Raw genomic sequence first — 55,976 nt, forward strand, 5'->3', positions numbered from 1 at the left:
TCGTTCGTCGAGCTCGCAACGGTCTCGCGCCCGAAGCCGATGGTGTGGACCGACGAGCGTGTCGAGCACTGGCAACGCACCGGGGAGAAGCCATGCCCGGTCATGGTCTGGACGCCCCGCCAGATCGGCGTCTACCTGGACCACACGGAGAAGGACCGTCTCGGTCCCATGTGGGCGCTGTTCGTCAAGCGGGGCCTACGCCGCGGTGAAGGATGCGGGTTGCGTGAGGTCGACTTCGAGAAGGCGAACAAGCGGCTCCGGATCGCTGAGCAACTGGTGCAGATGGGGGCAACCACCGAGCTCAGCGCACCCAAGACGCGCAGCGGCGAGCGGTTCGTCGGCCTTGACCTGGACTCGATGAAGGGTCTCGAAGCGCAGAAGCGCAGGCGCGCCAAGGAAAAGCTTGCTTGTGGTCCGGCATGGGTCGAGAGCGGACGGATCTTCACCAAGCCGAACGGGGAGATGCTCTATCCCGAGTGGGTGTCCGAGAGGCACGTACAACTCTGTGCGAAGGCCGGCCTGCCTCCTGTGCGGCTGCACGACCTACGGCACTGCGCGGCCACGGTCATGGCTGCAGCTGGCCTACCCATCGAGATCATTCAAGCGACGCTTGGACACGCTACGGCGGCGATCACTCGTGACACCTACGTTCATCTCTACGACGAAGCCCTTCACGAGGCAGCCGAGCTGAGCGCCAGCATCATCCCGCGAGCGCGAGGTCAACGCGCTCAGCAGGGCTAAGTCGTGGGTACGCGGTGTGTGCGCGGTGTGTACGCGGACCCCTTGGGACGTACTTGGACGGGTGAGACTGACAGGCGCCGTCCGGGATTCGCCGAGGGCTACGACCAGTGGATTCGTGGGACTGGCTAGGATGTTCGAGATCCTTTGGGACCAGGGGGCAGTAGCTCAGTTGGTTAGAGCAGCGGACTCATAATCCGTCAGGTCGTGGGTTCGAGCCCCACCTGCCCCACCACCTCCACCAGGTCGAATCACGTGCGGACGCGGCACTTCAGTGGCGCTTCGCTACGCGCGCAGGCCTTCGACGTAGATCGACAGGAAGCGCCGCCACTCGCCGGGTGAATCGCGGATCACCTGGGCCATCGCCCTGGTCAACGTTGCCAGGTCGGCGATCGAGTAGTCGGCGCGCAGTACGCCCGCCGCCAGGGCGCGGTCGATCAGGGTTCCCGCGTGCCCGGCCCCGCGGTGGCAGGCCGAGACCACCTCGGGGGCGTTCGGCAGGTCGCGGGCCAGCACGTCGTTGAGGCCCCGATCCTCCGCCTGCAACGCGTAGAGGTCGTCCAGGTAGCCGGCGAAGGCCTGCCAGGGGTCCGGTTCGGCCAGGGCCCTGTCGCCGATGACGTCCAGGGCGGCGAGGCGCTGCGGGAAGATCTGCGCCACGAAGTCGTCGCGGGTCGGGAAGTGTTTGTAGAGCGTGCCGATGCTGACCTCGGCCCTGCGGGCGATGTGTTCCAGGGGTACGTCGAGGCCGCGTTCCGCGAACAGCTCCGTGGCCGCTACCAGCAGCTTGTCCCGGTTGCGTGCCGCGTCCGCACGCAGGGGCCTCGACGCGGTGACCATGCGGCGGATCCTACTCGGGGGTTAAGTCGAGGGTGCCCTCGAATTCTGTGGTAGCGTCGGCGGGCGTAAGTCGAGGGTTGCCTCGAATTAGCGTTCGGAAGGACGGAACCCATGTCTCCCACCGCTGTTGTGCTCGGCGTCGGTCCCGGGCTCGGCCTGTCCATCGCGCACCGCTTCGGGCGTGAGGGCTACGACGTCGTGCTGCTCTCGCGGCGTGGTGATCGGCACGACGACTACCTGAAGTCTCTTGCCGCGGCCGGCGTGCGGGGGCGGGCGTACGCCGTCGACGTTCGCGACCGTGAGTCGCTGCTGTCTACTTTGGACGAGATCGGTCCGGTGGACGTCGTGTACTACGGGCCCGGCGCCACCGATCTGAACGACGCACCCGGTGAGATCACGTCGGCCACGTCCGACGACGCGCGTGCCGCCATGGATTGGCTCTACCCGGCCATCGACGTCGTCCAGCGCGTGCTGCCGGGTGTGGTCGAGCGCGGAGGTGGTCTGCTGTTCGCCGGCGGGCTGAGTGCTGTGCAGCCGATGCCGATGCTGGGTGCGCTCGCGTTGACGAGTGCCGCGTTGCGCAACTACGCGGTGACGCTGAACGCGGCGTTGGCAGAGAAGGGTGTGTACGCGGGCACGCTCACTATCGGTGGCGTGGTTGAACGTGGCGACATCCACCAGACGGTGAAGTCCATGCCCGAGCGGTTCGGCTCTCTGGCCGGGCACACCCTCGACCCGGACGACATCGCGGAGACCGCGTGGCAGATGTTCGTGCAGCGGGACCGCGCGGAGGAGGTGTTCTCGGTGCTCTAGAGGTACGAACCGGGGGTGTGGCCGAGCGAGCGGCGGAAGACGTCGATGAACGCGCTCGCGGTGGCGAATCCGCACTGCAGGGCGACGGCGGTGACGGGCTGGCCCTCGGCGAGCAGGCGCAGGGCGTGGTAGAGCCGCACCTGCGTGCGCCATTGGGGGAAGGACATGCCCATCTCGTCGCGGAACAGCCTGGTCAGCGTCCTGCTACTCGCGCCTGCCGTGCGGCCGAGCGCTTCGAGACCGCGTGTGTCCGAGGGGTCGGTCTCGAGCGTCGCGCAGACCGCCGCGAGCCTGGGGTCGTGGGCGGCGGGGACGCGCACCGGTCGTTCGGAGGCGGTGGCCAGTTGGTCGAGCAGTACCGCGCGCATTCGTTTGCCCGCAGGAGTTTCTCGGTCGGTGAGCTCTGTGTAGGCGATGAGCAGTTCACGCAGCAGAGGGGAGACGGCGAGTGCCGTCGGCTCGTGGAGCTTCAGCGGGTTCTGTGTGAGTCCGAGGAAATGCAGCCGTGTGACGCCGTACGCGCGATGTGAGTGCACGGCGCCGGACGGGATCCACAACGCACGGTGCGCGGGCGCGATCCAGCGTGACGTCTCCGTGTGCACGGCCACGACGCCACGGCTGGCGTAGACGATCTGGTGCTCGTCGTGCCAGTGCGCGGTGACGCCACCGGCGGCCGCCAGGTCGCGGCTTGTGGTCGGCGCCGCCGGTAGATGGCGAGAATTCGACATAGATCGGCAGAATATCGGAATCGCGAACGCGCTGGCGGGCGCGACGATCACCGCGTGGACAACTCTCGCCGGCGGATGTCGGTCCTGGTCGCCGGGCACGCGGTGAACGACCTCTACCAGGGCGCCGTGCCGGCCGTCGTGCCGTTCCTGGTACTCGAACGCGACTACAGCTACGTCGCGGCGGCCGGCATCACGGTCGCCGCGACGTTGCTGTCGTCGGTCGTGCAGCCGCTGTTCGGGGTGTTGACCGACCGGCGGCCCATGCCGTGGCTGGTTCCGCTCGGCATGGTTCTCGCCGGCGTGGGCATCGGGTTGTCCGGCCTGAGCGACTCGTACCTGCTGACGTGGCTCGCGATCGCGTTGTCGGGCCTCGGTGTCGCCGCGTACCACCCCGAAGCCGCCCGTCTCGCGCGTCGCGTCGCGCAGGACAGCCATGTCGGCATGAGCTGGTTCGCGGTGGGCGGCAACGTCGGGTTCGCCCTGGGCCCTGTGCTCGTCACACCGGTGCTGGCGTTCGGCGGGCTCGCGTGGAGTCCGTTGCTCGCGGTTCCCGCGCTGGTGGGAGGCGCGTTGACGACGGTGGCGCTGCGAGGGGTGCAGGGCGCTGCCGCGGCGGGCCAGGTTTCGGTGGGCCGTGACGACTGGGGCCAGTTCAGCAGGCTGACGGTGGTGATCGTCGCGCGTTCGATGGTGACGTTCGGGCTCGGCACGTTCCTCGCGATCTGGGTGACCGGCCGCGTCGGCGGCGGCCCGGCGGCCGGAGCGGCGGCGCTGGTCGTGCTGTTCGGAGCCGGTGCCGCTAGCACGTTGCTCGGCGGCGTGCTGGCCGGACGGTTCGGGCGCGTGCGTGTCCTTCAGGTGTCCTATGCGGTCGCGGTGCCGGCGGTCGCCGGTGTCGCGTTGGTGCCCGGTCCGGCCGTGTACCTGATGGTGGCGTTCACGGCCGTGGCGCTGTACGTGCCGTTCTCGTTGCACGTCACTCTCGGCCAGGACTACCTGCCCAACCGCCTCGGCACCGCCGGCGGCGTCACGCTCGGCCTCGCGGTCAGCATCGGCGGCCTGGGCTCTCCGGTCGTCGGCGCCATCGCGGGCGTGTGGAACCTCCAGTGGGGCCTGCTGTCTCTCGTAGTGCTGCCCATCGTCGCGTGGGTGGCAGCACGCGGCTTGCGCTCGCCCGTGCGCGTCTAGCTCGATGCGCGCTCTAGCTCGTGTGACTACCGTGGAGCGCGTGCGAGTGGCGACCTGGAACGTGAACTCCGTCAAGCAACGCGTGCCCCGCCTGCTGCCGTGGCTGGACCAACGGCAGCCGGACGTCGTGTGCCTGCAGGAGACCAAGCTGGCCGACGACGCCTTCACCACGCTGCTGAGCGACGCCCTGAAGGAACGCGGCTACGAGTTCGCCCTGTTCGGCGAAACGCAGTGGAACGGCGTGGCCATCCTCTCCCGCGTGGGCCTGGACGACGTCGCAGTAGGCGTAGCCGGTGCACCGGGCTTCCCGCACGTAGAGGCTCGTGCCGTAGCCGCAACGTGCGGCGGCGTGCGCGTCCATTCGCTGTACGTGCCGAACGGCCGTGAGCCGGAGTCGGACCACTACAAGTACAAGCTGGAGTGGTTGGCAGCACTGCGCGACGTGCTGGAGGCTGGCCCTTCGGACGCGCTGGTGTGCGGCGACATCAACATCGCGCCCACCGACGCCGACCTGTTCGACCCCGAGGCCTACATCGGCCAGACCCACGTCACCGAACCCGAACGCGCCGCATTGCAGGCCATCGAAGCGTTGGGGTTCCACGACGTCGTGCGCGACCGATGGCCCACCGAGCGCATCTTCAGCTACTGGGACTACCGGGCCGGCATGTTCCACCGCGACCTCGGCATGCGGATCGACCTGATCCTCGCGTCCAGCTCCGTCGCGCCACGGGCCAAGGCCGCGTGGATCGACCGGCACGCACGCAAGGGGACCGGGCCCAGCGATCACGCGCCGGTGATCGTGGACCTGGACGAGGCGCCGGACGGGGACATCGGGCCCGTGGTGCCGCCGCCTTCGTCGCCGGGCGCGAAGAAGAAGGTCAAGCTCCCGCAGGCGAAGTGACCGGCTGCAGTGTCACGGTGAACGCCGCCCCGCCCTCCGCCGCCGGCCCCGCCACGATCGTCCCGCCCATCCGCGTCACCAGCCCGTGCACCAGCGCAAGCCCCACGCCGGTCCCGACCGGTCGCGAATCCTGGTACCGCGCGTGCAGCACCCCGCGGTCGAACGCCACGGGGTAGTCCTCGGAGGCGAGACCGGGGCCGCCGTCCCGCACCTGAAGGACGGTGGACAGGGCGAGCACGACCGGGCGGCCGGCGGGTGTGACGCGCAGGGCGTTCTCCAGCAGGCCGTCGATGACCTGGCGCAGGCGGCGTGCGTCCGCCCGCACCACCGGCGAGGACGTGACTTCCAGCGCGAAGTGCACTCCGCGGGCGTGGCAGCGGGCGTGCCAGACCTCGGCGGCCGAGCGCACCACCGGTTCCAGGGAGATGGCCGCCAGGTCCAGGCGGAAGTCGTCGGCGCCGAGGCGGGCGAGGTCGAGCAGGTCGGTGACCAGGCGGTCCAGGCGGCGGGACTCCTCCAGGATCACGGTGCCCACCGGGGCCACCTGCGTGCCCGAGACCACGCCGTCCGCCAGGGACTCGGCGAAGCCCGTGACGGCGGTGAGGGGTGTACGCAGTTCGTGGGAGACGGAGAGCAGGAAGTCGCGCTGGCGGGATTCGCTGCGCTGCAACGCGTCCGCCAGGGAGTTCACCGCCTGGCTCACCTCCGCCAGTTCGTGGGGGCCGGAGACGGGGACTCTGAGGTCACGGCGGCCCGCGCTCATCGAGTGGGCGACTGAGGCGACCCGGCGCAGCGGGCGGGCCAGGAAGGTACCCAGGGCCAGGCCTGCCAGGCAGGCGACGGCCAGGCCTATGCCGAGGGCGCCGAGGATGTTGCGCACCAGTGTGCGGTAGGTGCCGCTGGTCTCGGTCTCCTGGACCAGGGCGAAGCCGCCCGCCCCCGACGGACGGGCTTCCACGTTCAGCCGGCCGCTCACCCCGGACACAGCAGAACCCGACAGCACCTCGCGGTAGTCCACCGCGCGCACCGCTCGGACGGCGGCCCGGTCGCCGGTGACCTCGCCGGACGCGGTGATCCGGACGATCGCGATGTCCTGGCCCTCCAGGATCTGCTCGACCCGGTTGTTCGAGATCTGGCCCGCCACCACGTCGGCCTGGGAGCGCAGGAACTCGCGGCTCACCTGTTGTGAGGTCGAGAGCACCTGGCGGATCGACACGAAGCCCGCCACGGTCACGGCCACGAACGCGACTCCGAGGCACAGCAACGCTATTCTGCCCGCGAGGTTCACGACGCGTCCGCCGAGTAGCCGACGCCGCGCACCGTCCGAATTGGACTGAGTGCGCCGAACTTGGCGCGTAGCTGGGCTACGTGGACGTCTACGGTTCGTGTGCCGGCCACGGACGAGTAGCCCCACACGGCAGAGAGAAGTTGCTCGCGCGAGAACACTTGGCGCGGGTTTCTCATCAGGTACGAAAGCAGTCCGAACTCGGTCGAGGTCAAGGAGACCTCTGTGGCATCGGCGAACGCACGCCGTTCGCCGACGTCGAGCCGTACGGAACCCACCTGCAGAACGTCCGGCACGGTGCCGGACGAACGACGCAGCACCGTCCGCACGCGCAGAGCCAGTTCGCGCGGGCTGAAGGGCTTGGTGATGTAGTCGTCGGCGCCGAGTTCCAGCCCGAGCAAGCGATCCACCTCGTCGTCCCGGGCCGTCACGAACAGCACCGGCGTCCAGTCACCGGCCGCGCGCATGGCCCGGCAGACCTCGATGCCGTTGCGCACGGGCAGACCGACGTCCAGCACCACCGCGACGGGCGAGAGCGAGCGGACCGCGGCCAGTGCCGCGTCCCCCGAGGACTCCAGGTGCACGCCGAAGCCGTCGCGCCGCAGGTACAGCGCCACCAGTTCGGCGATCGCCGGTTCGTCCTCCACGACGAGCACCAGGCCACGTTCCACGCGTTCACCCCGGCTGGTTGATGTCCGACTCGATGCTGTTCAGCGTTGATTCCACATCATCGAGGTCCGGCACCGGCTCCTCGCCCCGGCACGCCGTCAGGGCGAACAGCAGTACGGCCGCGGCGACCCATCTCACTTCGACCCGCAGTGCTCGGACTTGAACTCGGCGACGCGCTCGCCGGCCTTCGCCAGCTTCACGAGCTGTGCGTCCCGCAGCTTCAGCCGCGCGTCGAGCACGTCCGCGCGCGCCGTGTTGCCGGCCTTGCGGGCGTCCGCGGCCTTCTGCTCGATCCACTTCTTCGAGCCGAGCGTCTCCGCGCTGCCGTTGATCCTGTCGGTCAGCGCCCTGACCTTGGCCTCGACGCGTGGGACGCGGTTCGAGCAGATCTGCCGCACCTTCTCCGGGCTGATCGTGATCGGTTCCTGCGCCGCCGCGGTCCCCGCGCCCAGCAACAGCATTCCCACCACGAGCCCACCGATTCGCGAAATGTTCATGGCACAGAACGATGACCGGCCATGGTCAGAACGAGGTCCGCCGAATGTTCGGGTTCCGCAAAGATCAACGCAGGGTTATCCCGCGCACGGCCGCCGCCTGCGCCATCGGGCGTATCCGGTCCCACACCCGCTCCGACTTCAGCTCCTCCGCCGCGCGCACCGCCCGCGTCCCCACGGCCTGGCCCTCGTCGAAGTCGCCGTCGAGGAAGTGGCACGTGGCCAGCGAGATCAGGCAGAACGTCCGGCTGCGCGCCATCGCCGGGCCGAAGTTCTCGATCGCCGAACGCAACGCGGGGATCGCGGCACGGGTGTCGCCGAGCTCGGTGTGGATCGTGCCGGTCATCGCCGTCAGGTCGGTCTCGTCGTGGAACCGCGCCCAGTCGGGCACGTGTGCCAGATCCGCGGACGCGAACGAGTCCTGCGCTTTCCCCAACGCTCGCAACGCCTCGGCGGAACGGGCCTGGTGCGCGTACGCCCACGCCTCGTTCGCGTACATGATGCTCGCCGCCAGCGGCGCGAAGGCGCCCCTCTGGAAGTAAGCCAGCGCATCGCCCGGTGCGCCGTGATGGAGATGCACGCGCCCACGCCGATAAACGATGTTGGTAGTGAGGTCTTCGTCGTGACGCGCGAAGTCCAGCGCACGGTCGAAATGGTGGTACGCCGCCCCGACCTGACCGCTGTCGAACGACGTCCACCCGGCCAGGTTGTGCAGATCCGCGACCGCGGACAACAGGCGCGCCCGCACCCCGTCCGAAGCTTCGGCGGCCAGCAGCTGCTGCGCCCAGTAGATCCGCACCACCACGGCGTCACGGCACGCCCCTCCGCCGTACTGGTAGTCCACCGAACGCAGCGAACGGGTCTGCGACTCCAGTTGCTCCACATCGCTCGCACCGATGCGGCTGGAGTGCGGGGGAGGGAAGTACGCAGGATCCGCCATGGAGTACACCTCTGCGCCGCCGTTGGGTTCCGAGGGTAGGGCGCGCAGGTCCGGCTGAGAAGAGGTCCCGTGTCACCTGGAATTGTCCGGAGGTGGCGGTTAAGCAGGTAGTAATGCGGGTAGGCAGGACGAAAATCCAGGGAGCAGGATCTGTTCATGAGGCGACGCGCGCACCTGCGGCTGGTGACCTCCTCCGAGACAGAGGACACGACGCTGACAGCGGTCCTCAAGGCCGAGGACCTGGCCGAGGAACTGGGCCTCGACCCCTGCTCACGGGTGACGTGCGCCCTGCATCGCTGCTGGCTGCACCAGTGTGTCGGCTCGTCGGAGGCGGCGGCGGACCGCCAGGTCCTCAGGGCCTACCGCACCAGCGTCGCGGCGACGCTGGCCCACTGCCAGTAGGACCGCCACTCAGAACGACCCGGAAGCGTTAAGTCTGATGGGTGAAGGCGGCAGTCTCCGGAAAGTGGATCGGAGGCCGCTGGCTGTCCTGAGGCACGTCGAGCACCGACCAGATGACGTGCCGTCCGGCCCCGGCCGGCGTCTCGCCCATCGTGAAGTTGCACACGGCGATGGACGCGACGTTGTGCCGCATGATGTGCCACTGCTTGAGGTCGAAGCGTGCGGTCGTGCGTACGGCCACGGACAACTTGTTCCCACGCATGCGCAGCAGCAGCGCGAGAGGGCTGTCGTCCTCGATGTGCGACACGAGCTCGACGGCCACCTGAGGTGCGACGTCGAGCATCGACTGGATGCCCCACCGCTCACAGGCGCGTTCGGTGATCCGCTCGGCCACGTGGGGCAGGCAGCGGCACGTCGGCAGCGGCGCGTCCACCCGGTCCTCGTGCTTGAGCCGCTCGACCGCGGCCACCGCGGCGGAGGTCGTCGAGTACATCGGGATGTGCCGGGGGAGCCCGCGCGACTCCAGCGTGGAGCGCAGCTGGTGATCACTGACGACGATGCTCAGCGAGATGCCCGGCCAGCGCACCGCGGACAGCCACACGACGTCGAACAGCACGAGCAGCGCGGGGGACTCGGCGACGAGCTCGTCCAGCTCCACCACGACTCCGACGAGCTCCTTGGTGGCGTGGTCGAGCAACACGTCCTGCGCGCGCATGTACGTCGCCCAGTCGAGCCGTCCGCTGAACCGGACGACGAGTACGCCGTTCTGCTCCCGGACGTCGACCTCGAGGCTGTCACCGGCCATGATCCGTCCCCTCCCGCGGCCACGTCTCCCCAAGCCTTCAAGACTGGCGAGGTGACCGCATGCGCCCTAGGGGGTAACTACCCGTGTTTCAGCGTTGGTACCTCCGGGGGACCGCATTGCAGCGGGAGATCGAGCAGACCTAGGGTGCCGCTGTGGGCGGTTCGCTTTACCCAGGTCGCAAAGGCAATTTGCCTGCTGACACAACTACTTTCGTCGGCCGCAAGCACGACGTCGCCGAAGTGAGGAGGCTGCTGTCCGAGTCGCGCCTCGTCACTCTGACGGGTGTCGGTGGCGTGGGCAAGACGCGGCTGGCGTTGCGTGCTGCCGCCGAGACGAGCAGGGCGTTCCGCGACGGGGTGTGGTTCGTCGACCTGGGCGGTGTCACCGACCCGGAACTGGTCGTGCACACGGTTCTGGGACAGCTGGGCGTCCACGACGACACCGTCCGCATGCACCGCACCGTCCTGGTGGAACACCTGCGCGACCGGCAGATGCTGATCGTCCTGGACAACTGCGAGCACGTCATCGCGGCGGCCGCCGGTCTCGTGGACGCGCTGCTGCGCGGGGTCCCCGGCCTGCGCGTGCTCGCCACCAGCCGCGAACGCCTGGGCGTCGACGGCGAACACCTCTGGCAGGTCGCGCCCCTGCCGCAGGACCCGGCGGTGGCGTTGTTCGCCGAACGGGCCGTCGCCGTCGACCCCGGCTTCGTCCTCGACACGCGCAACCACGAGCAGGTCAGCCAGATCTGCGCGCTGCTGGGTGGCATCCCCCTGGCCATCGAACTGGCGGCCGTGCGCCTGCGCGTGCTCGGCCTTGACCACCTGTCGTCCAGATTGGACAACACCTTCCGGGTGCTCGCGGACGGCAAGCGCGGCGGCGATCCCCGCCACCAGACGCTGCACGCCGCGGTGGACTGGAGCTTTCACCTGTGCACGCGGTCCGAGCAGATCCTGTGGGCGCGGGCGTCGGTGTTCTCCGGCACGTTCGACCTGGAGGCCGCGGAACGCGTCTGCTCCGGCGACAGCGTCCCGCCCGAGGAGGTCATGCACTCGCTGATGGGCCTGGTCGACAAGTCCGTCGTGGTGGCCGAGCAGCAGCCGTCCGGCACCCGCTTCCGGCTGCTGGAGCCGTTGCGCCAGTACGGCCTGGGGAAGCTGCGCGACGCCGGCCGTGAACAGGTGATGCGCGAACGGCACCGCGACCACTTCATCGAGTGGGCCGAGCGCCGCGAACAGGAGTGGTTCGGGCCGGCCCAGCCGCAGATCTTCGCGCTCACGCGTCTGGAGCAGGGGAATCTGCGGTCCGCCCTGGACTTCGGCTTCGACCACGGCGGCGACCACTGCGTGCACCTGGCGAGCACGCTGTGGTTCTACTGGGCGGGCTGCGGCATGCTCGGGGAGGGCCGCCACTGGCTCGACCGCGCCGTGGCGAGCGCGAAACCGGGCCCGCTGCGGGCCAAAGCGCTGTGGGTCAACGGTTACGTCTCGACGTTGCAGGGCGACCTGCCCGCGTCGGTGCGGATGCTGGACGAGTGCCGCGAGTACGCCGTCGAGTCCGGCGACGGGTCCGCGCTCGCCTACGCGACCCACCGCATCGCCTGCACGCACCTGGTCGGCGACGACCTCGACCTCGCGGACAGCGGGTTCCAGGAGGCCATGCGCCTGTACCGGAGCCAGGGCACGGTCAACAGCCACACCATGCTCGCCGGCATCGAGCTCGCGATCTCGGCGACGTTCCGGCGCGACTTCGCGTCCGCCGAACGGCTCTGCGTCGAGGCCAAGGCCGTCGGCGAGGAGCACGGCGAACTGTGGGCGCAGGCCTACGCGATCTGGGTGCTGGCGTTGTGCGCGTGGGTCAGCGGCGACCTGGTCCGCGCCGACGTGCTCGGCCGCGAGTGCCTGCGGATCAAGCGCTCGTTCCACGACCTGCTGGGCATCGTGCTCGCGATCGAGCTGCTGGCCTGGATCTCCGCCTCGCAGGGCAACGCGGTGCGCGCGGCCACGTTGCTGGGCGCCACCAACGAGATCTGGCAGTCGGTGGGCTTTCCCATGTTCGGGTCGCGCTACTTCGGCACGCCGCACGGCGAATGCGAGTCTGCGACGGTCTCCGCGCTCGGCGAGCAGGAGTTCCGGGCGGTGTTCCGCAAGGGCATGGACCTCGAACTGGACGACGCCGTCGCGTTCGCGATCGGCGAGGAACAGGCGCAGGACCCGGTGCCGGTCCTGGCCCTCACCCCGCTGACCCGGCGCGAGCAGCAGGTCGCCGACCTCATCGCCGGTGGCATGTCGAACAAGGAGATCGCGGCCAGGCTGGTGATCGCGCGGCGGACCGCGGAGGGGCACGTGGAGCGGATCCTGCAGAAGCTCGGCTTCAGCTCCCGCGCGCAGATCGCCACCTGGGTCACCGAACGCCGCGTCTAGCGCACGCGGGGAGCTTTCGTACTCCCAGAGGGGCCGCGTCTAGTCGATGCAGGGAACGCCGTCGCCGGGTGGTGGCGGGGGCGGCGCCTTGGCCAGTTCGGTCACCTTCGCCCGCACCTTGGCCTGGTCCACCCTGTTCACGTCGAGCCCTCCCAGGTGCGCGGCGCCCTCGATCGGCAGCGTGTCGAACCGCACCTCGGCAGGGATGTCGCGGGCGAACTCGACCAGGTCGAACCGCGCGTCCAGCACGACATCCTGCCTGGCCATGTCGATCATCGCCTGCACCGCGCCCACGTCCGCGCCCTTGAGCCGCCTGGTCACGGCGGACAGGAACGCCTGCTGCCGCCGGGTCCGGCCGAGGTCACCGTCGGGCAGCCCGTGCCGCTGCCGCACGAACGACAGCGCCTGGCCCGCGTCGAGGTGCTGCGGCCCGGCCGGGAAGTCCGCGCCGGACAACGGGTCCTTCGTCGCGTTGTGCAGGCACACGTCCACGCCACCGAGCCCCTCGGCGATGTGGAAGAACCCGATCAGCGAGATCTCCACGAGGTGGTCGATCGGCTGGCTCAGGAACGACGACACCGTCTGCACCTGGGCCCTGCGCCCGGCCTCCCGCCCGGCGCGTTCCAGCTCCCGCCTGTCGTGCGTGCCGGCCGCGCGCAGCCGGTCCTCCTCGACGATCTTGGCCCGCCCGTAGGCCTCCTTGATCTTGCCCTCGCCGCCCGACGACAGCGGGACGAGGTTGTCCCTGGGCACGGACATCGCCACGGCCGGTCCGGAAACGGGGATGTGCAACAGGATCAGCGTGTTCGCGTTGTAGCCGCCGCGGTCGCTCTCGCCCGCCTGCATGCGCCGCAGCACGTCGTCCGGGAGTGGTTCGCCGTGCAGGTCCAGCCTGGTCGTCAGGCCCATGATCAGGATGTTGCGGCCGGACTCCGAGCGCGGTGCGTCCTCGGGGATCGCGTAGGACCGCTCCACCCCCGTCGAGATGGTGGACACGGTGGTCCAGGCGAACGCGGAGGCGGCGAGGACGAGCACGCTCATGGCCGCCCAGGCGGTACGCGTCAGGACGAGGAAGACCGTGCGGTGATAGCCGCCACGTCGTTGCATGAACAGAACACCCCGTCAACTACTCGGCCCTGGAGGGCCCGAGCTCGAGAGGCTCGGTCCCGTGGGCGTCGTTCGCGTTCCTCGCCCGCGACTGGCTGCGCGCGTGCGGGCCGCATTTCCCGGTCTCCTCCTGAGCGGGGACCGGGTCGGGCACGTTGACGTGTACCCACACCGACCGTGCCCGATTTCGGATGTTCACGGCGGCGACGATGTCGGCGGGTCCAGCGAGACCGCACCGGCGACAATGAAAGTGGTCCCTGTTGCGGATGTTCGCGTGCAACGTGGTGTACGCGTCCGCGACTTTCTTGATCACATGCTGGGATGTCTGGGCGCCCAGCCCTCTCGCTTTCAGCCCGGAGTAGGTGAGGGTGCGCAGTGCGTACTCGCGAAACGCACGTGTCTCGAATGCCACCCGCGACACGACAGCAGCAGCGTTGTTGCACGCGTGCAGAGTTGACCGCATCGCCGCCGCCTGCTCGGCGGTCGGCAGCAGCTTGACCTGCACGACGAGCTTCACCGACCAATCTTATCGAACGTGTGTTCTAGACGGTCGCCTGGGTTTGGGCCTGACGACATCGGAGGTACGTCGTGGTCATCCAGTCGTTGATCACGGCGTTGCACGGCACACAGCCGCGCTGGATGTCGGTGCGGCGCACGGGTCGGCTCACGGACGCGCCTGGCGGTAGGGTGCACGTCACTTGAGCAATGCCGAACGCGAGTTCGCGTCGGGCGTCCGGTTTCCTCTTCGGGTCAACTGCCGCAGTCGATTCGGGTCGAAGCGGAGGTCGGACGGCCGACTTGAAGGCGAACTCGCCGCCGTCTGCGGAGCAGCGGCCAAAGATGGAGGCCGCTTGGGTCGCACGCCCCTGGACGCGCCGGAGCGTCAGCGGGAGGTCTTCGCCGCCGTGCTCGGTGTGCTGGCCGAGGTCGGCTACGCGCGGTTCAACATGGACCTCGTCGCGGGCCGGGCGCGCGCCAGCAAGGCGAGCCTCTACCAGCGCTGGCCGTCCAAGGCGCGGCTGATCACGGACGCTCTGAAGGCGAACCTGCCCGAACTGCACCAGCCGGACGAGGGCACGTTCGCCGAGGACGTCCGTCAGATCCTGCGGGCGTGGGGCGAGCCGACGCCGTTCGACACCGCCGGCATCTTCCTCGGGTTGCTCGAAGGCAGTCGCCAGGACGCCGACCTCGCGTGCCTGCGCGAGGAGCACGTCGACCGCGCCTACACGGAGCACCTGCGGGTCGCCGTGGACCGGGCGAAGGCGCGCGGTGAACTGCCGGAGCGCCTCGACGCCGACTTTCTCATCACCGCGCTGATCTCGACCTTCGTGCTCAGGTCCGAGGAACAGGGCGTGATCGAGGGCATCGTCGACGGCCTGTTGAGACCGCTGATCGGGACCTTCAGGGCCAAATAACTCGTCAAAGCGTAGTTTCTTCGCTACGTTCGGTCATGGAGTCAAAAGAACAGTTTTGTTCTGTTGAGGGGAACTTCCGTGACTGAAGCTGCTGTCTGCCCGGTCCACCACGAACGCGACCACCCGCTCCAGCCACCGATCGGCTTCGCCGAGGCCGTCAGCGGCGGGCCGGTCAGGATGGTCTGGCCCAACGGTGTCGAGGCCTGGATGGTGTCGAGCTACGCCGGAGTCCGGCAGGTGCTGTCCGACTCGCGGTTCAGCACCCGCAAGGGCGGACAGCCGGAGATGCGCACCGACGACGGCGAGGAGGTGCTCGACCCCGACCAGCCCGGCAACATCAACGGCATCGACGGCGCCGAGCACATGCGGCTGCGTCGTCCTCTCTCGCGCGGCTTCATGGTCAAGCGCATGAACGAACTGCGTCCGCGCATCCAGCAGATCGTCAACGAGCACCTCGACGTGATGGAGGCCAAGGGCGCTCCCGCCGACCTGGTCACCTCGCTGTGCCTGCCGCTGCCGTCGCTGGTGATCGCCGAACTGCTGGGCGTGCCGCCGGAGCACCAGGAGCTGTTCCAGGCCACGGCCGGCGACCTCTTCGGCAAGAACGGCTCGAAGGACGAGTACCTCGCGCACGCGACCAGACTCGCGGAGGTGCTCACGCCGATCGTCGAGGCGAAACGGGCCGCGGGCACGAACGACGACATGATCGGCCTGATGGCCAACGACACCGACTTCAGCATGGACGAGCTGATCTTCCTCTGCATCGGGCTGCTCGCCGCCGGGCACGAGACCACGTCGAACTTCCTCGGCCTCTTCACCTTGCACCTGTTCGAGAAGCCCGACCAGCTCGAGATCCTGCGGCGCGACCCGAGTCGTGCGGACGTCGTGGTCGAGGAGCTGATGCGGTACACGGTCGGCCAGCTCGGCGGCCCGGGACTCACCCGCAGGGCGACCGAGGACGTCGAGGTCGACGGTGTGCTGATCAGAGCGGGCGACTGGGTGAGCGTGTCGCTGATGGCGAACCTCGACGAGGCGCTCTGCCCGCGGGCAGAGCAGCTGGACCTCGAACGCGACGCCGTGTCGCACCTGGGTTTCGGGTTCGGTCCGCACCAGTGCCTCGGCGCGAACCTGGCCCGCGCGGAGCTGCAGATCGGCCTGCGGACGCTCTTCGAGCGGTTCCCGAACCTGCGCCCCGCCGTGCCCGTCACGGAGATGGCCTACCGCAACGACATGATCACCTACGGCGCCGCCGAGATCCCGGTGGTGTGGTGACATGACGGTCCGGATAGACCAGACGGGGTGCATCGGAGCGGGCCAGTGCGTGCTCGCCGCACCGGACGTGTTCGACCAGTCGGACGACGACGGGCTCGGCATCGTGCTGATCGCCGAACCCTCCGCCGACCTGCTGCCGGGCGTTCGTGACGCGGTGGACAGGTGCCCCGCTCAGGTGGTGACGCTGGAAGAGTGACCTGATCGGCCGTTCCGGTGAGGGGTCGTCACGGGAAATGGATTCAGTTCCCGTGCGCTCACACCTCGTTGGCCCTTTCCGTTCACCACGATCGTCCGAAATCGTAGGCGCGACCACCACGGCGTTGTGGCGGTCGCGCCGGTGTGCCCTCCGGGAGAGTCGAAAGGCCCTTCCAGACCAGGCCTGACAGCGGGATGGTGTCGGCGCGGGTGAGTACCGGAGGGCCGACCTATGTTCAACGGCGATGCGTTTCCAGATCGCGTGGACAAGACCGACGTGCGGCATGTCGAGACCCTGACGAGTGCGTTGAGGGCTCTTGACCACGAATACGGTGGCGGTTCCTGCCGCGACGCCTGTGTCGCGTTGCTGAACTGGGCGAACCCGCTGATCGACACCAGTTCGTCCGGGCAGGTCCTGCACCGGCTCCAGGTGGCCATCGCGGACCTGCACAACCTGGCCGGCTGGGCGTCGTTCGACATGGGCCTGCTCGAGTCGGCGCACCTGCACTTCGGCCGTGCGATGGGCCTCGCGCGTGCGTCGGGCAACAGCGCGCTGGAAGCGAACATCCACTACCGGATGGGGCGCGTGCACCTGCACTACGAGCTGGCCGAGGACGCTTTGTCGTCGTTCCAACGGGGTTTGCCCATCGCGCAGGCCAGTGGGTCCACGTTGGCCGTGTCGATCCTGCACGCCAACGAGGCGTGGGCGTTCGCGAAGATGGGCTCGGAAAGGCAGGCGCTGCGCCAGTTCGCGCGCGCCGAGGACGAGTTCCAGCGGTCCATGGCCGAGGACGCTCCGCCGTGGGCGCGGTTCTTCGACCTGGCCGACCTGGTGTCGATCGGCGGCATGGTGCACACCGAACTCGCGCGCACGTGCGACGTGAAGTACGCGCGGTCGGCGATCCCGATGCTCACCAGGGCGATCTCCTCCGGGGGAGCGGAGGCGTCGCGCAGCCAGTCGTTCCGGCTGGCCGCGCTCGCGATGAACTACCTGGTGCAGAACGAGGCCGAACAGGCGCGGGAGATCGGGGAACAGGCGATCGCGCTGTCCGGCCCGATCCGCTCGGCGCGCACGCGGGATCGCATGCGGCCGTTGAAGCAGGAGGCGGAACGGTTGCGGGGCAACGAGGCCGCGGACGATCTGGCGTCACGCCTGGGGAAGTTCATGACGACGTCGCGAGGCGCGGCCTGAGCTGGAAGGTGTCACCGGGGCCCGAGGAGAGGTTTGGGCTTCGGACCCCGGCGACACCGTCTTAAGAGGAGCGGCGCCCCGCTGGGGGGCCAAGACGCCGCTCCGGCCTGGTGCCTCAGCAGCGGATGTCGGTGCGGACCCGGTAGGTCAGGGCGCCGGAGTTCCACTCCACGTAGGCGGAGGTGCAGTCGCTCAGGGTGTTGGTGCCGCCCGACCACAGCTCCTGCTGGCGGTAACGGCCCTCCCGCAGACCCACGCGCCCGTACGGTTCGCGCGCGTCCTTCGAGTTCCACTGCTCGATCAGAACGAGCTCCGGGGTGTACGGGGCACCGCCGTTGTGGACGCTCGACCAGGTGTAGACGTAGGCCCAGTTCTTGCCGCAGCCCTTGAACTGCTTCACCGACGCCCACCGCTGCCCGTGGTCACCGACGTAGGCGGTGCTGCCGATCTGGGTGACGGGTCCGCAGCCGGGGGCGCTCTCGGCGACCGCGTTGGTGGCGGTGACCAGGCCGAGAAGCACGGCACCTGCGGCGATCAGTGCTGACCTCTTCATGGGCTGTGAGCATCACGACGGCCGCTGACATTTCGCTGACACCTTGGGTTACCGGCTGGTTAGGATCGGCTCATGCAACGGCGGTGGGGGTTCAGGGTTCTCGGATCGTTGCAGGTCATCGACTCGGGCCGGGCGGTGGAGCTGCGCTCGGCCAAACAGCGTGTCCTGCTCGCCGCGTTGCTGATGAAGGCAAACGCGCCGGTCTCGTCCTACGAGCTGATGGAACACCTCTGGGGCGAAGAACCGTCAGGTTCGGCGCGCGCGACCCTGCAGACGTACGTCATGCGGTTGAGACAGTCGCTGGACGACCTGGCCGACCGCAACCTCGTCCGCACGTGGCCCACCGGCTACTCGATCCACGTCGAGGACGACCAGCTCGACCTGCTGACGTTCCAGCGGCTGCGTGCCGAGGCCCGCCGCGCGCCCGACCTGGAGACCGAGGCCCGCCTGCTCGGTGAGGCGGCGGCGTTGTGGCGCGGCCCCGCCCTGGACCAGGTGTCGTCGCTGCGGATGGAACAGACCGACGTGCAGCGGCTCAACGAGCAGCGCTGGGAGGTGCTGGAACGCCGCAACGACGCCGAGTTGCAGCTGGGCCGGCACGACCAGATCGTCGACGAACTGCGCTCGCTCGTCGCGGAACACCCACTGCGCGAACGCTTCTGGTACCAGCTGATGCTCGCGCTGCACCGCACCGGCCAGCAGGCGCAGGCGCTGGACGTCTACCGGCGGGCCAGCGACGTGCTCGCCGACGAGCTCGGCATCGACCCGAACGCCGAACTGCGCGCGCTGCACATGGAGGTGCTGGCGGGCTCCTGCGCGCCGGTCGCCGTCCAGTCCGGACCGTCGTGGCTGCCGCCCGCGGTCGGCGACTTCTCCGGGCGGTCCGACGAGGTGGCCCGCCTGACGGCCGGGTTGCGGGCCGGCGGGACGTGGACGATCACCGGACCCGGTGGCGTCGGCAAGACCTCGCTGGCCGTGCACTGCGCCCATGCCGTCCGGGACACGTTCCCGGACGGGCAGCTGTACCTGAACCTGCGCGGCGGTGAGCAGAGGCCCGTCGAACCCGCCGCTGCGCTGGACCGCCTGCTGCGAGGGCTCGGTGTCTCCGGTGGCGCGATTCCGTCCTCCGTGGAGGACCGGGTCGACCTGTACCGGGACCTGTTGTCGGACCGGCGGATCCTCGTCGTGCTGGACAACGCCGTGAACGAGGCCCAGGTGCGGCCGTTGCTGCCGGGAACCACCTCGGGTGCCGCGCTGGTGACCTCCCGGGCCGCGCTGGCCGGTCTGGAGGCCGCGCACGTGGTGCCGTTGGACGTGCTGCCGTCCACCGATGCGCTGGCGTTGCTGCGGGCCGCTGTCGGCGAGGCCCGCTGCGCGGCCGAACCCGTTGCGGCGCAGGAGATCGTGAACTACTGCGGCAAGCTGCCACTGGCGTTGCGGGTCGCGGCGGCCCGGCTGGTGGCGCGCCCGCACTGGCAGCTCGCGAAACTCGCCGGCCGGTTGTCCGACGAACGCCGCCGGTTCGACGAGTTGTCGCTGGGCGACCTCGACGTGCGGGCTTCGCTCGCGCTGTCCTACGACGGCCTGGGTGAGTCGCACCGGACCGCGTTCCGCCTGCTGTCGCTGGTCGACACACCGGACTTTCCCGCCTGGGTGGCGTCGCCGTTGCTGGGGCTGGACCTGGACGACGCGGAGGACCACGTCGAGGCGCTGGTCGACGCCCGGCTGGTCGACTACGCGGGCCGCGATGCGCTGGGGCAGGTGCGTTATCGGCTGCATGACCTGTTGCGCGCCTTCGGCCGTGAGGCTGCCTCCGAAGTCCCGGCTGTTGCGCTGAAGGCGTTGTTCGAGCAGTGGCTCGACCTGGCGATGCGGGCCGACGTGGAGCTGCCGCACCAGGGCGTCCGGCTGGAACCCCTTGCGCTGGAACGGTTCGACCTCGGGGACGCGGCCGACTGGTTCGACGCGGAGTGGCTGAACATCCACGCCGTGATCACCCAGGCCGCGGCGCTGGGTCTCGGGCCGCTGGCCGCCGAGCTGGCGATCCGGTCGGCCGCGTTCTGCGACCTGCGGGCCCGGTTCGACGACTGGGAACACATCAACGCGCTGGGACTCTCCTGCGCGCCTGCCGCGCGTCGGCCGATGCTGTTCCAGCAGCGGGGAATCCTGCGGGCGCGGTTGCACGACTACGGTGCCGCGTCCGCGGACTTCCAGGCCGCGCAGGAAGGGTTCGCCGCCGCCGGTGACGTGTGGGGCGAGGCCTACGCCTGGTACGGCATGGGGTGGATGCACGAGTGGAGCGGGCGGTCCGCGGAGGCCCGTGAGGCGCATCGCGAGGCGATGACCCGGTTCGTCACCTCCAGCAATCCGCACGGTGAGATCGAAGTGCTGTGTTCGCTGGGCGCCATCGAGCGCCGCGCCGGCGGCCTCGCCGCCGCACAGGAGTACCTGGAACGGGCCAGGCGCGTCGCCGGGCAGCTGGGGGACGAGCAGAGCGAGCTGATGGCGACCCTCGAACTGGGGCGGCTGCACCAGTTCACGGGCGAACTGGCCGAGTCGGCCGCGTTCCTGCGGGCCTCGCTGGCCGCCGCGCAGAAGCTCGGCGATCCGGACCTGGCCGCCAACATCCGGCTGTTCCTGGCGGACACGCTGGTGCGGTCCGGGCAGGACTCCCTGGCCGAGGAGCAGCTGCGGCAGGCCTGGGAGTTCTTCGAGGAGCACGACGACCGGCAGGGCCGCATCTGGGTGTGGCGCCTGAGGTCCGGGCTGGCCTCGTCGCCGGAGGAGGCGTTGCGGCTGGCCTCGCTGGCGATGGAGTCGGCGCGGGGGATGGGCTCGCCGCCCGAGTTCGGGCGGTCGTTGCGGGTGCTGGGGAACGCGCTGGAGCGGGCAGGGCGGGCCGACGAGGCCCGGGAGTACTGGCAGCTGGCCGAGGAGACGCTGACGGCGGCCGGGTTCCAGGCTGAGGTCGACGAACTCCGTCACGCCACCAGCCCTGGTGCCGGCTGAGGATCGTTGCCGCGCTCGGCCCGGTGCGGGCGTTGGTGCCAGGCGACGGGCACGGGTGTCGCCTGGCAGCTCATCAACGCAGGGCGGATCAGCTGATCGTGATCGCGCCCGCCGGGCAGAGGTTCGCCGCTTCCTCAGCGGTGGCCTCGTGCGCGGCGTCGGGCTGCTCGACGAGGAGTACGACCGTGCCGTCCTCGTCGTTCTGGTCGAACAGGTCCGGGTCTGTCAGCACGCACATTCCCGAACCGCAGCACTTCGTCTGGTCGACGGAAATCTTCATGCCGACCACGCTACTGGCAGCGAGTGGACCCCGTAGATCCCCATGTCGGTGCGCAGCGGCACCTCCTCGGGGTCGACGTCGAGGCGCAGGTCCGGGAACTCCTGGAACAGCTTGGAGAAACCGATCCTCATCTCGATGCGGGCCAGCTGCTGGCCCAGGCACTGGTGGATGCCGTGTCCGAACGCCACGTGGCCGCTGGCCGGGCGGCGCAGGTCCAGTTCCTCGGGGTTGCCGGGGAACTTCTCCGGGTCGCGGTTCGCCGTCGGCACGTGCATCAGCACGGTGTCGCCCGCTTCGATCAGGTGCCCGTCGATCTCCACGTCCTCGGTGGCGGTGCGCACCGGTCCGAAGTGGATGATCGACAGGTACCGCATCAGCTCCTCGACGGCGTTGTCGACGACCTCCGGCTCGTCGCGCAGGATCTTGAGCTGGTCCGGGTGCTGTAGCAGCGCGTACGTGCCGAGGCCCAGCATGTTCGCCGTGGTCTCGTGGCCCGCCAGCAGGAGCAGCAGCGCCATGTTCGACGCTTCCTCGTCGGTCGGCTCCCCGGTGGCGAGCAGGTCGCTGATCATGTCGTCGCCTGGGTCCGCCTTCTTGCGGACGATCAGCTCGCGCATGAACTCCTGGATGCGCGCCATGGCGTCCATGGCCTCTTCGAACGTCGACTCCAGGCTGAGCAGCTTCGTCGTGTCGTCCTGGAACCTGTGCTTCTCGTCGTAGTCGACGCCGAGGATCGCGCAGATCACCAGTGACGGCACGGGAAGCGCGAACTCCTTCACGAGGTCCGCCCTGCCGTCGAACGACCGCAGGTGCTTGAGCTGGTCATCGACGATCGTGCCGATCCACTCGGACAGCTGGTTCATCCGCCGGACCGTGAACTGGCCCTGCAGCATCTTGCGCAGCCGGGTGTGGTCCGGCGGGTCCTGGCTCAGGAACATGCCCGGTTCGACCTTGCGCCTCTCCGGTGGCGCCTCCCCCTGGAACCTGACGTCCAGCATGTGATGCCTGGCCGGGTCGTTCGTGAACTTCGGACTCCCCAGGATCTCGCGGACCTGGTGATGGCCGGTGACGAGCCAGCCGACGTGTCCGTCGGCGAACTTCAGCCTGCTGATGCGGGCCTGCTCGCGGATCCGGGTCACCTCGGCGGGCGGGTCGAACGGGTGCTGGCGCGTGGTGGGCAGTTCGTCGGAGATCAGTTCGGTCATCTCGCACACCTCCCAGTGCTCGGCAGAGGACCTATTTCGAAGCTACAGAAGTTTCATGACTTCGTGAAGGTGAATTGAGAGTCACGGACCGCCACGAGCCGAAATCTGTCCGCATCTGCCGGTCGTGGGTCGCGACGGCCACAGCCGCTCTGGTCTGGTCGAGGGCCTCGGTCAGTTCGTCGACCAGGGCGATCGACAGGTGGTTGGTCGGTTCGTCGAGCAGCAGGACGTGGGGCGAGCCGCTCAGCAGGATCGCCAGCTCCAGGCGCCTGCGCTGTCCAGTGGACAGGCGGCCGACCGGGCGCGCCAGGTCTTTTCCGCTGAGCAGACCGATGTCCTCCATCCGTGAACAGAGCTGGACCGCCGTGGCGTCCTCGTTCTCGAACGCCGACTCCTGGGCCAGCAGGGCGACCCGGCCGACGTGGTGCACCGTGCCGCGGGCAGGCGTGATCCGGCCGGCGAGCACGTTCAGCAACGTCGACTTGCCCGCCCCGTTCGGGCCGGTGACCAGCAGCTTCTCGCCCGCGCTGAGCGAGATCGGCTCGGTGAGGCGCAGCCTTCCTGGCACTTCGAGCGGGGTGGCGTGCAGCAGGTCGCCGCTCGCCTCCAGCTCCGGCGGCGTGAAGCGCAACGGGGGTGGGGGAGCGCCGACGCGCTGGTCGCCGAGCTCTTCGAGCCTGCGGGCGACGTTGCGCATCTTGTTCGCCGCACGCGTCGTGCGCTGGTGCTTGCCCGTGCCTTTCGGCGGACGCCAGCCGTCCCTCAGGCGGGACTGGGCGCGTTCGACCTTCTCGGCCAGTTCGTCGTGCTCGGCCTCCTCCTGGGCGAACCGCTGCTCCCACCGTTGCCGCTCGGCGCGTTTGGCCTCCTTGAACGCCCGGTAGCCGCCGCCGTGCAGGTGCACCTCGCCGTCCGGAGCCGGGTCTAGGTCGAGCAACTGGGTGCAGACCTCGTCCAGCAACGTGCGGTCGTGGCTCACGAGCACCACGACGCCGTGGTGGTGCTGCAGGCGTTCGGTCAGGAAGGCCAGCGCGCCGGCGTCGAGGTGGTTGGTCGGTTCGTCCAGCAGCAGGACGTCGGCTCGTTCGGCGAGCAGGCAGGCGAGCCGGACCCGATAACGTTGCCCCACACTGAGTCGCGAGAGTGGGGTCGCCCGGTCGTGGTCGGCGTCGAGCGCCTTCAGCGCGATCTCGGCACGGCGCTCGGCGTCCCAGGCCTCGATGTTCTCGGCGTGGGCCAGGGCTTCGGTGTAACGCTGCTCGTCGAACGGCTCCGCCGCACAGTCCAGTTCGGACAGTGCGGCGCGGCTTTCGCGCAGAGCCTCGGACAGCAGGTCCCCCACCGTTTCGCCCTCGTGGAAGGGCATTTCCTGGCGCACGAGGCTCAACGAACCGTGGCGGGTGACAGTTCCCTGGTCCGGCATCAGGTCTTCGGCGAGCAGGCGGAGCAGGGTGGTCTTGCCGCGGCCGTTCTCGCCGATGATGCCGAGGCGCTGGCCGGCGGAGACCGTCAGTGAGATGCCGTCGACGACGGGCCCGGCCTCATAGCCCTTGGTGAGATCTTGGGTCGTCAAATGAACATGCGAACGCACGGGGATCCTCTTCTGGGTACGCGAAATCAGGACATGTTGCGCGGTGGCACACGTCCGTGATCAGAGGTAGAAGACCCCGTACCCGAATCCCATGAAACCCACGGTACCTACGGTCGCAACGCTTTTTCGACCGCCGCCTTCAGGTCCCGCACGCTCTCCTCGGTGCCCGGTGCCGGCCCGACCGTGCTGCCGCCACCGACGAGCCGGTAGAAGAGCAGGCCCTCCAGGAACGCGGTGAAGTGCGCGCCCGCCCGTTCGGGATCCTGGTGGCCCAGCATCTTCGCGATCGCGGTGGCCTGCTCGCGAGGCGAGTGGACCATGATCGGCCTGAGCTCGGGGTGGTGTGTGGCCTCGAGCATCGCCGAGTACCTCGCGAGCGTCCTGTTCCGCTCGACGAGCCAGCTGTCGAGCGTTCTGGCGATGCTGCCCGCGACGTCGTCCGGATCGGGCACGAAGCGTTCCTGGTCCGCGAGCCGTTCGACGAACCCCTCGATCAACGCCTTGCGCGTGCGGAAGTACGCGCTCGTGGAGCCCTCCGGCAGGCCGGCGCGGCGGTCGACCGCGCGGTGGGTGAGCCCGCGCATGCCCTGCTCGGCGACGAGCTGGATCGCGGCGTCGGTGATGAGGTCTCTGCGCACTGTGGTCCCAATCTCTCTACAGCTGTAGTCTACGGCTGTAGAGTCTTCTACATCTGTAGAGGAGGAACGATGAAGGCGATCGTGGTGGGTGGCGGCATCGGCGGGCTGGCGGCGGCGGTGTCCTTGCGGCGCGTCGGCTGGGAGGTCGTCGTCCACGAACGCGCGGCCACGTTCGGCGAGATCGGCGCGGGCGTGGGCGTGATGCCGAACGCGCTGCGGGCGCTGGAGTGGATGGGTCTCGCCGGCGAGGCCCGCCGCCTGGGCACACCGCGGGTGTCCGGTGGTGTCAGGGCGTCTGACGGGCGCTGGCTCGTGCATCTGCCCGGCATCGGCCAGGAGAAGGTCATCGCCATGCACCGCGCCGATCTGCACGGCGTTCTGCTGCGCGCACTACCGCCCGAGGTTCTTTTCAACAACGTCGAGGTGACCAGCGTCGACGAACTGGACGCGGACCTCGTGGTGGCGGCGGACGGCATCAACAGCCGCCTCCGCGCGGAACTGCTGCCCGACGCGCCGGGACCGGTGTACGCGGGGGCCACGGCGTGGCGAGGGGTGGCGCCGGGGCCTTACGAGCTGCCGATCTCGCAGACACTCGGTCCCGGCGGCGAGGCGGGCATCCTGCCGCTGGGCGACGGCCGGGTCTGCTGGTACGTCGCGGCCGTCGCGCCGCCGTCGGCCGACCTGGACCCGATGGCGTTGTTCGCCGGCTGGCACGACCCGCTGCCGGAACTGCTGGCGTCGACCCCGGACGTGATCCGGCACGACATCTACGAACTGCCGTTGCTGCCCACGTTCGTGCGGGGCCGGGTGGCGCTGCTGGGCGATGCCGCACACGCGATGACGCCGTACCTCGGGCAGGGGGCGTGCATGGCGTTGGAGGACGCGGTCACGCTGGCCGCGGTCGACGGTGATCTCGCGCGCTACGACGCATTGCGGCGGCCGCGCGCCCAGTCCGTGTGGAAAGGCTCTCGAATGGCGGGGAAGTTCGGGATCGAGGTCCGCTCGCCCATGGCGCTGGCGTTGCGGAACTTCGCTTTCCGGTCATTGCCGGCTTCCTTGGCAGTACGCGGGATGACTCGCTTCTCCGCGTGGGAGGTGCCCGCCGAAGTTCACTCGAACGGGTCGAATCCGGTGGTGAACTGAATCACTGGTCAATGTTTGGTGTCGGCGCGATAACGGTCCAGAACCACCCTTTGTCGCGCCCTTTGTCACCCGGTCGCGGTATCAAGTACTTGCTGAGCGTGTCGGATGCGCTCCAGTGATCCAGATGGCGTAGCGCGACAGGCGGTTCCTCCTCCACGAAAGCGCAACTACGGTGCCTCGCCATGACCCCCGTCCCGACTGATGTGATGCCCCGTTCCCTCACAGCGCTTCCCCCGGCGCAGGTCGAGAACACCGGCGAGATCGACATCGCCGAGGCTGAGGACTTCGTCCGGCAGCACCGCACCGAACACCCGGACCTCGGTCCCGTCGAGGCCAGGCTGGCCGAAGTGCACGCGGAGATCGCCGCGACCGGCACCTACCGCCACACCACCGACGAACTGACCTTCGGCGCCAGGGTGGCCTGGCGCAACAGCTCCCGCTGCATCGGCCGCCTTTACTGGCGGAGCTTGAAAGTGCGCGACCAGCGGGACGTGTCCGCTCCCGCCGACGTGGCCGGCGAGTGCGTCGAGCACCTCCGCGTGGCCACGAACAAGGGCAAGATCCGGCCCGTCATCACGGTCTTCGCCCCCGCCGAGCCCGGCATGGACGCGCCGCAGATCGTCAACGAGCAGATCATCCGCTACGCCGCCTACCGCGGTTCCGACGGCGGAGTGCTCGGCGACGCGCGCAACCTCGCCCTCACCGACCTCGCGCTGAAGCGAGGCTGGCAGCCGCCGCCCACACGTGGCCCGTTCGACGTGCTGCCGCTCATGGTGTCCTGCAAGGGCCAAGACCCCGCGCTCGTCGAGATCCCGCCCGGCGACGTGCTGGAAGTCCTGTTGTCGCACCCGGACTTCCCGTGGCTGAAGGCACTCGGCGTGAAGTGGCACGCCGTTCCCGCCATCAGCAACATGCGCCTGCGCGTCGGCGGGATCGACTACCCGTCCGCGCCGTTCAACGGCTGGTACATGGGCACCGAGATCGGCGCCCGCAACCTGGCCGACCACGACCGCTACGACCTACTGCCGTACCTCGCCAAGCGAATGGGCCTGGACATGTCGTCGGAGGCGACGTTGTGGCGCGACCGCGCTCTGGTGGAGCTCAACCGCGCCGTCCTGCACTCGTTCGCGGAGGCCGGGGTCACGATCACGGACCACCACACGGAGTCGAAGAGGTTCCTGACGCACCTGGAGAAGGAGGAGGAAGCCGGACGTTCCTGCCCAGCGGACTGGTCGTGGATCGTGCCACCCGTGTCGGGCGGGCTGACGCCGGTGTACCACCGGTACTACGACTCCGGTGAACTGCTGCCGAACTTCTTCCCCGCCGCGAAGCCCTCCGGATGCCCTGTGTCCCATTGATTTTGGCTGCACACTGACCGGGTGCAACTGACCCGAAGTCTGACATTGACCGACGCCGTGTTCGTCGGGCTCGGCTCGATGATCGGCGCCGGAGTGTTCGCGGTGTTCGCCCCGGCCGCGGCGGCGGCCGGGTCCGCGTTGCTCGTCAGCCTGGTGATCGCGGGCGTGATCGCCTGCTGCAACGCGTTGTCGAGCGCCTGGCTGGCGGCGCGTTACCCGCAGTCCGGCGGCACGTACGTCTACGGCCGCGAACGGCTCGGGCGCGTGTGGGGCGACCTGGCCGGCTGGGCGTTCGTGCTGGGCAAGACGGCGTCGTGCGCCGCCATGGCGCTGACGGTAGGCACCTACGCCGGTGCGCCGAAACCCGTCGCGGTGGCGGCGATCGTGGCGCTGACCGTGCTGAACCTGACCGGCGTCCAGAAGTCCGCGCTGCTCACCAGGGTCATCGTGGTCGTGGTGCTGCTCGTGCTGGCACTGACCGCGGTCACCGCTCGCGACGCCGTGCAGCCGGCGGAGTTCCTGCCGACAGGAATCCTTCCCGCCGCCGCGCTGCTGTTCTTCGCGTTCGCCGGCTACGCGCGCATCGCGACTCTGGGAGAGGAGGTACGCGAACCCGCACGGACGATCCCCCGTGCCGTCGTTGTCGCTCTGGCGATCACGCTGGTCGTCTACGCCGTCGTGGCCCTCGTGGCGTTGAACGCTTTGGGCAGCAATCTGGCCGTGTCGACGCTGGCTGACGTGTCGCCTTCGCTGGCACCCGTCATCCGGATTGGCGCCTGCCTGGCCGCGCTCGGCTCGTTGCTCTCGCTGCAACTGGGCGTGAGCCGGACCGCGCTGGCGATGGCGCGCGACCGCAGGCTGCCGGGGTTCATGGCCGACCTGCGTGCCGCCGAGGTCGTCACCGCGGTGGCCGCGATCGGGCTGGTGATCACCGTCGACGTCACGCGCGCGATCGTGTTCAGCTCGTTCTGCGTACTGCTCTACTACGCGATCGCCAACGCCAGCGCGTGGACGCTTGGTAAGCGCTTTGTGCCCGCGATCGGGCTGGCAGGGTGCCTCACGCTGGCCGGTGCGGTGCTCTGGCAATTGTGATGTGGCCCAGCTCACCTTTGATCGCGTAACGTGCGTACGGTGAGAGTGGGAACCCCCGCAGAGTCGCGGCCCGCCGAGCGCCGAGTCGCCTGCGTACCGGAAACGGTGTCGTCGCTGGTCGACGCTGGACTGACCGTGCACGTACAGGAAGGCGCCGGGCGTCACGCCCACGCCCTCGACGCCGCGTACCACGCGGCCGGGGCGACGGTGACGCCCGAGGACCCGACGCCGGAATCCGACGTCGTCGTGTCCGTGCAGCCGTTGACCATCGCCCAGGCCTCCGCGTTGAAACCGGGCGCCATCACCATCAGCTTCCTGCAGCCCCAAGGCGAACGGGAACTACTAGAGGTCTATGCGCGGCGGAACGTCACGTCGTTCAGCTTCGACCTGCTGCCACGGGTCACACGTGCACAGGGTGCGGACGCCCTGTCGTCGCAGGCTTTGGTGGCGGGCTACCGGGCGGTGCTCATCGCCGCCGAACGACTGCCGCGCTTCCTGCCCATGTTCACCACCGCCGCCGGCACCGTGCCGCCGGCGAAGGTGCTGGTGCTGGGCGCGGGTGTGGCGGGCCTGCAGGCCATCGCGACCGCACGCAGGCTGGGCGCCGTCGTCGAGGCGTACGACGTGCGCAAGGCCGCGGGCGAGGAGGTCCGCAGCCTCGGCGCGAAGTTCCTCGAACTCGAACTCGAGACGCAGTCCGGCGTCTACGCGTCCGTGCAGTCCGAGGAGTTCCTGGAACGGCAACGAGAACTCATCGGTGAGCACGTGGCGGCGTCCGACGTCGTGATCACCACGGCCGCCATCCCCGGCCGCAAGGCACCGGTGCTCGTCACGACGGACATGCTCAAGGCCATGGCGCCCGGCTCCGTCGTGGTCGACCTGGCCGCGGAGTCCGGCGGCAACTACGCCGGTTCCGTTGCGGGCCAGGAGACCTGGGTCGGCGACGTGCTCGTGCACGGCGCGCTGAACCTGCCGTCGTCCATGCCGGTGCACGCCAGCAAGCTCTACTCCCGCAACGTGCTGAACCTGCTCAAGCTGATGATCGCGGACGGGTCGGTGTCGCCGGACCTCTCGGACGAGGTGCTCGACGGCTGCTGCCTCACCCACGACGGTCAGATCCGCAAGGAGTTGCCGTGATCGACCTGCTGACGATCTTCGTGCTGGCCGTCTTCGTGGGCTTCGAGGTGGTCTCGAAGGTGTCCACGATCCTGCACACGCCGTTGATGTCCGGTGCGAACGCCATCCACGGCGTGATCCTCGTCGGCGCGATCCTGATCACGGGGTCCGCCGAGAGCACCCTGGAGCTGGTTCTGGGGCTGGTCGCGGTCTTCCTGGCCACGGTCAACGTCGTCGGCGGCTTCGTGGTGACCGACCGGATGCTGGAGATGTTCAAACGATGACGGTCCAGCTGATGTACCTCGTCGCGTCGGTGTGCTTCGTCCTGGCGCTGAAAGGCCTGAGCTCGCCCAAATACGCGCGCTACGGCAACTTCATCGGCGCGTTCGGCATGCTCGTGGCCGTCGTCACCGCGTACGTCCACGGTGTCGTCCACAACGGACTGTGGATCCTGATCGCCATCGCACTCGGTGTCGTGGTCGGCATCCCGGCCGCGCGGTCGGTGAAGATGACGGCCATCCCGCAGATGGTGGCCCTGTTCAACGGAGTCGGCGGCGCGGCGGCGGCCCTGGTGGCGCTGGCCGAGTTCTTCGCGGTGCCGGACTCGACGGTCCTGTTCCGGCTCGCGACCGTGCTGACGGTGCTGATCGGCTCGGTCAGCTTCTCCGGTTCCGTGGTCACGTTCCTGAAGCTGCAGGAGCTGATGACGACCCGCCCGGTGCTGTTGCCGGCCGGGCAGCAGCTCGCGATCGCGGCCGCCGCGTCGTCGATCGCCCTGTGCGCGTTGACGATGGCGGTGCCGAACGGGTTCCTGCTGTGGTTGCTGGCGGTCGTCGGGCTGGCGCTCGGCGTGTTGTTCGTGCTGCCGGTCGGTGGCGCGGACGTGCCGATCGCGATCTCGTTGCTCAACGCGTTCACCGGTCTCGCGGTCGCCGCGTCCGGTTACGTGCTGGCGAACACGCTGCTGATCGTCGCGGGCACGCTCGTCGGCGCGTCCGGCACCATCCTGACCCGGTTGATGGCGCAGGCGATGGGGCGATCGCTCGCCAACATCCTGTTCGGCGCGTTCAAGACCACGACCGTTGTCGCACAAGGAGAAGAGCAGCGCACGGTCAAGTCGGGCACGGTCGAGGACGTCGCGATCCTGCTGGGGTACGCGAACAACGTGGTCGTCGTGCCGGGTTACGGGCTCGCCGTCGCGCAGGCGCAGCACGCGGTGCGTGAGCTCGTGGCGCAGCTCGAACGGCGTGGAGTCTCCGTGGCGTACGGGATCCATCCCGTGGCGGGACGCATGCCGGGGCACATGAACGTGCTGCTGGCCGAGGCGGACGTGCCGTACGAGCAGCTCAAGGAGCTCGACGACGTCAACCCCGGCATCACGTCGGTCGACGTGGCCGTGGTCGTCGGGGCGAACGACGTGGTGAATCCGGGCGCGCGGGACGAGCCGTCCAGCCCGATCTACGGCATGCCGATCTTCGACGTGGACCGCGCGAAGTCCGTGGTGTTCATGAAGCGGTCGATGCGGCCGGGGTTCGCGGGCGTGGACAACGAGCTGCTGTACAACCCGAAGACGACGCTGTTGTTCGGCGACGCGAAGGACTCGCTCACGAAGCTTCTGGCGGCCGTGAAGCAGCTCTGAGCAGTTCGGTGACCTCGTCGGCGCTCAGGGCGGGCAGCAGTCCGATCACGCCGTCCGCGCCCGCCTGCCGCCAGTGTTCGGCGTCGTCGAGGGTGTGCACCTCGTCGACGCCGAACCGCACGCCGAAGTCGTGCACGGTCCTGATGAGGGCGCGCATCGCCTGGTGCAGCGGGGAATCCGGCCTGGGCGCGGGCGCGCGGGTGATCACCGAGCGGACCGGCACCTCGGTCAGCACGGCCAGTTCGTCGTGGCCGCCGTGGAACCCGTCCAGTGCCGTGACGATGCCGCTGTCGTGCAGCACCAGGGCGTTGTCGTCGCCGGCCAGCACCGACGAGATGTCGAGCGCGATCCGCAGCCGTTCGGGCGGAAGCCCGGTCTCGTCGAGCGCCCGCTTGACGTCGGCCACCAGGTCCTCGTCGCGGGACTGCAAGGCGCCCAACGCGATGTGCAGCGTGGGCGCCCCGTCGCCGAACTCCTCGACCCATCTCGCGGCCTGCGCGCATGCCTCCCGCAGCAGCCAGCGGCCGATCGGCAGCGACAGCCCCGTGGAGTCGGCCAGCGCCATCGTGTCGTTGTGGCTCAGGTCGTCCCAGTGCAGGCGGGCGACGGCCCCGAGCACCTCCTGGGTCTCCAGGTCGTGCACCGGCGCGTAGACGATCTTGATCTCGCCGTGTTCCCACGCCCCCGGCATCGACGCGGCCAGCGCGTACCTGCCCCGGCGGCGGGCGTCGTCGTGCGGGTCGTGCAACGCCCACTGCCGCTTGCCCCGCGCTTTCGCCTGGCGCAGCGCGGCGTTGGCGCACCGCATCAGTTCGGCCGCGGTCGCGAACGCGGGCGGACGGTCCACCACGCCGATGCTCACCGACAGCGCGATGCCGTGATCGTCCACAAAGGTCGGTTCGCCGAGCGCCGCCTGGATCTCCTCGATGGTCGAGGTGACGTTGTCCGAGAACGTCAGCAACGCGAACTCGTCACCGCCGATGCGCGCCAGCACGGCCTTCTTCTGCGCGGCGAGCTCACCCAGGCGGTTCGCGACGATCTTGAGCAGCTTGTCGCCCGTCTCGTGGCCCAGGCCGTTGTTGACGACCGAGAACGCGTCCAGACCCAGGTGGTACAGGGTGATCGGGTCGCCGTCGAGCTGCCGTTCGACCCGGGAGATGAAGTGCTGGCGGTTCGACAGGCCGGTGAGCGAGTCGTGCAGCAGCTGGTGGTCGAGGCTGCGCTGCAACAGGTGCAGCTCACTGATGTCCTCGACCATCGTCACGTGGTGCGTCGGCCGGCCGTCCGCGTCGCGCAGCACCGAGACCACGAGGTGCACCCACACCGGCTCACCGTCGGCGCGGATCAGTTTGCGCTGGTCGCGGACCCTGTCGACGTGCCCCTCGCGCACCTTCCGGTACGAGGCGCCCAGGGCGGCCAGGTCGTCGGGGTGGTAGAAGTCGCGCAGTTCGCGATCGATGAAATCGGCCCCCGACTCCAGGCCCACGATCTCGGCGAGCGTGTCGTTCGCCTCGACGCACCTGCCGGTGAGGTCGGTGATCGCGATGCCCTGCGCGGCGGAGTCGAACACCTCCTGGAACCGCGCCTGACTGACCTGCAGAGTGCGCTCGACCCGCTGTTTGGCCCGCACGATGGCGACCTTGATCTGCTCCTGCTGGTCGAACGCGTCCAGTCGCATCGCCTGCGCGTACGCGGAGCTCAACCGGGCCAGGACAGGTAGTTCGAACGTGGGCGAGAGAACCTCGATCGTGGCCCGCAGCGAGTCCGGTCCGGTCGCGTGCAGTGACACCAGTCGATTGGCAACCGATTCGGGTGACTCCGGCAGCTCACGCAGCGTGTCGAGCAGGGCCTGCTCGATTTCGGCGTGGGACAGCGGGATGTACGCGGTCGACGTCAACGCGTGCATCCAGCGGGCGGCGAGATCCGGGAGTTCCATCCTGTGTACAGAGCGTACGGATTCGCCGCCGCACGGCCAACAACGACAGGCCTGTCAGACCTTGCGACCCACGGCGGCGTAGATGCCCGCCTTGTCCGGATCGTCGGTGTTCGTGCCCTCCGGCCGCCACAACGGCGTCGGCACGATGCCGGGCTCCACCAGTTCGAACCCGCTGAAGAGCCCCTCGATCTCGCTCTTCGTGCGCGGGTACATCGGGTTCTGGCTCTTCTTCATGACCTCGACCACACCCGCCATCTCCTCGGGCTGCAGGTCCTGGGTGAACTGCGAGACCGCGAGGTAGCTGCCAGCCGGCACGGCGTCGCGGTACGTCGCCACGATCGCGTTCGGGTCGGCCTGCGGCGGCACGAAGTGGAAGACGCCGGCCGTGAGCACGCCGACGGGCTGCGAGAAGTCGACGAGACCGCTGTCCCGCGCCGCCTGCAGCACCGCGGCGGGCCTGGTCATGTCCTCCTGGATGATCGTCGCGCGCGGGTCGTGCTCCAGGATGAGCTGGCTGTGCGCGACCGCGACCTCCTCGAAGTCCACGTAGACGACGTGGGCCTCCGGGTCGGCCTTCTGCGCGATCTCGTGCACGTTGCCGACCGTCGGGATGCCGGAGCCGAGGTCGAGGAACTGGCGGATGCCGCGCTCGATCATGAACAACACTGCCCGGCGCAGGAACGCCCTGTTCAGCCGTGCGATCGTGCGGGCGTTCGGCTGTGCCTGCAGGAACTTCTCCGCGAGTGCCCTGTCAGCGGCGAAGTTGTGCCCACCCCCGAGCAGGTAGTCGTAGAGACGCGCGGCGCTCGGCTTGCCCGTGTCGACGCTTTCCGGAACCCAGCTCACCAGTTCGGCCATGTGACCAGGCTACTGAGACGCCACACGCATGCGGCAGGGCCTGGGTCCGATTGGAGCAGCAGAACCGCTGCTGTCACTGGAAAGTGTGAATCAGCAGCGTCGCCACGGCGACGCCCAGCGCCGTACCAAGCCCTCGCGCGACGTTGACCAGCCCGCTCCCGACTCCGGCTGAGCCTTCCGGCAGCGCACCCATGACGCGTTTCGTGCAGGCCGGCGCGATGATCCCCAGCCCGATGCCCGCGACGACGAGCTGAACCACCTGCGGCACCGGCAGAACCAGCGCGATGGCCGCGATCAGCGCCCCGACCCTGATGCCGGGCCTGCTCAGCAACGTCGCCGCGATCCCGAACCCGAGCGGCAACGCGGCGACCGTGAGTCCTATCTGTGCCAAGGGTTGTTTCATCGTGAACGGCAGCAACGTCATCGGCGCGAACAACGCGGCAAACGTGAGCACGACGCCGAGCAGTCCGGGCACCACCTGCCAGGTCGGCTTTCCCTTGTCCCGCGCGGTCTTCGTGCGGGGGAGCAGGTAGTGGCCCGCGATCATGGCCACGACGCCGATCGGCACGTTGATCGCGAACACGGCCTGCCACCCGAAGGTCTCGGTGAGGTACCCGCCGAGCAACGGCCCCGCCGCCAGCCCGGCCGCCTGTGCCGCGGCCTGAACACCGAGCGCCTTGCGTCGTTGCTCCGGCGCGACCGCCGTGGTGACCAGCGCGACGCTGTTCGCCTGCAACATCGCCGCCCCCACGGCCTGGACGACCCGTGCCGCGATGAGCGCGTCGAACCCAGGCGCGTACACGCACGCGACGGACGCCCCGGTGAACAACGCGAAGCCGTAGATGTAGACGATCTTGCGCCCGATCCGGTCCGCGATCCTGCCCATTGGGACGAGCAACGCCACGAGCGTGATCAGGTAGCTGAGCGAGATCCACTCCGGATCGGCGTGGAAGTGCGCGCTCATCGCGGGGAACGCCAGCGTGACGATCGAGGCGTCCAGCTGCCCCATGAACGCGCCGAAGCAGACCGTCGCGATGACCAGCCAAGGCGCGTACGACCGGCTCGCGATCCAAGCCGGTCGGGGTGACTCCGTGACGAACCAGTTCATCGTGAACCGATTATATCTGACACAGAGCCATTGCCCGAAGTTCAGTACTATTTCCCCATGTCAGACGAAGCCCGCACGCTCACCGACGTCGTCACTCGCCTGCGCCGGGCGTTGCGGACGAGCATCCGGGCCGACTGGCCGTGGGAATCCCTGCCGATGGCGCAGGTAGAACTGCTGCAGACCCTGGCAGAGCGCCCGCCGATGAAGGTCGGCGACCTCGCGGCCGCGCTGCGGCTCGCTCCCAACACGGTGTCCGGCCTGGTGTCCCAACTGATCGACTCGGGCCTCGTCGTCCGCGGCGGAGATCCCAGGGACAGACGGGTAGCGCGGCTGTCCGTCTCACCACGTGGACACGAACAGCTGCTCCTCTGGCAGCGCGAACACGAGAAGCGGATCGGCGCCGCACTGGGCAAGCTGGAGTCGTCCGAACGAGAGGACGTCGTGCGCGCGTTGAAGGCCCTGGACCACCTGGTGGAGCACCTTGCCGAGCCCACGAGCTGACCCCGGTCTCCGGTTTGTCGCGCTGGTGTCGCTCGGCGGTGGGCTCGGAGGTGTGGCGCGCTACGGCCTGTCGGTTCTGATGCCGGGTGCTTGGGGGCTCTTCGTCATCAACGTGCTGGGGTCGTTCCTCATCGGGGTGCTGATGGGGTTGGTGCCTCGGCCGTTGGTGCGTGCGTTCTTCGGCGTTGGGGTGTTGGGCGGCTTCACGACGTTCTCGTCGTATGCGGTGTCGTGGTCTTGGGCGCTGCTGGCCACGCCGGTTTGTGCTGTGGTGGCGGCGTTTCTCGGGCTGCGGGTGACCCGGTGACCGTGCTCGTGGTGTTCCTCGGTGCTGCTCTTGGTGCGCCGACTCGCTATCTGCTCGATCGGTTCGTGCAGTCGCGGCACTCCTCGGACTTCCCGTTCGGCACTTTGACGGTCAACGTCGTCGGGTGCCTGCTGATCGGGTTTGTCGTTGGCACGTCCTGGATGCCGCTGCTGGGCGTCGGGTTCTGCGGTGGGCTCACGACGTACTCGACGTTCAGCTACGAGACGGTGAAGCTGCTGGAAGCGGAGAGGTACCGCTCAGCCTTGCTGAACGTGTTGATCAGCGTCGTGCTCGGGGTCGGCGCGGCGGCTGTCGGTCTTGCTCTGGCGCACTGACCTCGCCGCGGTGAGCCTGGGGGCGTTCTGGTCGCCACCCAGGCTTCCGCTTGGTCGTTAAGAAACGTCCTTCAGCCGGGACAGCACATCGGGCAGCGTTCCGGTGTGCACGACGCCGAGTCGTTGCGTGGCACGGGTCAGCGCCACGTACAGGTCCGACGCACCGCGCGGCGACTCCGCGAGGATGCCGTCCGGGTCGACCACGACCACCGAGTCGAACTCCAGGCCCTTCGCGTCGGTCACGCCGAGCACCACGACCTGGGCCTCCTCCAGTTCGTTGCCCACGGACGAACCCGGCACCGCAGCGGAGATCGACGAGCCCACCGCCGGCAGCAGCGCGGCCGGCACGATCACCGCGATCTTGCCGTCGCCGACCGCGGCGACCTCGCGTGCGATCAGCGCGGGCACCTCGGACGAGAACGACGACACGGTGGAGACCCAAGGTGCCACGCCGGTCTCCCGCACCGACGTCGGCGGCATCAGGGAGACGTCGACGGAGGCGAGCACGTCCGCGGCCACCTCCATGATCTCGGCCGGCGTGCGGTAGTTGACCGACAGTTCCGTTAGACGCCAACGGTTCTGCACGTACGGCGACAGCACGGAACCCCATGAGGTCGCACCGCCGATGTCACCGGTCTGCGCGATGTCGCCGACGACCGTCATGGACTTGCTGGGGCAGCGGCGCATCAGCGTGCGCCACGCCATCGCCGACAGTTCTTGGGCCTCGTCCACGATCACATGGCCGAACGTCCAGGTGCGGTCGGCCGCGGCACGTTCCGCGGCGGTCTCGTAGCGGTCGACGCCGTGGCGCTCGGCCAGGCGGTACGCGTCCATCAGGTCCGAGGCCATCAGGATGTCGGGGTCCGCGTCGTCCTCCAGGTCGAGGATGTCGAGAACTCCCTGGGCGTACTCGATGGCCTGGCGGCGCTGGCGATCGGCGCGGGCCTTGGCCTCCGTGTCGTCCTCGCCGAGCAGTTCGGCGGCCTCGTCCAGCAACGGCACGTCCGCCGGCGTCCAGTCGTCGGTGGAACGCTGCAGCAGGTCGCGTTCCTCGCGGGTGAACTTCGTCATCGCGCGGTTGCGGCGCTTCGGGTTCCGGTAGAGCTCCGAGAGCAGCGAGAACGGCGTCAGCACCGGCCACAGCGACGAGATCGCCGCCTGGACCTCCTCGGACTCGCGCAGCTCCCGGCGGATGTCGTCCATGTCCGCCTTGTCGAGCAGGTGCCCACCCAGCCTCGAAGCCACCATGCCCGACAGCGTCGAGACGATCTCGCGGGCGAACGTGCGGCGCGCCTCGTTGTGCGCGCGGCGGGTGCGGCGCGCCCTGCCCCGTGCCTCGGAGATCGCCCGCCGGTCCAGGCGCAGCACGTCGTTGTCGAAGCGGATCTCGACGGACGGCGGCGCCTCCTGGCGGTCCCGCACGGCCGCGGCGATCACGTCGGCCATCTCGATGCGGCCCTTGACCGCTGCCGCCGCGGCGGACTCGCGTCCGGTGGCGTTGAGGTTGGGGTACAGCTCGCCGACCGTCGACAGCAGCACGCCCGTCTCACCCAGCGACGGGAGGACCTGACTGATGTACCGCAGGAACGTCGTGTTCGGGCCGACCACGAGCACGCCGCGCTTCGCGAGCTGCCGACGGTGCGTGTACAGCAGGTACGCGGCTCGGTGCAGGGCCACCGCGGTCTTGCCGGTACCGGGCCCGCCCTGCACGACGACGACGCCGTTGAGCTCGGACCGGATGATCTTGTCCTGCTCGGCCTGGATCGTCGCGACGATGTCGCTCATCTGGCCGGTGCGCGACTCGTTCAGCGCGGCGAGCAGCGTCGCCTCGCCGGTCAGCGACTCGCCGCGGGTCGTGTGGGCCGAGTTGATGTCGAGCACCTCGTCGTCGAGGCCGATCACCTTGCGCGAGCGGGTCCGCAGGTGCCTGCGCCGGCGCACGCCGTCGGGGTTGGCGGCGGTGGCGAGGTAGAACGGCCTGGCGGCGGGCGCCCGCCAGTCCATCAGCAGCGGCTCGTATTCCTTGTCCTCGTCGAACAGACCGATTCGGCCGATGTAGAAGCGGTCTTCGTTGTGGAAATCGAGCCGACCGAACGCGAGGCCGTTCTCGACCGCGCTGTACTGGGCCAATTGATCTGTGTACATCGCGACGGACGTGTCGCGCTCGGACCGCATCTGGTGCGTGCCGCCGGTTTGTCGCAACGATTGTGCAAGTCGTTTCGACGTCTGTTCACGGAGGTCGTCGAGCCGGCCGTACAACATGGCCACGTATTCCTGCTCCGGCTCCATTTCGGCGAGCCGGAGGTCATCGGAGGGGCTTGACAACTTGCCTCATTTCTCGATATCATGCGGCGTCGGCTTGTATTCCGATTCGCACTGTCCTGCCCGCGCTGGGTCGCTGAGCGCAGACTGTCTAATCTACACGCATATCGGCGTGGTGCAGGTACGCCTTACGTAGCAGTGTGGCCAAGGTATCGCGCTCGTGCGGAGTCAACGGCGCCAGCAGCTCTTCCTCATGTGCCCGAGCCGCTTCGAGCCGCTCGCGCAGCGCCCGTCTGCCTCCGTCGGTGATCGACACGGTGAACCGGCGCCGGTCCCTCTCGTCACGTCTGCGCTGCGCGAACCCGAGCTCCTCCAGGTCGTCGAGCACCGACACGAGGTCGCTCGGATCCATCCGCACCCGGTCGCTGATCCGCTTCTGCGCCACCGCCTCCTGCTCGGACAGGTACGCGAGCACCGTCAGGTGAGGCCCGCGCAGGTCCGAGCGTCCGATCCGGCGAGCTTCGCGCACCAACCCGAGCATCAGGTAGCTGGGAAGACGCAGAAGCTGATCAATGCTCATGTCCCTCAGTCTAGGAAAGATCTGTCCCCCGATCGTGGATTGCGCTGCGTGATGAAGGTGCCCGGACGAGGTCCGACAGGGTGAGCGTTGGGGTGACGTTTCTCCGCAAACCACCAGGGGGCGGCAAGGTGGGGGTATGACGCGTGCGGAGATCGTCCAGCTCGCCCAGTGCGTGGTGCGCCGGCCTCGGTGGCAACTCGTCCTGGCCGTGCCGCTGTCCGCGTGGACCCTGGCCTGGGTGCTCGGCCAGCTCGCCGACGATCCCCCCAGTCCGCTCGGCCTGCTGGCCTGGACCGGCATTCCCCTCGATTCGGCATCCCTATGGGCTCGGCAACGGGCCGGCGTCCTCGTCTGGCTCGCCACGCTGGGCGGCCTGAGCTGGGCGGCCACCACCGAACGAGGGCAGCTGCCCGCTCTCGCCGGGTGGTTCGCGGTGCTGGTCGCGGGAGAAGCCGCAGGGTACGAGCAGGCGGTGCGGCGGGCGATCCTCAGCATGGTCGTGTTCCTGCTCGTCCTGGCGGCCGTGTCGATCACCGGGCGGCGCGCGTTCGTCGTCGACCGCGTCGCCGTCATGCCCGCGGACGTCGTGCGGGCCGGCATCACCGCCGCCGTGCTGACCGCCGTGGTCCCGCTGATCGCTCCTGGCCTGGCCCTGACGCGTCTCGTTCACCCCTATGTGACGAAACCGCCGCGGCGGCTCAGGCCGGTTGAGACGCGGCTGCTGCGGGAAACCGGATGAGGTGAGCGACTACCTGCCTCCCCCCGCGCCTCCGCGCAGTGCGCTGACCCTGCGGTTGTGGCTGGCCGGATTCGGCCTCGTCTTCAACTCGGTGGCCGGGTGGCTGGCGCTGCGAGCCGACATCGTCTGGCTCGGCGTCGTGCTTTTACTACTCGCCGTCGTCTGCCTGGTGGACTTCGGCTGGGTGGTTCACCGCAAACGCCGTGGAGACCCAGGCTGAAACCTGCCGGAACCTGTGCTTGGGCTCAAGCGCGCTTATGGATAAAGATGTCGGCGTGCATGAAGATCCGGCAAAAGGCAGGTTAGCCAGGGTGATGCGTCGGCAGCCTGTGCAACAGCGCGGCGCGGCAACCGTTTCCGCGATCCTGGACGCTTGCGCGGGCCTGCTGAACGAATACGACTACGACGACATCACCACGGCTCGCATCGTCGATGTGGCCGGAGTGCCCATTGGTTCCTTCTATCAGTACTTTCCCGACAAAAGATCCGTTGTGCACACGCTGGCACTTCGCGGTATGGAGACCTATCTCCGCGAGGTGGAGGAGCTGTTCACCGCGGATCTGATCGCGGACACGTGGCGCGAGGCCATGACGCAGGTCGTCGCGGTGTACCTGCGGATGCTGCACGACGTGCCCGGCTTCGGGCGGGTGCGGTTCAGCGACATGCTGGACAGCCACCGCCTCGACTCCAGCGTCGACCAGTACGAACTGATGGCCGAACGGCTGGCCGAGATGTTCGTCAACCGGTTCGGCGCCCACGGCGACGCCCCGGTGATGCTGACGTTCCGGATCGCCGTGCAGACCGCGGACGCGCTGTTCAAGCTCGCCGAACGAGTCGGCGAGGCCGACCGCGCGTACGTGGTCGGCACGGCGAACGAGCTGCTCGCCGGCATGCTCGGGGCCGTGCTGGAACGACCTCAGGACCCGGTTCAGAGTCCGTAGGAGGGCCCCTGCGAATGTCCGGTTTCGACCCCTTTGAGGTGACCCAGGCCGCTGTACGGTCTCCTTTGTGAAGATCGTTGTGCAGGTGAAGCTGTTGCTGGATGCCGTGCAGGTGTCCGCGTTGGCGGCGACTCTGCACGGCTGCAACGAGTCCGCGGACTGGGTGTCGCGGATCGCGTTCGAGCACGGGGTGTTCCGTGAGTACGCGTTGCGCAAGCACACCTACGCGGAGTTGAAGGCCCGCGGTCTGGGCGCGCAGGCAGCCCAGCACGTGATCAAGAAAGTCGCGGACGCCTACGCCGCGCTGCACGCGACCATCCGGGCCGGGAACCTGGGCAGGCCTGGCTCGAAGCGCCGGGTGAAGGCCGAGTCGAAACCGATCGTGTTCCGGCCGGACGCGGGGCAGCCGTTCGACGACCGGTGCCTGTCGTGGAACCACGACGCGGGCACGGTGTCGATCTGGACCACGGCGGGCCGGATGAAGGACGTGCGGTTCGCGGGTTCTCCAGACCAGCTCAAGACCCTGCGTGAGTACCGCAAGGGCGAGAGTGATCTGGTGTGCCGCGACGGCGTGTGGTTGCTGATCGCGACCTGTGAGATGCCCGAGGAGCCACTGTTCGAGCCGGTCGACTGGCTCGGCGTGGACCGGGGGATCGTGAACCTCGCGACCACCAGCGACGCGGACAACTTCCAGGGCCGCGGGCTGGGCCGCTACCGACGCTGGCACGCCCGCGTCCGCACCGAGTTGCAGGCCAGGCGAACGAAGTCGGCGACCCGGCGGCTCAAGAAACGAGCGCGTCGCGAGCAGCGGCACTCGACGCACGTCAACCACAAGATCGCCAAGCAGATTGTGGCTGTTGCCGAACGCACCGGTCGCGGGATCGCGCTCGAAGATCTGAGCGGTATCCGCGACCGGGTCACGGTTGCCCGGCACCAGCGAGCCACCCACAGCTCCTGGCCGTTTCACCAGCTCGAAGCACACATCCGCTACAAAGCCCGCCGCGCCGGTGTGCCCGTGCTCGTCGTGGACGCGCACTACACCTCGCAGATGTGCCCGCGCTGCAAGCACACGTCTCGTTCCAACCGTCCCACCAGGGACACCTTCTGTTGTCGCCGGTGCGGTCTCGCTGGACCCGCCGACGTCGTCGCCGCCGTGAACGTCCGAAACCGGGCACGGTCGGCGTGGGTACACGTCAACGCACCCGAACCCGCCGCCGTACAGGCGACGGGTTGATGCGGCCCGCACGCCACACCCAGTGGCGCACGGAGAACGCGACTCGGCTTGAAGGCCCGAGCATCACGCTCGGCCTTCAGGGCCGAGAAGTTGACAGCCCGTAGGACTCGAGCAGCCGCAGCCAGACCTCGCTGATCGTCGGGTACGAGGGCACCGCGTGCCACAACCGGTCCACGGTGACCTCTCCGACGATCGCGACGGTCGCCGAGTGCAGCAGTTCGGCGACGTCCTGACCGACGAACGTGACGCCGACCAGCGTCCGCGTGCGCTCGTCCACGACCATCCGCGTCTTGCCCTGGTACCCGTCCGCGTGCAGTGACGATCCGGCTACCGCGATGTCCAGGTCGACGACCCTGACGTCACGCCCGGCCGCCCGTGCCTGCGCCGCGGTGTGCCCGACGAACGCCACCTCGGGGTCGGTGAACACGACCTGCGGCACCGCCACGTGGTCCGCCCAGGCCTGCCCGGCCGACCACTGCTTCGGCTCGAACCCGCGGGACCGCTCCAGGATCGCCGTGCCGGCCGCCCTGGCCTGGTACTTGCCCTGGTGCGTCAGCAACGCCCGGCCGGTGACGTCACCGGCGGCGTACAGCCAGCGTCCGTCCACACCGGACACCAGGCCGGAGTCGTCGGTGCTCAGCGGCTTGCCGTCCTTGGTGGCGGGCACCCGGCCGGTGGCGACGAGGATCTCCGAGCCCCGCACGACCCGGCCGTCCTGCAACGTCAGCTCGCCCGGCCTGATCGACGAGGCACGCCCGTTGAGCAGCACCTCGACGCCGTCCTCCCGCAGGCCCTCCACGACCAGCGGGCCGACGAACTCCTCGAACTTCGGCAGCGGCCGGTCGCCCGATACCACCAGCTTCACCTGCGAACCCAGCCGTGCCCACGCCTGCGCCATCTCGACACCGACGACGCCGCCGCCGAGCACGACGAGCGACTCCGGCACCTCCCGCGCCGACGTGGCTTCGCGCGAAGTCCACACCGGAGTGCCGGCGAGGCCTTCCAGCGGCGGCATCTTCGGCACGCTGCCGGTGCACACCACGACGGCCTGACGCGCGCGGTGGACCTCTCCGCCCACGGTGACCTCGCGCTCGCCGGTGACCTCACCGTCGCCGCGGATGACGTGGATGTTCTCCGACTCGGCCCACTTGACCTGGCCCGCGTCGTCCCAGTCGGAGGTGAAGCCCGTGCGCCGCGCGAGCACCTCCTTCGCGTCCAGCGAACCCGCGTTCACGCCCTGCACGCGCCGGGCGGCCGCAAGCGCGTGACCGGGTCGCAGCAACGCCTTGGAAGGCATGCATGCCCAGTACGAGCACTCGCCGCCGACCAGTTCCTTCTCGATCATGGCGGTGGACAGGCCTCCGGCGGCCGTCCGCCAGGCCACGTTCTCACCTACGGGGCCACCACCGATGACGATGACGTCGAAGTCCATGGCGCCCACATTAGGCCTCGATCAAGAAAGCCACACGAGACAGAACGTGTGCCCCACCGGGTCCGCGTAGACCCTGAACGTGTCGTCGTTGTCCTTCTGCACCAGCCGGGCGCCGAGCGCCAGCGCCTTCGGCTCGGCCTCCTCGATGTCCTCGACCAGCACGTCGAGATGGAACTGCTGCGAGCCGTGCGGATCGGGGAACGTCGGCGGCTGGTATTCGGGGGCGAGCTGGAACGCGAGCCGCGTGCCGTTCGCGACGATCACGACCCAGGTCTCGTCGTCGCCGGGAAGGCGTTCGGCGCCGAGCAGCTTCTCGTAGAACGACGCGAGCTCGGAGGGATTCGGGCAGTCAAGTACGACAGAACGAAGTTGTCCGACCATGCCCTCCACCTTGCTACCGGGTGGTGGGCAGCCGCAACGCCTGCTTGGCGATCGGGTCGAGCGACGGGTCGCCCGCACCGCCGGACCACACCGCGAACGCCAGCGTCACGTGGCTGCCCTTGGTGCCGTTCGCGAACGCCGCGCGCTCCAGCGGCTTGCCGTCCAGCCCGTGCACGCCGCCGGACCCCGGCAGCGCGACGACCGCGTGCAACGACTTGGCGCTGGGGGCGTCGTACAGGTCCATGTCCGCGACCATCACCGTCACCGGCTTGCCCTGCAGCGTCGTCTCGTACGTGGCGCGCAGCAGCACGCCGCAGTCGTTCGCGATCAGCCACGCCTTCACGTCGCCGAACGCCTGCGCCTTGCACTCCTGGTCCTTCTTCATCTCCTTCGGCACGAACGTCGTGCCGTCCACGACGATCGTCGTGGGTTGCGCCGAGGTCGGCGCGGGCGTCGCGTCGGCCGGCTTGTCGTCGCTGGGCAGCGCCACCACGAGCCAGACCACGAGGAGGAGCGCGAGCAGCGCGGCTCCCGCGAGATAGGGCCAGGTCAGCTTGCCTGGCAAGCGTTTGCGACCGATCGCCTGGCGTAGCTGGGCCTTGGGGATCAGCATCGTGCTGGCGGCCGCGAGGTCGGGGGAGACCGCGTCGCTGAAACCCTCCGCGATGAACGCCTTCGCGTCCGGCGGCGAGCCGGTGTTCTGCAGGATCGCGAAGAGCTTCGCCGCGTGGTCCGCCGTGCAGGGCACCGTCGACGTCGCGAGTTCGCGGGCCGCACTGAGCACAGTGGACGGTTTGGGGTGCAGCACCCGCACACCGCGGTTGAGGTCGACCGTCGGCTGCACGACCTGGCCCACGAACGGGCCGACCGCCACGACCGTGCTGACCGGGAGCGGTTCCGCGCGCATCGCCTGGATCCGCTGCGCCACCGCGGTCGCCGCCGCCACGGCCTCCGTCGCCGGGTTCGCCGTGCCGTCCTTGGCGACGAGCGGCCAGCCGTCGATCTTCCACTGGCCGCCGAGCGGTGCCTCGAGCTTCACCCCGGGATCGGGCAGGTCGACGCCGACGATCACGAGAACGCCCTTGGGCAGCACGACGATCGCGTCCAGCGGCATGGGGCAGTCAGGCGGTTGGACGCCGATCAGCGCGATACCACCCAGAACACCGGTACCCGCGCCCCACGCCGTGAGGGCGGCACGGACGTCCGCCCCAATGGCCGAGGGTTCAGCGCCCAGACGGATCAGCCGCACGAGTCCCTACCTTTCCGCACGGGGGGACACCGTAGCGGTCCGGGGTGGCCCAAACGCAGCCGATCGAGTCATTCGGTGATGCCCGTCACCGATAAGTGGATCACTCGTTAGAGGGATTGCCTGCCAAATTTTCACGGAGGGTTCATGTACAAACGCGCTGCATCGCTCGCCGTACTGCTGGTGGCTGTCGCATCCCCTGTCGCGACGGCCGCACCGGCCTCCACGGTCTACGTCCACGGAGCCGACATCGCCGCCGCGGAACAGGCGGTCGAGGCAGCCGGTCTGCAGAAGCTCACGAGCTTCCGCAAGATCGGCGTTGTAGCCGCGCGGGGCGACTCCGCGCAGATCTCCTCCGCCAGGGCCAAGGCGGGCGTGACGCGCGTCGAGGTCCAGAAACCGATCAGGTTCCTCGGCTCGACCTCGCACACCGCCACCCGCGGTCTGGACGCCCGCAACAGCCTCGGGCTCACCGGCGCGGGCGTGTCGGTCGCGGTGATCGACTCGGGTGTCGACCCGACGCACCCGTCGTTCGGCGGCCGGATCGTGCGCAACCTGAAGAGCCTGTGCCTGGACGGCTCGACGCAGACGAACTGCATCGTGCCGGTGCCGAACTTCCTCGACACCGACACGACGTCGCTGGGCGGCCACGGCACGCACGTCACCGGCATCGCGATCGGCGGTGACGTGCAGATCACCGGTGGACCGGTGATCCGCGGCGCGGCGCCGGGCGCGAAGGGCGTCGTGATCTCGACCGGCGCGGCGATCCTCATCCTCGGCGCCGACGCGGCGCTGAACTGGGTGCTGGAGAACCACCGGGCCCCGTGCGGCGCCGGTGTGCCGGCCTCCACGTGCCCGCCGATCAAGGTGATCAACAACTCCTATGGTCCATCTGGTGGCGGTGCGTTCGACCCGGAGTCGGTCACTGTCAAGCTGCAACGTCAGCTCGTGGCCGAAGGCGTCGTCGTGGTGTGGGCGAACGGCAACGACGGCGGCGATGGTTCAGCGAACCTGTCCAACCCGCCCGGTATCGATCCCACGCCCGGCGTGATCTCGGTGGCCTCCTACAACGACCAGGAGACCGGTACCCGTGACGGAGCCGTGTCCGACTACTCGTCGCGCGGTCTCGCCACGAACTCCGCGACGTGGCCGGACATCTCGGCGCCGGGCGAGAACATCACCTCGTCCTGCCGGCTCTACCTGCCGATCTGCGCGACCGGCCTGCAGCCGCAGAACGGTCCCGGACTGCTCGACCTCGGCACGTTCAACACGATCAGCGGCACGTCGATGGCGGCCCCGCACATCGCCGGGATCGTCGCACAGCTGTTCCAGGCCAAGCCCTCCGCGACCCCCGCCGACATCGAGCGGGCGTTGAAGTCGACGGCGTACAAGTACGGCACCGGCTACCAGCCGGCAGGCCCCTACACCTCGTCGTTCGACAAGGGCACGGGTCTAGTCGACGTGGTTGCCGCGGTAAACGCTCTGTAGATCACGATCAGGCATCACTCGGCCGGGAGATCGGGACTTAAGACCTGTATCTGCCCCGGTCGGGTGATGATCGAGCTGGTTCTTATGGCGGACATGCCTCCAGTCGAGGCAGAATGCAGCGAACGGGTTTCACGGTGATCACCTCACACTCGGCAAAGGCGTAGGGGAAGACGTCCCTCGTCGAGTAGCGGAGGTCAGCAGTGAGCACCCGTGGCAGCACCAGTGGCGTGGTTTACGTCCACTCGTCGCCGTCTGCGGTCTGTCCGCACGTCGAGTGGGCGATCTCGGGCACCCTCGGTGTCCGGGTAGACCTCAGGTGGGCAGCGCAACCAGCGGCACCAGGCCAGTTGCGCGCCGAATGCGCATGGACCGGAGACGCCGGCACCGGCGCCAAACTCGTGGCTGCGCTGCGCGCGTGGCCCATGCTCCGGTTCGAGGTGACCGAAGAACCGTCCTCAGGTCAGGACGGCGAGCGTTTCTGCTTCGCGCCCGTTCTGGGGCTCTGGCACGCCAGAACCTCGGCCAACGGCGACATCGTCGTCAACGAGGACCAGCTGCGTTCACTCGCGGTGCGTGCTCGTGGCGGTGAGTCCTTCGCGCACGGCGTCGACGAACTGCTCGGTGCCGCGTGGGACGACGCGCTGGAACCGTTCCGTCGCGCGGGCGACGGCGCTCCGGTGACATGGCTGCACCGCGTCGGATGAGTCCTGAGTGGACCCCGCTCACCGTTTGGGCAGCGGGGTTTCTTCTCGGTGCGTGGGGTCCCAGGCCAGCATGAGCTGCCCGTAGAGCGCGGAGGTTTTGAGCAGGTGCTCGTGAGTGCCGAGCAACGGCCTGCCGCCGTCCATGACCAGCACCCGGTTCGCGCGCAACGCCGAGCTCAGCCGGTGCGCGATCACCACGAGAATTCCGTTCCGGCGCGCGAAAGCCCGTTCGACCCGGGCCTCGGCGGCGGGATCCAGATGTGACGTCGCCTCGTCGAGGATGACGACGCTCGCGGACGTGACGTAGACCCGCGCGAGCGCCAGGAGCTGCGCCTCACCAGCGGAAAGTCCTTCCCCACCGTGGCCGAGAGCCGCGTCCAGCCCGCCGATCCTGTCCAGAAGTGGTTTGGCGCCAACCTTTTTCGCCGCTTCGACGAGGTCCTCGTCGGTCGCCCACGGCGCGAGAAGCGTGAGGTTCTCCCGCACAGTGCCGGTGAACAGGTAGGTCTCCTGCGGAATCAGTGCGATCGCGTGGTGCCGGACCGTCGGCGTCACCCGGTCGATGGGCGCGCCGCCGAAGAGGACGGAGCCGTTGTCCGGTGCCATCAGGCCGGTGAGCAGACTGGCCATTGTGGACTTGCCGATGCCGGACGGGCCGACCACGGCCAGGTGGTCGCCGGGACGCAGGTCGAGCGACAGGCCGCGCACCACCGGTTCCGCGTCCGGGCTCCAGCCGAACGTGACGTCGCGCAGCACGAACTCGCCGTTGGACGGGATCTCGGTGCCCACGTCCTGGTCGGTGCGTGGCGCCGCCTCCTGAAGTCGTTTGAGTGCGACCATCAGTCGCATCACGACCGTGCTGGTGGTGCGGGCCAGGCCGTGCAGCGCGGGGTTCACGCTGTTGGTCAGGTAGACGACGGCCGCCAGGACCGCACCCGTCGTGAGCCGGCCGGACGCGACGAGCGGGGGAGCGAACGCGACCAGCAGGGCGATGGGCGCGAAGCCGCCCAGGGCGATCACCGTGGCGCGCAACGAGTTCGCCCACGCGACGGTGATCGTGGCCCTGGCCTGCAGGTCGATCTGCCTCGCGACGTCCCCGTAAGCCTCTGCTGCCGCGTCGCAGGCGGCGACGTCACGCAGGCCGGTCAGCACCGCACCGGACGCTTCCGCCGTGTGTTCGTCCGCCATCACGGCGTCGCGTTGCCGTTTGGCCAGCGAGGGGAGCATCAGGCCGAAAAGGACCAGCGCGGCCACGATCGGGAGCACGACCAGCCAGATCAGCGCGGCGGCCGTGGTCGCGACACCGATGAGCGCGGCGAGCGTCGTGACCAGAAGGGCACGGGCCTGCACCAGAACGCCCGCGGTGGCGTCGCGGACCACCTCGACGTGCCGGGTGATCATGGCGACGGCGCTGGCGTCCGGCGTGCGGCGGTGCGTCGGGTCGTTCAGCACGCCGTTCACGACCCGCGTGACCAGGGCGTCGCGCATCGGTTCGACGACGGAGCCGAGCCGGGCGAACACCTGCCGCTGCCCCAGTGCGCCCACCACCGCGAAAGCGGCGAACGCGAGCAGCCACAGCACGCCGGCCAGCGGGTCCCCCGCCGCGAAGCCCTGGTCGACGGCCGTGCCGACGAACCTGCCGCCGAAGAACGCGGGAATGCCCTCGAGCAGGGACCAGCCGAGCAGGATCAGCACGCCTCTGCGATGTCCCGCCAGCGTCGAGAGGTAGAAACGCATCACTCGCCTCCGGTGAACACGGCTCGGTAGTCCTCGTCGTTCCACAGCTCCTGGTGGGTGCCGGTGCCCCTGATGCGGCCGCCTTCCAGCCACACCACGAGGTCTGCTCTCGCGGCCGTCGCCGGGCGGTGCGTCACGACGACGCGGGTCCGGCCGGGCAGTGCCGTGGTGAGCGCCTTGTCCACTTTGGCCTCGGTCACGGTGTCCAGACTCGCGGTGGCGTCGTCGAGCACGAGCACGTCCGGATCCCTGATGATCGCGCGGGCGAGGCCGATCCGTTGCGCCTCACCGCCGGACAGCGGGGCGTCGGCGACCGGTGTCTCGTAGCCCTGCGGGAGACGGATCAGCACGTCGTGCACCTGGGCGGCGACGGCCGCGTCCCTGACCTGGATCTCGTCCGCGTCCGTTCCATAGGCGATCGAACGGCCGATCGTGGCGCCCAGCAACGCGGGGCGTTCGAACGCGTACCCGACCGAGTCGTGGCCGGCCACCACCCCCGCGTCCACAGCGGACAGTCCGCCGAGCACCGCCGCCAGCGTCGACTTGCCCGCGCCGGAGCTGCCGACGATCGCGGCGAACGTGCCGGCCGGGATCATCAGGTCCACGTCGCGCAGGGCTTCGCCGACGCTGACGCCCCGCAGTTCGATGACGCCGTTGGAACGCTGGGGAGCAGGGCGTTTCGCTGCCTTGGTGTCGAGGACTTCGACAATCCTGGAGGCGGACGCGCGGGTCCGTTCGAGGACGGTCAGCTGGGTCATCTGGCCGACGATGCCCATGCCGAGCGCCGAGTAGCCGAGGGCGGCGAGCACGTCACCGGTGCTCAGCCTGCCTTCCATGACACCGAAACCGGCGGCGGTGAGCACCGCGACCTCGACGGCGGGCAGCAGCAGCCCTGCCCGCCACATCATTCTGGCCTGGGTGCGCCACATGCCGGCGCCGGCCGCGGCGAGCCGGGGGAGCGGCTCCAGCACGCGGTCCGTCTCGCGGTCGGCGATGCCGGCGGACGCGATCGTGCGCAGACCGGACACCGAGTCGAGCAGCCGTGCGGACACCTCACCGGACACTTCCTGGTAGGTCAGCACGTCGTCGGCGGTCATCCGCATGTGGGTGCGGATCAGCAGACCCGCCAGCGGGACGCTCACCACGAACACCGCCGCGAGCCGCCAGTCCAGCAACGCCAGCGCGACGACGGCGCCCGCCGAGGACACGGCGGTGACGACCAGCGTGATCAGCGTGACCGCGACGCCGCCCGCGTTGCCGCAGTCACCCGTCACCCGGCTCACCGTGTCACCGGCGGCGAACGGGGAGGGGTGACCGAGGTCGAGGAGCTTCCTGGAGAGCTTGCGGCGCAGCCACGCCGTGGCACGGCTCGTGGTGCTCGCGGCGAGCACGATGCCGATCGCGTCCCCGATGATCTCGGTCGCCGCCAGCAAAAGCAGCCACACCACGGTGAACAGCACGAACGTACCGCTCAGTGCCATGTCGACGGCGTCGGCGAGTGCGGCGGGGAGCAGCAGGCCACCGGTCGTGGCGACCGCGGCGTTGAGCATCAGCAACCACGGGCGGTGGTCGCGGCGGACGACGGAGAACAGCAGGGCGTCACCGGGTTTGGCCATCGGCTGTTCCTCCGGAGGGTCACGAGGGCGCATCATGAGGCAGGGCCCGACAGCTGGCCGGCTGCCGGGCCCTGCAGTCGGCGGGTGAGCGGCATACTTCGCCTATGCCGCTCACTCACCGCGGTGTTTCAGTTGAGGCGCAGGTCAGCAGGCGAGCAGGCTGACGGTGCTGTGCGAGCACGGGAGCAGCAGCGACGCGTTGGACGCGGTCGTGGAGCCGCCGCCACCGCCGCCGTGGCCCGACGCCATCGCGTTGCTCGGTGCCTCGGGGGTCTCGAGGTCCTGCATGTCGAGGATGAAGCCCATGACTGTCTCCTAGTTTCGAGGATCTCTTGCTACCGGTCCACGAGGACCGGGGCCTGGGCCCTTCCGAGGAAGGGGAGTGGTGGACGTTCGTCCACTGTGGAGGCGATGGCGAGCAGAACGCCCGCGCCGCCGGTGTTGAGGTCCATGGAGAGCCGGCGCAGCTGCACACCGGGGAAGGCGAGCCCTCCGCCGTAGCGCACCGCGTGCCAGCCGAGTGCCTTGAGGTGCTGCCGCACGGAGCGTTCGAGGCGCTCGTCCGGCCGGTGCCTGGTCGCGTGCGCCAGCGTGGCCATCAGTCCCGCCCTGCCCAGCGTGAACGCGGGCTGGATGACGAACTCGCCGGTGCAGCCGCCGAGCAGCTCGGGAAGCTTTGCCACGCAGGGACGTTCCGGCGCGACCTTCGCGAACTCCGTGAGCACCAACGCGATTCCCGCGCCGCCGATGCCGACGTACGGCAGGCTGCGGAACGTGCCGTCGCGCACCTGCAGCGATCCGTCCAGCGCGACCATCGTCTCGGCCAGGTCGCGTTCGAGCGCCTGTTCGGACAGGTCCAGCCAGTGCTGCTGCGCGGTGTGCTCGAACATGCGCAGGAAGAACAACGCTGGACCCGACCAGCCGTGCAGCAGACCGGCCTTCGCCTTGTCGCCGGGCGGTGGCGCCTGCTTCAGCTGCCTCGCGAGCCGTCCGGCCAGTTCCTCGGCCTGTGCGACGAAGTTCTGGTCGCCGCGCGACTCCGCGAAGTGCAGCAGGTTGAGGCCGATGCCGGACAGGCCGGCGCTGAGCCCGTGGTCCCGGGTGGTGCGGACGAGCGGGACGTAGCTCTCGACGAGCTCGGTGGCGACGTCGTGGTGGCCGAAGTTCTCGAGCACGTAGGCGATGCCGTGCGCGCCGACGAAGAAGCCGGGTTGCTTCGGCGGGTCGGTGCGGACCGACCTGATCAGCCAGTCCTCGTGTTCGGGGTAACGGCCCTCGCCGCTCTCCGCGAGTGCGTGCAGCACGCCCGCGGCGCCGTGGCCGAAGCCCGCGCCCCCGGTCTCGAACTGCTCGATGTCGCCGGGGAACAGGCGGTCTTTCCTGTGCGGGGTCGCGCTGTGCAGGATCGCCGTGGCGATCTCCTTGCGCACGACCGTCCAGTCCGGGTGCTCGTCGTCGAACGCGGTGAACGCGGGATCGGCCGGCGGGTCGACGCGCGGCGTGAGCACGTCGAGGATCTGCCGCTGGTAGTCCTCGCTCAGCCCGAACCGCTCCGCGACGACGTGCACGTGCTGGCGCAGCTTGGCCGGCGCGAGCTCCAGCACCGCGTTGAGCGGCATGAAGATCCACAGCTTGAGCGCGGCCAGCGGGTAGGCGTCGATGTCGAAGCCCTCGCGGTCCTTCGGCGCCTGGAACCCCGGCGCGCCGAGCGTCGGCCGGTGCACGTCCTCGATGGTCGACGACAGCTCGAAGTCGATGAGCGAGACCTCGTCGTCCTCGCCGACCAGGATGTTCATCGTGTGCAGGTCGCCGAACACGACACCGCGTTCGTGCACCCGCGCCACCAGGTCCTCGACCTTGGCGATGAGCGCTTCGGCCCGGACGCGGTAGCTCCGGAGGAGCTCGTCGGTGGTGTCCCGGTGCGTCAACGGGTAGTTGTGGCCGAGCCACTGCCCGAGCGAACGCCCCGGCATGAACTCCATGGCCACGAACAGGTGCTCCCACTCCGTGAAGCGGTCGTACACCTCGGGAACACCGTCGACACCGTGCAGCTTCGTGAGGATCTCGTGCTCGAGCTCCAGCCTCGCCACGGCGTCACGACCCTCGCGGTCGAGCCCGGCGTGCGGCCGCGCCTCCTTGAGCACGACCTCCTTGCCGTCACTCTTGCGCGTCGCGAGGTAGACGCCACCGCCGTTGGAGAAGTGCAGTGAGCTCTTGATCCGGTACGGGAACTTCTCGGGGTCGCCGCCGTTGCGCTCGTCCAGGTGCGGCTTCAGGAAGGCGGGCAGCTCGATCCACTCGGGCAGGCTGAACACCGGCTTGCGCCTGTCCGCGACCAGCTCGCCGTCCGGCCTCGCGATCGCGAGCACCTGCTGCCCGTCGACCTCGAGCCACTGCTCGGCGAACCCGCCGTAGCGCACGTACAGCGGCCCCTTGCCGAAGCGCAGGTCGCTCAGGATGTACGCCCCGTGCTCGCCGTCGAGCACCCGCGCCAGCTCGGTGCAGATCGTCTCGAGCTGCTCGGTGTCCGTCGGGTAGATCGTGATCAGCTTGCCGCTGCCGTCCCGCGGCGCGTACTTCGAGTTGCGGGCCAGCACGATCGAGATCGTCTGCAGGTACTTGAACGGAATTCGCCGTTCGACGCAGTAGTCGAAAGTGGCCTTCAGTACCTGGCCGGCGTTGTCGAGGCCGGCGGAAACGTGGATCTTCCACCCTTGGTCGGGAAGCTGCACCCCGGACGGGTGGTGGTGCCGCCACACGTTGCGCTCAACCGTAGTCCAGTCGGGTGGGAGCGCGGGGAGTTCGGTCGAAAAGTCGTCCTTGGGGGTGCTTTCGGTGCTGCTCTGCAGATCGTAGAACTGCCGATCGGCGAAGCAGTACGCCTCGTATCTGAGGTCCACCGAAATTCCCCTCCCTGACTCGTTTTCGTTTTCTTTGACGCCGCATATTCCCGCACAATCACGCGCCTATGGGGAATCCGCCGTTCGAGTCATATGGGTACCCCGTTCGTGTCCGAAAGACCCCTGGTTACCGGCGCGTATGTGACTTGCCGTGATGAGGTTTGGGCCCATCTCACCCGGTTGAGATGTTTGCTCGGATGTGCCTGGACGAGGATGTGTCGTGGTCCCGCTAAACGGCACTGCGACGTTCCTGATCTTGCGTGCCGCTGAGCTGCGCTATTCCAAGTGAAGCTCGACGTATAGTCAGGTGGATGCAAACGCCGTGTACGCGCTGTGTCGACTGCTCTTTCCGAGTGAAGCCGTATTTGGCTGCTATTGCGTGTTTGATACGGCCGAACGGCGGTGTGGAGTCACCCATTGGCACTCATTCGTAGGATTAGATTGGTGCTCGCCTCTTGTGTAGCAAACATTGTCTTGCTACATCCAACTCGCTAAATCCTAGTGTGATGTAATCGTTCGAGTGAAATTTTGTGTTTCGATGTAACGGGACACGTTTTGTGAGCGGCCGTCACTGCTCGCGTGTCGTGCGGCTAGGCTTGCGAGCGTGGGGAGCGTGGCAAGCCGCTGGCTGGTGCCGGCCGTGGTCGTGATCACCGGCGCCGCGGTGGCGGCCGGGATGGTGGGCAGGACCGTGTACTCGCGCCCAGCAGAGGCCCAGGGAGCGCCGGCCGTTCCGTCCTCGTCGGTCGCGGGGCCGTTGCCCGGGTCCTCGGAGGTCCGGCTGAGCCCGGACTCGTTCACACACCCCGACCGGACCGCCGTGCAGCGTGTGCTGCAGGCCTACTTCGACTCGATCAACTCGCTGGATTTCGCCGGGTGGCGTGAGGTGGTGTCGGCTCGGCGGGTTTCGTCCACGCCTGAGGCCGGCTGGATCGCTGCTTACGAGACCACGCGGGATGGCGGGGTGGTGGTGCAGCGGGTCGAGTCGGATGTGGTGGGGCGGCGGTTGCGGGTGTTGATCTCGTTTGTGTCCACTCAGGACGTTGCGAAGGCTCCGCCTGCCTTGCCTGAGGGGTGTATTCGGTGGCGGGTGGTTTATGTGCTGGTTTGGGAGGGTGGGGCGTTGAAGGTGGATGAGGCGCCGGAGAACCGGAACCCTCAGATGGAGAAGTGCTGAGGCGTTGACGCGCCTGTTGGGTGGGGCGTCCCCCTGTTTCGTTGGCGGGTTCCTGTTTCTTGTTCGTAGGTGGTTGCGTTGCGGGCGTGTGGTTGCGCTGTTTCCTGGGGGACTCCGCCCCCCAGACCCCCCACAATCTGATCAAAGACCGGCCCGCGCCATGCGTGGGTTGATGGCACGCCTGTTGCTTTGGGCGGAGTTGCGTTGCTTAGAGGGGTGCGGTGGTGGGGTGGTCCCGTCACGAGCCGCACCCGAGCGGGCCACATCTGAAGGGATGGGTCAACCCGACGAAGAGCGTGTCGACTTGACCCATCCCTTCAGATGCAGCAAGGGCTGAGGTGCGACTCGTGACGGGACCACCCCACCCATGCCGCGCGGTAAGGACGGCTCGCCTACGGCGTCGCGTGCGATCAGGCGTGACCGGGGCGCGCGCTGCTTCTCCCAGCCCCAGCCACAGCCCCAGCCCTTGGCGGGCAAGCACAAGGCCCTGGTCCGCGTTGCGGACCAGGGCCTTGTGGCCGTGCTGTGGTGCTTAGGCCGGGGTGAAGGCCAGGGCCACGTTGTGGCCGCCGAACCCGAACGAGTCGTTCACCGCCGCTTCCAGCTTGATCTTGCGTGGTTCGCCTGCCACCACGTCCAGCGTGACGGCCGGGTCGAGGTTCTCCAGGTTGAGCGTCTGGGGAACGATGCCGTCGCGGATGGACAGGACGGTCACGATTGCCTCGACCGCTCCTGCTGCTCCCAGCAGGTGGCCCAGTGCGCCCTTCGGGGCGGTCAGGACCGGGTGGTCGCCGATCGCCTTGCGGATTGCCACGGTTTCCGCGACGTCGCCTACCGGGGTGGAGGTGGCGTGGCAGTTCACGTGGCCCACGTCGGACGGGTCGATGCCGCCGGAGCGCAGGGCGGCGGCGATGGCGCGTGACTGGCCCACGCCCTCGGGGTCCGGGGCCGTGATGTGGTAGCCGTCGGCCGAGGTGCCGATGCCTGCGAGGCGGCCGTAGATGCGAGCGCCGCGGGCTTCTGCGAACTCGCGGCGTTCCAGGACCATGATGCCCGCGCCCTCGCCGAGGACGAAGCCGTCGCGGCCCGTGTCGAACGGGCGCGAGGCCTTCTCCGGCTCGTCGTTGCGGGTGCTCATGGTGCGGGCCTGCGAGAAGCCCGCCACCGGGATGGCCGTGATGCACGCTTCCGCGCCGCCTGCGACGACCACGTCGGCTTCGCCGGACATGATCATGCGGTAGGCCCACGCGATGGCTTCCGCGCCTGACGCGCAGGCGGAGACCGGGGCGTGCACGCCCGCCTGTGCCTTCAGTTCCAGGCCCACGTGCGCGGCCGGGCCGTTCGGCATCAGCATCGGGACGGTCAGCGGCGACACCTTGCGCAGGCCGTGCTGTTCCAGGATGTCGTCCTGGGTGAGCAGGGTGATCGCGCCGCCGATGCCCGTGCCGATGATCACGGCTAGGCGC

The 55,976-nt window shown here is 69.0% G+C and carries 56 protein-coding genes and 1 tRNA gene (2 of these 57 running past the window's edge); 28 read left to right on the forward strand and 29 right to left on the reverse strand.

Annotation, left to right across the window (positions count from 1 at the left end; all coding sequences use genetic code 11):
* Both BLR21_RS13470 and BLR21_RS13475 read left to right on the forward strand, forming a co-directional pair.
* Positions 1-741, forward strand: the 3' portion of a protein-coding gene (locus BLR21_RS13470; protein WP_176929619.1) for a site-specific integrase. Its footprint begins 786 nt before the window's first position; 741 of the gene's 1,527 nt are visible here — the last part of the coding sequence; its start codon lies off the left edge, out of view; the stop codon is at positions 739-741.
* 154 nt (positions 742-895) lie between these two features.
* Positions 896-973: transfer RNA gene (locus BLR21_RS13475), tRNA-Ile, on the forward strand.
* Positions 974-1,023: 50 nt separating this feature from the next.
* On the opposite strand, the gene BLR21_RS13480 is transcribed toward BLR21_RS13475, so the two are convergent.
* Complete coding sequence (locus BLR21_RS13480) at positions 1,024-1,578, reverse strand: TetR/AcrR family transcriptional regulator (protein ID WP_090006191.1); 555 nt, start codon at positions 1,576-1,578, stop codon at positions 1,024-1,026.
* A 111-nt stretch (positions 1,579-1,689) separates the two neighbouring features.
* On the opposite strand from BLR21_RS13480, the gene BLR21_RS13485 reads away from it, so the two are divergent.
* Entirely contained in the window at positions 1,690-2,391 is a 702-nt protein-coding gene (locus BLR21_RS13485; RefSeq protein ID WP_090006192.1) for an SDR family NAD(P)-dependent oxidoreductase, read from the forward strand.
* Here BLR21_RS13485 and BLR21_RS13490 read toward each other — a convergent pair.
* A complete protein-coding gene (locus tag BLR21_RS13490) occupies positions 2,388-3,119 on the reverse strand; it encodes an AraC family transcriptional regulator (RefSeq protein ID WP_090006457.1) in 732 nt (243 codons plus the stop codon). The genes BLR21_RS13485 and BLR21_RS13490 overlap by 4 nt on opposite strands.
* Positions 3,120-3,173: 54 nt before the next feature.
* Between BLR21_RS13490 and BLR21_RS13495 the strand changes: the two genes are divergently transcribed.
* Positions 3,174-4,307, forward strand: a complete 1,134-nt coding sequence (locus tag BLR21_RS13495; protein WP_256334665.1) for an MFS transporter — start codon at positions 3,174-3,176, stop codon at positions 4,305-4,307.
* Between the two features lie 31 nt (positions 4,308-4,338).
* Positions 4,339-5,208 (forward strand): exodeoxyribonuclease III, encoded by an 870-nt coding sequence (locus BLR21_RS13500; protein ID WP_256334666.1) that lies wholly within the window; start codon positions 4,339-4,341, stop codon positions 5,206-5,208.
* Here the strand turns inward: BLR21_RS13500 and BLR21_RS13505 are convergent.
* From BLR21_RS13505 to BLR21_RS13520, 5 genes are all read right to left on the reverse strand, one after another.
* Complete coding sequence (locus tag BLR21_RS13505) at positions 5,186-6,496, reverse strand: HAMP domain-containing sensor histidine kinase (protein ID WP_090006195.1); 1,311 nt, start codon at positions 6,494-6,496, stop codon at positions 5,186-5,188. The genes BLR21_RS13500 and BLR21_RS13505 overlap by 23 nt on opposite strands.
* A complete protein-coding gene (locus BLR21_RS13510) occupies positions 6,493-7,164 on the reverse strand; it encodes a response regulator transcription factor (protein WP_256334667.1) in 672 nt (223 codons plus the stop codon). The genes BLR21_RS13505 and BLR21_RS13510 overlap by 4 nt, the downstream gene beginning before the upstream one ends.
* A gap of 4 nt (positions 7,165-7,168) precedes the next feature.
* Entirely contained in the window at positions 7,169-7,300 is a 132-nt protein-coding gene (locus BLR21_RS43765) for a hypothetical protein (protein WP_256334668.1), read from the reverse strand.
* Positions 7,297-7,659: a hypothetical protein gene (locus BLR21_RS13515; protein ID WP_143027711.1), complete on the reverse strand. Its 363-nt coding sequence runs from the start codon at positions 7,657-7,659 to the stop codon at positions 7,297-7,299. Before BLR21_RS13515 ends, BLR21_RS43765 begins: the two co-directional genes overlap by 4 nt.
* Positions 7,660-7,723: 64 nt before the next feature.
* The gene (locus BLR21_RS13520; protein WP_090006197.1) at positions 7,724-8,596 is read right to left on the reverse strand and encodes an NsdA family TPR-like regulatory protein; all 873 of its coding nucleotides are present in this window, start codon (positions 8,594-8,596) and stop codon (positions 7,724-7,726) included.
* A 156-nt stretch (positions 8,597-8,752) separates the two neighbouring features.
* On the opposite strand from BLR21_RS13520, the gene BLR21_RS13525 reads away from it, so the two are divergent.
* Entirely contained in the window at positions 8,753-8,998 is a 246-nt protein-coding gene (locus BLR21_RS13525; RefSeq protein ID WP_090006198.1) for a hypothetical protein, read from the forward strand.
* A 28-nt stretch (positions 8,999-9,026) separates the two neighbouring features.
* Here BLR21_RS13525 and BLR21_RS13530 read toward each other — a convergent pair whose 3' ends face one another.
* Positions 9,027-9,803, reverse strand: a complete 777-nt coding sequence (locus tag BLR21_RS13530; RefSeq protein WP_090006199.1) for an STAS domain-containing protein — start codon at positions 9,801-9,803, stop codon at positions 9,027-9,029.
* 239 nt (positions 9,804-10,042) lie between these two features.
* Between BLR21_RS13530 and BLR21_RS13535 the strand changes: the two genes are divergently transcribed.
* Positions 10,043-12,223 carry an ATP-binding protein gene (locus BLR21_RS13535; protein ID WP_176929620.1) on the forward strand — a complete coding sequence of 727 codons (2,181 nt, stop codon included), beginning with the start codon at positions 10,043-10,045 and terminating at the stop codon, positions 12,221-12,223.
* 39 nt (positions 12,224-12,262) lie between these two features.
* On the opposite strand, the gene BLR21_RS13540 is transcribed toward BLR21_RS13535, so the two are convergent.
* Genes BLR21_RS13540 through BLR21_RS43770 form a run of 3 tightly spaced genes read right to left on the reverse strand, consistent with a single transcriptional unit; the run spans position 12,263 to position 13,998 of the window.
* Entirely contained in the window at positions 12,263-13,330 is a 1,068-nt protein-coding gene (locus tag BLR21_RS13540; protein ID WP_090006201.1) for an LCP family protein, read from the reverse strand.
* A 19-nt stretch (positions 13,331-13,349) separates the two neighbouring features.
* Positions 13,350-13,847, reverse strand: a complete 498-nt coding sequence (locus BLR21_RS42465) for a hypothetical protein (RefSeq protein ID WP_090006202.1) — start codon at positions 13,845-13,847, stop codon at positions 13,350-13,352.
* A 25-nt stretch (positions 13,848-13,872) separates the two neighbouring features.
* Positions 13,873-13,998, reverse strand: coding sequence for a hypothetical protein (locus BLR21_RS43770; RefSeq protein WP_256334669.1), 126 nt, complete (start codon positions 13,996-13,998; stop codon positions 13,873-13,875).
* A gap of 183 nt (positions 13,999-14,181) precedes the next feature.
* On the opposite strand from BLR21_RS43770, the gene BLR21_RS42470 reads away from it, so the two are divergent.
* From BLR21_RS42470 to BLR21_RS13565, 4 genes are all read left to right on the forward strand, one after another.
* Entirely contained in the window at positions 14,182-14,745 is a 564-nt protein-coding gene (locus BLR21_RS42470; protein ID WP_176929621.1) for a TetR/AcrR family transcriptional regulator, read from the forward strand.
* Between the two features lie 78 nt (positions 14,746-14,823).
* Positions 14,824-16,017 (forward strand): cytochrome P450, encoded by a 1,194-nt coding sequence (locus tag BLR21_RS13555; RefSeq protein ID WP_090006203.1) that lies wholly within the window; start codon positions 14,824-14,826, stop codon positions 16,015-16,017.
* Between the two features lies 1 nt (position 16,018).
* Positions 16,019-16,213 carry a ferredoxin gene (locus tag BLR21_RS13560; protein WP_090006204.1) on the forward strand — a complete coding sequence of 65 codons (195 nt, stop codon included), beginning with the start codon at positions 16,019-16,021 and terminating at the stop codon, positions 16,211-16,213.
* A gap of 261 nt (positions 16,214-16,474) precedes the next feature.
* Complete coding sequence (locus BLR21_RS13565; protein ID WP_143027712.1) at positions 16,475-17,404, forward strand: NsdA family TPR-like regulatory protein; 930 nt, start codon at positions 16,475-16,477, stop codon at positions 17,402-17,404.
* Between the two features lie 115 nt (positions 17,405-17,519).
* Here BLR21_RS13565 and BLR21_RS13570 read toward each other — a convergent pair whose 3' ends face one another.
* Positions 17,520-17,957 (reverse strand): hypothetical protein, encoded by a 438-nt coding sequence (locus BLR21_RS13570; protein WP_090006206.1) that lies wholly within the window; start codon positions 17,955-17,957, stop codon positions 17,520-17,522.
* Between the two features lie 72 nt (positions 17,958-18,029).
* Here BLR21_RS13570 and BLR21_RS13575 point away from each other — a divergent pair, with 72 nt between their 5' ends.
* Positions 18,030-20,966, forward strand: a complete 2,937-nt coding sequence (locus BLR21_RS13575; RefSeq protein WP_090006207.1) for an AfsR/SARP family transcriptional regulator — start codon at positions 18,030-18,032, stop codon at positions 20,964-20,966.
* Between the two features lie 88 nt (positions 20,967-21,054).
* Here the strand turns inward: BLR21_RS13575 and BLR21_RS13580 are convergent, their stop codons facing one another.
* From BLR21_RS13580 to BLR21_RS13595, 4 genes are all read right to left on the reverse strand, one after another.
* A complete protein-coding gene (locus tag BLR21_RS13580) occupies positions 21,055-21,246 on the reverse strand; it encodes a ferredoxin (RefSeq protein ID WP_090006459.1) in 192 nt (63 codons plus the stop codon).
* The gene (locus BLR21_RS13585; RefSeq protein ID WP_090006208.1) at positions 21,243-22,451 is read right to left on the reverse strand and encodes a cytochrome P450; all 1,209 of its coding nucleotides are present in this window, start codon (positions 22,449-22,451) and stop codon (positions 21,243-21,245) included. Before BLR21_RS13585 ends, BLR21_RS13580 begins: the two co-directional genes overlap by 4 nt.
* Positions 22,452-22,482: 31 nt before the next feature.
* A complete protein-coding gene (locus BLR21_RS13590) occupies positions 22,483-24,024 on the reverse strand; it encodes an ABC-F family ATP-binding cassette domain-containing protein (protein WP_256334670.1) in 1,542 nt (513 codons plus the stop codon).
* A gap of 125 nt (positions 24,025-24,149) precedes the next feature.
* Entirely contained in the window at positions 24,150-24,680 is a 531-nt protein-coding gene (locus tag BLR21_RS13595) for a TetR/AcrR family transcriptional regulator (protein ID WP_218130866.1), read from the reverse strand.
* Positions 24,681-24,749: 69 nt separating this feature from the next.
* On the opposite strand from BLR21_RS13595, the gene BLR21_RS13600 reads away from it, so the two are divergent.
* The 6 genes from BLR21_RS13600 (at position 24,750) to BLR21_RS13625 (ending at position 31,028) form a co-directional block, all read left to right on the forward strand.
* Entirely contained in the window at positions 24,750-25,823 is a 1,074-nt protein-coding gene (locus BLR21_RS13600; RefSeq protein ID WP_090006210.1) for an FAD-dependent monooxygenase, read from the forward strand.
* A gap of 182 nt (positions 25,824-26,005) precedes the next feature.
* Positions 26,006-27,181, forward strand: a complete 1,176-nt coding sequence (locus tag BLR21_RS13605; RefSeq protein WP_420843878.1) for a nitric oxide synthase oxygenase — start codon at positions 26,006-26,008, stop codon at positions 27,179-27,181.
* 27 nt (positions 27,182-27,208) lie between these two features.
* Entirely contained in the window at positions 27,209-28,273 is a 1,065-nt protein-coding gene (locus BLR21_RS13610) for an APC family permease (RefSeq protein ID WP_218130874.1), read from the forward strand.
* Positions 28,274-28,312: 39 nt separating this feature from the next.
* Positions 28,313-29,410, forward strand: a complete 1,098-nt coding sequence (locus BLR21_RS13615; protein ID WP_090006211.1) for an NAD(P) transhydrogenase subunit alpha — start codon at positions 28,313-28,315, stop codon at positions 29,408-29,410.
* Positions 29,407-29,673 carry an NAD(P) transhydrogenase subunit alpha part 2 gene (locus BLR21_RS13620; RefSeq protein ID WP_211335646.1) on the forward strand — a complete coding sequence of 89 codons (267 nt, stop codon included), beginning with the start codon at positions 29,407-29,409 and terminating at the stop codon, positions 29,671-29,673. The genes BLR21_RS13615 and BLR21_RS13620 overlap by 4 nt, the downstream gene beginning before the upstream one ends.
* Positions 29,670-31,028 carry an NAD(P)(+) transhydrogenase (Re/Si-specific) subunit beta gene (locus tag BLR21_RS13625; protein WP_090006213.1) on the forward strand — a complete coding sequence of 453 codons (1,359 nt, stop codon included), beginning with the start codon at positions 29,670-29,672 and terminating at the stop codon, positions 31,026-31,028. Before BLR21_RS13620 ends, BLR21_RS13625 begins: the two co-directional genes overlap by 4 nt.
* Here the strand turns inward: BLR21_RS13625 and BLR21_RS13630 are convergent.
* From BLR21_RS13630 to BLR21_RS13640, 3 genes are all read right to left on the reverse strand, one after another.
* Positions 30,994-32,964 carry a putative bifunctional diguanylate cyclase/phosphodiesterase gene (locus BLR21_RS13630; protein WP_090006214.1) on the reverse strand — a complete coding sequence of 657 codons (1,971 nt, stop codon included), beginning with the start codon at positions 32,962-32,964 and terminating at the stop codon, positions 30,994-30,996. The two genes, BLR21_RS13625 and BLR21_RS13630, sit on opposite strands and share 35 nt — an antisense overlap.
* Positions 32,965-33,018: 54 nt before the next feature.
* Entirely contained in the window at positions 33,019-33,822 is an 804-nt protein-coding gene (locus BLR21_RS13635) for an SAM-dependent methyltransferase (protein ID WP_090006215.1), read from the reverse strand.
* Positions 33,823-33,895: 73 nt separating this feature from the next.
* Positions 33,896-34,930: an MFS transporter gene (locus tag BLR21_RS13640; RefSeq protein ID WP_090006216.1), complete on the reverse strand. Its 1,035-nt coding sequence runs from the start codon at positions 34,928-34,930 to the stop codon at positions 33,896-33,898.
* A 57-nt stretch (positions 34,931-34,987) separates the two neighbouring features.
* Between BLR21_RS13640 and BLR21_RS13645 the strand changes: the two genes are divergently transcribed.
* The 3 genes from BLR21_RS13645 to crcB are packed head-to-tail and all read left to right on the forward strand — an operon-like array spanning position 34,988 to position 36,073.
* Positions 34,988-35,431 carry a MarR family winged helix-turn-helix transcriptional regulator gene (locus BLR21_RS13645; RefSeq protein ID WP_090006217.1) on the forward strand — a complete coding sequence of 148 codons (444 nt, stop codon included), beginning with the start codon at positions 34,988-34,990 and terminating at the stop codon, positions 35,429-35,431.
* A 25-nt stretch (positions 35,432-35,456) separates the two neighbouring features.
* Positions 35,457-35,738, forward strand: coding sequence for a fluoride efflux transporter FluC (locus tag BLR21_RS13650; protein ID WP_256334671.1), 282 nt, complete (start codon positions 35,457-35,459; stop codon positions 35,736-35,738).
* Positions 35,735-36,073, forward strand: coding sequence for a fluoride efflux transporter CrcB (gene crcB / locus BLR21_RS13655; protein ID WP_090006219.1), 339 nt, complete (start codon positions 35,735-35,737; stop codon positions 36,071-36,073). Before BLR21_RS13650 ends, crcB begins: the two co-directional genes overlap by 4 nt.
* A 57-nt stretch (positions 36,074-36,130) precedes the next feature.
* On the opposite strand, the gene BLR21_RS13660 is transcribed toward crcB, so the two are convergent.
* Both BLR21_RS13660 and BLR21_RS42475 read right to left on the reverse strand, forming a co-directional pair.
* Positions 36,131-38,398 (reverse strand): HelD family protein, encoded by a 2,268-nt coding sequence (locus BLR21_RS13660; RefSeq protein WP_090006220.1) that lies wholly within the window; start codon positions 38,396-38,398, stop codon positions 36,131-36,133.
* A gap of 88 nt (positions 38,399-38,486) precedes the next feature.
* The gene (locus BLR21_RS42475) at positions 38,487-38,915 is read right to left on the reverse strand and encodes a MarR family winged helix-turn-helix transcriptional regulator (protein ID WP_030474493.1); all 429 of its coding nucleotides are present in this window, start codon (positions 38,913-38,915) and stop codon (positions 38,487-38,489) included.
* Positions 38,916-39,051: 136 nt separating this feature from the next.
* Here BLR21_RS42475 and BLR21_RS42480 point away from each other — a divergent pair, with 136 nt between their 5' ends.
* The 4 genes from BLR21_RS42480 to BLR21_RS13680 all read left to right on the forward strand — a co-directional run bounded on the left by BLR21_RS42480 (position 39,052) and on the right by BLR21_RS13680 (position 41,829).
* Positions 39,052-39,654: a hypothetical protein gene (locus tag BLR21_RS42480; RefSeq protein WP_176929622.1), complete on the forward strand. Its 603-nt coding sequence runs from the start codon at positions 39,052-39,054 to the stop codon at positions 39,652-39,654.
* Between the two features lies 1 nt (position 39,655).
* Complete coding sequence (locus BLR21_RS13670) at positions 39,656-39,874, forward strand: DUF6343 family protein (RefSeq protein WP_090006222.1); 219 nt, start codon at positions 39,656-39,658, stop codon at positions 39,872-39,874.
* Positions 39,875-39,968: 94 nt separating this feature from the next.
* Entirely contained in the window at positions 39,969-40,595 is a 627-nt protein-coding gene (locus tag BLR21_RS13675) for a TetR/AcrR family transcriptional regulator (protein WP_090006223.1), read from the forward strand.
* A gap of 67 nt (positions 40,596-40,662) precedes the next feature.
* The gene (locus BLR21_RS13680) at positions 40,663-41,829 is read left to right on the forward strand and encodes an RNA-guided endonuclease InsQ/TnpB family protein (protein ID WP_218130867.1); all 1,167 of its coding nucleotides are present in this window, start codon (positions 40,663-40,665) and stop codon (positions 41,827-41,829) included.
* Between the two features lie 76 nt (positions 41,830-41,905).
* On the opposite strand, the gene BLR21_RS13685 is transcribed toward BLR21_RS13680, so the two are convergent.
* From BLR21_RS13685 to BLR21_RS13695, 3 genes are read right to left on the reverse strand one after another with little or no spacing between them, the layout of a single operon-like run.
* Positions 41,906-43,261, reverse strand: coding sequence for a dihydrolipoyl dehydrogenase family protein (locus BLR21_RS13685; RefSeq protein WP_090006464.1), 1,356 nt, complete (start codon positions 43,259-43,261; stop codon positions 41,906-41,908).
* Positions 43,262-43,282: 21 nt separating this feature from the next.
* Positions 43,283-43,642: a VOC family protein gene (locus BLR21_RS13690; RefSeq protein WP_090006224.1), complete on the reverse strand. Its 360-nt coding sequence runs from the start codon at positions 43,640-43,642 to the stop codon at positions 43,283-43,285.
* 13 nt (positions 43,643-43,655) lie between these two features.
* Positions 43,656-44,891, reverse strand: coding sequence for a hypothetical protein (locus BLR21_RS13695; protein ID WP_090006225.1), 1,236 nt, complete (start codon positions 44,889-44,891; stop codon positions 43,656-43,658).
* 144 nt (positions 44,892-45,035) lie between these two features.
* Between BLR21_RS13695 and BLR21_RS13700 the strand changes: the two genes are divergently transcribed.
* Positions 45,036-46,376 carry a S8 family peptidase gene (locus tag BLR21_RS13700; RefSeq protein ID WP_090006226.1) on the forward strand — a complete coding sequence of 447 codons (1,341 nt, stop codon included), beginning with the start codon at positions 45,036-45,038 and terminating at the stop codon, positions 46,374-46,376.
* Between the two features lie 200 nt (positions 46,377-46,576).
* Positions 46,577-47,080, forward strand: coding sequence for a DUF3145 domain-containing protein (locus BLR21_RS13705; protein ID WP_030474501.1), 504 nt, complete (start codon positions 46,577-46,579; stop codon positions 47,078-47,080).
* Between the two features lie 18 nt (positions 47,081-47,098).
* On the opposite strand, the gene BLR21_RS13710 is transcribed toward BLR21_RS13705, so the two are convergent.
* The 4 genes from BLR21_RS13710 to lanKC form a co-directional block, all read right to left on the reverse strand.
* Positions 47,099-48,817: an ABC transporter ATP-binding protein gene (locus tag BLR21_RS13710; protein WP_090006465.1), complete on the reverse strand. Its 1,719-nt coding sequence runs from the start codon at positions 48,815-48,817 to the stop codon at positions 47,099-47,101.
* Positions 48,817-50,433, reverse strand: a complete 1,617-nt coding sequence (locus BLR21_RS13715; protein WP_090006227.1) for an ABC transporter ATP-binding protein — start codon at positions 50,431-50,433, stop codon at positions 48,817-48,819. Before BLR21_RS13715 ends, BLR21_RS13710 begins: the two co-directional genes overlap by 1 nt.
* Positions 50,434-50,577: 144 nt before the next feature.
* Complete coding sequence (locus BLR21_RS13720; protein WP_090006228.1) at positions 50,578-50,739, reverse strand: SapB/AmfS family lanthipeptide; 162 nt, start codon at positions 50,737-50,739, stop codon at positions 50,578-50,580.
* A gap of 29 nt (positions 50,740-50,768) precedes the next feature.
* On the reverse strand, positions 50,769-53,333 hold the full coding sequence (gene lanKC, locus BLR21_RS13725; RefSeq protein ID WP_090006229.1) for a class III lanthionine synthetase LanKC: 2,565 nt from the start codon (positions 53,331-53,333) through the stop codon (positions 50,769-50,771).
* A gap of 604 nt (positions 53,334-53,937) precedes the next feature.
* Between lanKC and BLR21_RS13730 the strand changes: the two genes are divergently transcribed.
* The gene (locus tag BLR21_RS13730; protein WP_090006230.1) at positions 53,938-54,510 is read left to right on the forward strand and encodes a hypothetical protein; all 573 of its coding nucleotides are present in this window, start codon (positions 53,938-53,940) and stop codon (positions 54,508-54,510) included.
* 532 nt (positions 54,511-55,042) lie between these two features.
* On the opposite strand, the gene fabF is transcribed toward BLR21_RS13730, so the two are convergent.
* Positions 55,043-55,976: the 3' portion of a beta-ketoacyl-ACP synthase II gene (fabF, locus tag BLR21_RS13735; RefSeq protein WP_090006231.1), read on the reverse strand. The gene runs 302 nt beyond the window's last position; only the last 934 of its 1,236 coding nucleotides appear in the window; its start codon lies off the right edge, out of view — the gene reads right to left on this strand; it ends in the stop codon at positions 55,043-55,045.

The organism is Lentzea albidocapillata subsp. violacea (assembly GCF_900100275.1).
In the GTDB taxonomy this organism is placed as follows: domain Bacteria; phylum Actinomycetota; class Actinomycetes; order Mycobacteriales; family Pseudonocardiaceae; genus Lentzea; species Lentzea violacea.

Bases quoted from the DNA above. Each gene is read 5' to 3' on its own strand.
- BLR21_RS13480 (WP_090006191.1), bottom strand. From the start codon at position 1,578: ATGGTCACCGCGTCGAGGCCCCTGCGTGCGGACGCGGCACGCAACCGG.
- BLR21_RS13485 (WP_090006192.1), top strand. From the start codon at position 1,690: ATGTCTCCCACCGCTGTTGTGCTCGGCGTCGGTCCCGGGCTCGGCCTG.
- BLR21_RS13490 (WP_090006457.1), bottom strand. From the start codon at position 3,119: ATGTCGAATTCTCGCCATCTACCGGCGGCGCCGACCACAAGCCGCGAC.
- BLR21_RS13515 (WP_143027711.1), bottom strand. From the start codon at position 7,659: ATGAACATTTCGCGAATCGGTGGGCTCGTGGTGGGAATGCTGTTGCTG.
- BLR21_RS13520 (WP_090006197.1), bottom strand. From the start codon at position 8,596: ATGGCGGATCCTGCGTACTTCCCTCCCCCGCACTCCAGCCGCATCGGT.
- BLR21_RS13525 (WP_090006198.1), top strand. From the start codon at position 8,753: ATGAGGCGACGCGCGCACCTGCGGCTGGTGACCTCCTCCGAGACAGAG.
- BLR21_RS13530 (WP_090006199.1), bottom strand. From the start codon at position 9,803: ATGGCCGGTGACAGCCTCGAGGTCGACGTCCGGGAGCAGAACGGCGTA.
- BLR21_RS13540 (WP_090006201.1), bottom strand. From the start codon at position 13,330: ATGCAACGACGTGGCGGCTATCACCGCACGGTCTTCCTCGTCCTGACG.
- BLR21_RS13560 (WP_090006204.1), top strand. From the start codon at position 16,019: ATGACGGTCCGGATAGACCAGACGGGGTGCATCGGAGCGGGCCAGTGC.
- BLR21_RS13570 (WP_090006206.1), bottom strand. From the start codon at position 17,957: ATGAAGAGGTCAGCACTGATCGCCGCAGGTGCCGTGCTTCTCGGCCTG.
- BLR21_RS13575 (WP_090006207.1), top strand. From the start codon at position 18,030: ATGCAACGGCGGTGGGGGTTCAGGGTTCTCGGATCGTTGCAGGTCATC.
- BLR21_RS13580 (WP_090006459.1), bottom strand. From the start codon at position 21,246: ATGAAGATTTCCGTCGACCAGACGAAGTGCTGCGGTTCGGGAATGTGC.
- BLR21_RS13585 (WP_090006208.1), bottom strand. From the start codon at position 22,451: ATGACCGAACTGATCTCCGACGAACTGCCCACCACGCGCCAGCACCCG.
- BLR21_RS13600 (WP_090006210.1), top strand. From the start codon at position 24,750: ATGAAGGCGATCGTGGTGGGTGGCGGCATCGGCGGGCTGGCGGCGGCG.
- BLR21_RS13605 (WP_420843878.1), top strand. From the start codon at position 26,006: ATGACCCCCGTCCCGACTGATGTGATGCCCCGTTCCCTCACAGCGCTT.
- BLR21_RS13625 (WP_090006213.1), top strand. From the start codon at position 29,670: ATGACGGTCCAGCTGATGTACCTCGTCGCGTCGGTGTGCTTCGTCCTG.
- BLR21_RS13630 (WP_090006214.1), bottom strand. From the start codon at position 32,964: ATGGAACTCCCGGATCTCGCCGCCCGCTGGATGCACGCGTTGACGTCG.
- BLR21_RS13635 (WP_090006215.1), bottom strand. From the start codon at position 33,822: ATGGCCGAACTGGTGAGCTGGGTTCCGGAAAGCGTCGACACGGGCAAG.
- BLR21_RS13640 (WP_090006216.1), bottom strand. From the start codon at position 34,930: ATGAACTGGTTCGTCACGGAGTCACCCCGACCGGCTTGGATCGCGAGC.
- BLR21_RS13645 (WP_090006217.1), top strand. From the start codon at position 34,988: ATGTCAGACGAAGCCCGCACGCTCACCGACGTCGTCACTCGCCTGCGC.
- BLR21_RS42475 (WP_030474493.1), bottom strand. From the start codon at position 38,915: ATGAGCATTGATCAGCTTCTGCGTCTTCCCAGCTACCTGATGCTCGGG.
- BLR21_RS42480 (WP_176929622.1), top strand. From the start codon at position 39,052: ATGACGCGTGCGGAGATCGTCCAGCTCGCCCAGTGCGTGGTGCGCCGG.
- BLR21_RS13675 (WP_090006223.1), top strand. From the start codon at position 39,969: ATGCGTCGGCAGCCTGTGCAACAGCGCGGCGCGGCAACCGTTTCCGCG.
- BLR21_RS13685 (WP_090006464.1), bottom strand. From the start codon at position 43,261: ATGGACTTCGACGTCATCGTCATCGGTGGTGGCCCCGTAGGTGAGAAC.
- BLR21_RS13690 (WP_090006224.1), bottom strand. From the start codon at position 43,642: ATGGTCGGACAACTTCGTTCTGTCGTACTTGACTGCCCGAATCCCTCC.
- BLR21_RS13700 (WP_090006226.1), top strand. From the start codon at position 45,036: ATGTACAAACGCGCTGCATCGCTCGCCGTACTGCTGGTGGCTGTCGCA.
- BLR21_RS13710 (WP_090006465.1), bottom strand. From the start codon at position 48,817: ATGCGTTTCTACCTCTCGACGCTGGCGGGACATCGCAGAGGCGTGCTG.
- BLR21_RS13715 (WP_090006227.1), bottom strand. From the start codon at position 50,433: ATGGCCAAACCCGGTGACGCCCTGCTGTTCTCCGTCGTCCGCCGCGAC.
- BLR21_RS13720 (WP_090006228.1), bottom strand. From the start codon at position 50,739: ATGGGCTTCATCCTCGACATGCAGGACCTCGAGACCCCCGAGGCACCG.